Annotated in this window: 50 protein-coding genes, 1 tRNA gene, 1 pseudogene and 1 other annotated feature (1 of these 53 only partly in view); of the genes and pseudogenes, 8 read left to right on the top strand and 44 right to left on the bottom strand. The window is 46.7% G+C overall.

Going from position 1 to position 57,671, the window contains the following annotated elements:
- Positions 1-21: 21 nt before the first annotated feature.
- The 37 genes from rpmA to NLX78_RS09600 all read right to left on the bottom strand — a co-directional run bounded on the left by rpmA (position 22) and on the right by NLX78_RS09600 (position 40,302).
- Positions 22-339 (bottom strand): 50S ribosomal protein L27, encoded by a 318-nt coding sequence (gene rpmA / locus NLX78_RS09780; RefSeq protein ID WP_039272574.1) that lies wholly within the window; start codon positions 337-339, stop codon positions 22-24.
- A 5-nt stretch (positions 340-344) separates the two neighbouring features.
- Positions 345-683, bottom strand: a complete 339-nt coding sequence (locus NLX78_RS09775) for a ribosomal-processing cysteine protease Prp (RefSeq protein WP_013311591.1) — start codon at positions 681-683, stop codon at positions 345-347.
- A 13-nt stretch (positions 684-696) separates the two neighbouring features.
- Complete coding sequence (gene rplU / locus NLX78_RS09770) at positions 697-1,008, bottom strand: 50S ribosomal protein L21 (protein WP_013311592.1); 312 nt, start codon at positions 1,006-1,008, stop codon at positions 697-699.
- Between the two features lie 13 nt (positions 1,009-1,021).
- Positions 1,022-1,109 (bottom strand) — a sequence feature (ribosomal protein L21 leader region).
- 98 nt (positions 1,110-1,207) lie between these two features.
- The gene (locus tag NLX78_RS09765) at positions 1,208-2,392 is read right to left on the bottom strand and encodes an Rne/Rng family ribonuclease (protein WP_254350259.1); all 1,185 of its coding nucleotides are present in this window, start codon (positions 2,390-2,392) and stop codon (positions 1,208-1,210) included.
- 48 nt (positions 2,393-2,440) lie between these two features.
- Entirely contained in the window at positions 2,441-3,319 is an 879-nt protein-coding gene (locus NLX78_RS09760) for a M50 family metallopeptidase (RefSeq protein WP_254350258.1), read from the bottom strand.
- The gene (locus NLX78_RS09755) at positions 3,312-4,157 is read right to left on the bottom strand and encodes a peptidoglycan DD-metalloendopeptidase family protein (protein ID WP_254350257.1); all 846 of its coding nucleotides are present in this window, start codon (positions 4,155-4,157) and stop codon (positions 3,312-3,314) included. The genes NLX78_RS09760 and NLX78_RS09755 overlap by 8 nt, the downstream gene beginning before the upstream one ends.
- 302 nt (positions 4,158-4,459) lie before the next feature.
- Entirely contained in the window at positions 4,460-5,257 is a 798-nt protein-coding gene (minD, locus tag NLX78_RS09750; protein ID WP_061828810.1) for a septum site-determining protein MinD, read from the bottom strand.
- 3 nt (positions 5,258-5,260) lie between these two features.
- Positions 5,261-5,923: a septum site-determining protein MinC gene (gene minC, locus NLX78_RS09745; protein WP_013311597.1), complete on the bottom strand. Its 663-nt coding sequence runs from the start codon at positions 5,921-5,923 to the stop codon at positions 5,261-5,263.
- Between the two features lie 82 nt (positions 5,924-6,005).
- A complete protein-coding gene (gene mreD, locus NLX78_RS09740) occupies positions 6,006-6,536 on the bottom strand; it encodes a rod shape-determining protein MreD (protein WP_069290212.1) in 531 nt (176 codons plus the stop codon).
- Entirely contained in the window at positions 6,536-7,357 is an 822-nt protein-coding gene (mreC, locus tag NLX78_RS09735; RefSeq protein ID WP_043882320.1) for a rod shape-determining protein MreC, read from the bottom strand. The genes mreD and mreC overlap by 1 nt, the downstream gene beginning before the upstream one ends.
- A gap of 55 nt (positions 7,358-7,412) precedes the next feature.
- On the bottom strand, positions 7,413-8,447 hold the full coding sequence (locus tag NLX78_RS09730) for a rod shape-determining protein (RefSeq protein ID WP_013311600.1): 1,035 nt from the start codon (positions 8,445-8,447) through the stop codon (positions 7,413-7,415).
- Between the two features lie 105 nt (positions 8,448-8,552).
- Positions 8,553-9,245, bottom strand: a complete 693-nt coding sequence (radC, locus tag NLX78_RS09725) for a RadC family protein (RefSeq protein ID WP_025722728.1) — start codon at positions 9,243-9,245, stop codon at positions 8,553-8,555.
- 13 nt (positions 9,246-9,258) lie between these two features.
- A complete protein-coding gene (locus tag NLX78_RS09720) occupies positions 9,259-9,867 on the bottom strand; it encodes a Maf family protein (protein WP_254350256.1) in 609 nt (202 codons plus the stop codon).
- 22 nt (positions 9,868-9,889) lie between these two features.
- Positions 9,890-10,132 carry a DUF4321 domain-containing protein gene (locus NLX78_RS09715; RefSeq protein WP_023989955.1) on the bottom strand — a complete coding sequence of 81 codons (243 nt, stop codon included), beginning with the start codon at positions 10,130-10,132 and terminating at the stop codon, positions 9,890-9,892.
- 121 nt (positions 10,133-10,253) lie between these two features.
- Positions 10,254-11,447: an SPOR domain-containing protein gene (locus NLX78_RS09710; RefSeq protein WP_254350255.1), complete on the bottom strand. Its 1,194-nt coding sequence runs from the start codon at positions 11,445-11,447 to the stop codon at positions 10,254-10,256.
- A 167-nt stretch (positions 11,448-11,614) separates the two neighbouring features.
- Positions 11,615-12,994: a UDP-N-acetylmuramate--L-alanine ligase gene (gene murC, locus NLX78_RS09705; protein ID WP_013311605.1), complete on the bottom strand. Its 1,380-nt coding sequence runs from the start codon at positions 12,992-12,994 to the stop codon at positions 11,615-11,617.
- Positions 12,995-13,000: 6 nt separating this feature from the next.
- Complete coding sequence (locus NLX78_RS09700) at positions 13,001-14,377, bottom strand: bifunctional folylpolyglutamate synthase/dihydrofolate synthase (RefSeq protein WP_039272579.1); 1,377 nt, start codon at positions 14,375-14,377, stop codon at positions 13,001-13,003.
- Between the two features lie 36 nt (positions 14,378-14,413).
- The gene (locus tag NLX78_RS09695; protein ID WP_039272580.1) at positions 14,414-17,080 is read right to left on the bottom strand and encodes a valine--tRNA ligase; all 2,667 of its coding nucleotides are present in this window, start codon (positions 17,078-17,080) and stop codon (positions 14,414-14,416) included.
- Between the two features lie 409 nt (positions 17,081-17,489).
- The gene (locus NLX78_RS09690) at positions 17,490-18,821 is read right to left on the bottom strand and encodes a LysM peptidoglycan-binding domain-containing protein (RefSeq protein ID WP_069290217.1); all 1,332 of its coding nucleotides are present in this window, start codon (positions 18,819-18,821) and stop codon (positions 17,490-17,492) included.
- Between the two features lie 126 nt (positions 18,822-18,947).
- Complete coding sequence (locus NLX78_RS09685; RefSeq protein ID WP_254350254.1) at positions 18,948-19,862, bottom strand: RluA family pseudouridine synthase; 915 nt, start codon at positions 19,860-19,862, stop codon at positions 18,948-18,950.
- Positions 19,859-21,163, bottom strand: a complete 1,305-nt coding sequence (hemL, locus tag NLX78_RS09680) for a glutamate-1-semialdehyde 2,1-aminomutase (RefSeq protein ID WP_254350253.1) — start codon at positions 21,161-21,163, stop codon at positions 19,859-19,861. The genes NLX78_RS09685 and hemL overlap by 4 nt, the downstream gene beginning before the upstream one ends.
- 30 nt (positions 21,164-21,193) lie before the next feature.
- Positions 21,194-22,192 carry a porphobilinogen synthase gene (gene hemB / locus NLX78_RS09675; RefSeq protein WP_028541574.1) on the bottom strand — a complete coding sequence of 333 codons (999 nt, stop codon included), beginning with the start codon at positions 22,190-22,192 and terminating at the stop codon, positions 21,194-21,196.
- A 47-nt stretch (positions 22,193-22,239) separates the two neighbouring features.
- The gene (gene cobA / locus NLX78_RS09670; protein WP_250266511.1) at positions 22,240-23,796 is read right to left on the bottom strand and encodes a uroporphyrinogen-III C-methyltransferase; all 1,557 of its coding nucleotides are present in this window, start codon (positions 23,794-23,796) and stop codon (positions 22,240-22,242) included.
- Between the two features lie 4 nt (positions 23,797-23,800).
- Positions 23,801-24,727: a hydroxymethylbilane synthase gene (gene hemC, locus NLX78_RS09665; protein WP_250266512.1), complete on the bottom strand. Its 927-nt coding sequence runs from the start codon at positions 24,725-24,727 to the stop codon at positions 23,801-23,803.
- Between the two features lies 1 nt (position 24,728).
- Entirely contained in the window at positions 24,729-25,352 is a 624-nt protein-coding gene (locus NLX78_RS09660; protein ID WP_254350252.1) for a precorrin-2 dehydrogenase/sirohydrochlorin ferrochelatase family protein, read from the bottom strand.
- 32 nt (positions 25,353-25,384) lie between these two features.
- On the bottom strand, positions 25,385-26,212 hold the full coding sequence (gene ccsA / locus NLX78_RS09655) for a cytochrome c biogenesis protein CcsA (RefSeq protein ID WP_061828817.1): 828 nt from the start codon (positions 26,210-26,212) through the stop codon (positions 25,385-25,387).
- Positions 26,213-26,228: 16 nt separating this feature from the next.
- Complete coding sequence (gene hemA, locus NLX78_RS09650; RefSeq protein WP_069290219.1) at positions 26,229-27,623, bottom strand: glutamyl-tRNA reductase; 1,395 nt, start codon at positions 27,621-27,623, stop codon at positions 26,229-26,231.
- A 249-nt stretch (positions 27,624-27,872) separates the two neighbouring features.
- Positions 27,873-28,271 carry an adenosylmethionine decarboxylase gene (gene speD / locus NLX78_RS09645; protein ID WP_250268951.1) on the bottom strand — a complete coding sequence of 133 codons (399 nt, stop codon included), beginning with the start codon at positions 28,269-28,271 and terminating at the stop codon, positions 27,873-27,875.
- Between the two features lie 267 nt (positions 28,272-28,538).
- Entirely contained in the window at positions 28,539-29,126 is a 588-nt protein-coding gene (locus tag NLX78_RS09640) for a non-ribosomal peptide synthetase module (RefSeq protein WP_250266514.1), read from the bottom strand.
- 290 nt (positions 29,127-29,416) lie between these two features.
- Positions 29,417-30,028, bottom strand: coding sequence for a ribosome biogenesis GTP-binding protein YihA/YsxC (gene yihA / locus NLX78_RS09635; protein ID WP_061828820.1), 612 nt, complete (start codon positions 30,026-30,028; stop codon positions 29,417-29,419).
- 18 nt (positions 30,029-30,046) lie between these two features.
- Positions 30,047-32,383, bottom strand: coding sequence for an endopeptidase La (lon, locus tag NLX78_RS09630; protein WP_061828821.1), 2,337 nt, complete (start codon positions 32,381-32,383; stop codon positions 30,047-30,049).
- 110 nt (positions 32,384-32,493) lie between these two features.
- The gene (lonB, locus tag NLX78_RS09625; protein ID WP_254350251.1) at positions 32,494-34,221 is read right to left on the bottom strand and encodes an ATP-dependent protease LonB; all 1,728 of its coding nucleotides are present in this window, start codon (positions 34,219-34,221) and stop codon (positions 32,494-32,496) included.
- 215 nt (positions 34,222-34,436) lie between these two features.
- Positions 34,437-35,555 carry a flavodoxin-dependent (E)-4-hydroxy-3-methylbut-2-enyl-diphosphate synthase gene (gene ispG / locus NLX78_RS09620; RefSeq protein ID WP_025718670.1) on the bottom strand — a complete coding sequence of 373 codons (1,119 nt, stop codon included), beginning with the start codon at positions 35,553-35,555 and terminating at the stop codon, positions 34,437-34,439.
- A 110-nt stretch (positions 35,556-35,665) separates the two neighbouring features.
- The gene (gene clpX, locus NLX78_RS09615) at positions 35,666-36,922 is read right to left on the bottom strand and encodes an ATP-dependent protease ATP-binding subunit ClpX (RefSeq protein ID WP_013311623.1); all 1,257 of its coding nucleotides are present in this window, start codon (positions 36,920-36,922) and stop codon (positions 35,666-35,668) included.
- Positions 36,923-36,934: 12 nt separating this feature from the next.
- A complete protein-coding gene (gene clpP / locus NLX78_RS09610) occupies positions 36,935-37,525 on the bottom strand; it encodes an ATP-dependent Clp endopeptidase proteolytic subunit ClpP (RefSeq protein ID WP_016324659.1) in 591 nt (196 codons plus the stop codon).
- A gap of 411 nt (positions 37,526-37,936) precedes the next feature.
- On the bottom strand, positions 37,937-39,250 hold the full coding sequence (tig, locus tag NLX78_RS09605) for a trigger factor (protein ID WP_250266515.1): 1,314 nt from the start codon (positions 39,248-39,250) through the stop codon (positions 37,937-37,939).
- A gap of 143 nt (positions 39,251-39,393) precedes the next feature.
- On the bottom strand, positions 39,394-40,302 hold the full coding sequence (locus NLX78_RS09600; RefSeq protein ID WP_254350250.1) for a hypothetical protein: 909 nt from the start codon (positions 40,300-40,302) through the stop codon (positions 39,394-39,396).
- A 257-nt stretch (positions 40,303-40,559) separates the two neighbouring features.
- On the opposite strand from NLX78_RS09600, the gene NLX78_RS09595 reads away from it, so the two are divergent.
- Together NLX78_RS09595 and NLX78_RS09590 are read left to right on the top strand one after the other, a co-directional pair.
- A tRNA-Arg gene (locus NLX78_RS09595) sits at positions 40,560-40,633 on the top strand.
- 403 nt (positions 40,634-41,036) lie between these two features.
- Positions 41,037-41,801 (top strand): exodeoxyribonuclease III, encoded by a 765-nt coding sequence (locus NLX78_RS09590; protein WP_165179222.1) that lies wholly within the window; start codon positions 41,037-41,039, stop codon positions 41,799-41,801.
- Between the two features lie 87 nt (positions 41,802-41,888).
- On the opposite strand, the gene NLX78_RS09585 is transcribed toward NLX78_RS09590, so the two are convergent.
- The 4 genes and pseudogenes from NLX78_RS09585 to NLX78_RS09570 form a co-directional block, all read right to left on the bottom strand.
- Positions 41,889-44,102 carry a hypothetical protein gene (locus NLX78_RS09585; RefSeq protein WP_254350249.1) on the bottom strand — a complete coding sequence of 738 codons (2,214 nt, stop codon included), beginning with the start codon at positions 44,100-44,102 and terminating at the stop codon, positions 41,889-41,891.
- Positions 44,071-44,316: a hypothetical protein gene (locus tag NLX78_RS09580; protein WP_254350248.1), complete on the bottom strand. Its 246-nt coding sequence runs from the start codon at positions 44,314-44,316 to the stop codon at positions 44,071-44,073. Before NLX78_RS09580 ends, NLX78_RS09585 begins: the two co-directional genes overlap by 32 nt.
- Positions 44,317-44,336: 20 nt before the next feature.
- On the bottom strand, positions 44,337-45,683 hold the full coding sequence (locus NLX78_RS09575; protein WP_254350247.1) for a GH1 family beta-glucosidase: 1,347 nt from the start codon (positions 45,681-45,683) through the stop codon (positions 44,337-44,339).
- A gap of 23 nt (positions 45,684-45,706) precedes the next feature.
- Positions 45,707-46,165 (bottom strand): annotated as a pseudogene (locus NLX78_RS09570) (carbohydrate ABC transporter permease); the annotation flags it as partial.
- Between the two features lie 295 nt (positions 46,166-46,460).
- Here NLX78_RS09570 and NLX78_RS09565 point away from each other — a divergent pair.
- The gene (locus NLX78_RS09565) at positions 46,461-47,501 is read left to right on the top strand and encodes a LacI family DNA-binding transcriptional regulator (RefSeq protein WP_254350246.1); all 1,041 of its coding nucleotides are present in this window, start codon (positions 46,461-46,463) and stop codon (positions 47,499-47,501) included.
- An 84-nt stretch (positions 47,502-47,585) separates the two neighbouring features.
- Here the strand turns inward: NLX78_RS09565 and glpK are convergent, their stop codons facing one another.
- Together glpK and NLX78_RS09555 are read right to left on the bottom strand one after the other, a co-directional pair.
- The gene (gene glpK / locus NLX78_RS09560) at positions 47,586-49,079 is read right to left on the bottom strand and encodes a glycerol kinase GlpK (RefSeq protein WP_061828827.1); all 1,494 of its coding nucleotides are present in this window, start codon (positions 49,077-49,079) and stop codon (positions 47,586-47,588) included.
- 32 nt (positions 49,080-49,111) lie between these two features.
- A complete protein-coding gene (locus NLX78_RS09555; RefSeq protein WP_254350245.1) occupies positions 49,112-49,936 on the bottom strand; it encodes an MIP/aquaporin family protein in 825 nt (274 codons plus the stop codon).
- A gap of 317 nt (positions 49,937-50,253) precedes the next feature.
- On the opposite strand from NLX78_RS09555, the gene NLX78_RS09550 reads away from it, so the two are divergent.
- The 5 genes from NLX78_RS09550 (at position 50,254) to NLX78_RS09530 (ending at position 56,296) form a co-directional block, all read left to right on the top strand.
- Entirely contained in the window at positions 50,254-51,735 is a 1,482-nt protein-coding gene (locus NLX78_RS09550; RefSeq protein WP_254350244.1) for a PTS transporter subunit EIIC, read from the top strand.
- Positions 51,736-51,932: 197 nt separating this feature from the next.
- On the top strand, positions 51,933-53,216 hold the full coding sequence (locus tag NLX78_RS09545; protein WP_254350243.1) for an ABC transporter substrate-binding protein: 1,284 nt from the start codon (positions 51,933-51,935) through the stop codon (positions 53,214-53,216).
- A gap of 33 nt (positions 53,217-53,249) precedes the next feature.
- The gene (locus tag NLX78_RS09540; RefSeq protein ID WP_165179212.1) at positions 53,250-54,125 is read left to right on the top strand and encodes a carbohydrate ABC transporter permease; all 876 of its coding nucleotides are present in this window, start codon (positions 53,250-53,252) and stop codon (positions 54,123-54,125) included.
- Positions 54,126-54,147: 22 nt separating this feature from the next.
- Entirely contained in the window at positions 54,148-54,975 is an 828-nt protein-coding gene (locus tag NLX78_RS09535) for a carbohydrate ABC transporter permease (protein ID WP_061828831.1), read from the top strand.
- A gap of 148 nt (positions 54,976-55,123) precedes the next feature.
- Positions 55,124-56,296 (top strand): iron-containing alcohol dehydrogenase, encoded by a 1,173-nt coding sequence (locus NLX78_RS09530; RefSeq protein WP_254350242.1) that lies wholly within the window; start codon positions 55,124-55,126, stop codon positions 56,294-56,296.
- Between the two features lie 57 nt (positions 56,297-56,353).
- Here NLX78_RS09530 and NLX78_RS09525 read toward each other — a convergent pair whose 3' ends face one another.
- Positions 56,354-57,671, bottom strand: the 3' portion of a protein-coding gene (locus NLX78_RS09525; RefSeq protein ID WP_235308583.1) for an alanine/glycine:cation symporter family protein. The gene runs 101 nt beyond the window's last position; only the last 1,318 of its 1,419 coding nucleotides appear in the window; its start codon lies beyond the right edge, outside the window; the stop codon is at positions 56,354-56,356.

Here is a 57,671-nt window from a genome sequence, read left to right as displayed (position 1 = left end):
TTCAGCGTGTCTAAGCCGCTATTAAGCTTCTACAGTAGCTGCTACTGGAGCAACGTCGATCGGGTAGATGCTCACCTTTTTGCGATCACGGCCCCAACGTTCGAACTTCACAACGCCGTCCACTTTCGCGAACAGAGTGTCGTCCTTACCGATGCCCACGTTCGTGCCCGGGTGAATTTTCGTTCCGCGTTGACGAACCAGGATGCTACCGCCGGTAACTGCTTGACCGTCAGCACGTTTCACTCCAAGACGTTTCGATTTACTGTCACGTCCGTTTTTTGTGGAACCTACACCTTTTTTCGATGCGAATAATTGAAGATCCAATGTCAATTTCAACATGATGTCTACCTCCTTCTTTGATTATTTTCTATTTGAATATACTTACCGTATGATTCAGCAATACTTGTCAGCATAATCACCATGGACTCCAGCAACAGTTGAACCTGTGCGTTCGCATCATGATAACTTTCAGGAGAAAGATACGCGCTTAAAAAGCCGTTTTCCATTTCCGTTTCCATCTCAACGTCCGTAAGAGCTCCAATCGAATTGACAGTTCCTACTGTTACCGCCGAAACGCCAGCACATACGATATCCTCGCCAGATTTAGCGAAATTCGCATGTCCTTTAACGGAAAACCCCTGTATGCTGCCATCCTCCAGTCGTGTAATACGCACGATAATCACTTATCGCACCCTCTTACGCTTGGATTTTTTCAATCGTCACTTTCGTGTACGGTTGACGATGACCTTGCTTCACATGGTAGTTCTTTTTAGGTTTGTATTTGTATACGATGACCTTTTGACCTTGACCATGCTTCTCAACTTTAGCTGTTACAGAAGCTCCAGAAAGAAGCGGTGTACCTGCTGTCAAGCCATTGTCGCCGGACACTGCCAGAACACGATCGAACGTTACAGTTTCACCATCATTAGCTTCCAACTTCTCGATGAACAATACGTCGCCCTCTTGAACTTTGTATTGCTTACCACCTGTTTCGATAATTGCGTACATTTGCTTGCACCTCCTTATGTCTCAGACTCGCCTAATAGCAGGTGGCAGATTCCCTTAGGATACTGCACTTCAGTACCTGATTGGAGCGGTTACAGCATGTGCAGCCAATCTTACGCATCACACATACTAAATGATTGTAGCACAAGCTTTGTACACATTCAACCTTTAGTTTTAAAATGATTTTTGGTTACGCATCGCTCTACACGAGCGTCTTTTCCTCACGCACTTTTTTGCGGGTCATTTCCAGCAAACCTAACCGCGTCCAACCGACAACATAAGATTTGGTCCGATCCTTCTTCAATCTTGCTTCCAGCACAGAGGATACTTCCCGACGGTTCTCCTCTTGTTCCATGTCAATAAAATCAATGATGATGATACCACCGATATCACGCACACGTACCAGGCGGGCAATCTCTTCAGCTGCTTCAATGTTAGTCCGGGTCACGGTTTCTTCCAGATTACTGCCTCCCGTAAACTTCCCGGTATTCACATCAATGACGGTTAATGCCTCCGTATGATCAATGACAATGTATCCACCACCCTGCAGCCATACCTTTCGCGCAAAATCGCGTTCCAGCTGCTCATGAATGCCATAAGCTTTGAAAATTGTTTCTTCTGGACCACGAAATATACTTACATGAGCTTTCGCAGGACCAATCTGTTGCAGCATTATTTCTGCATCCTTTGCTTGCTCTTCACTGTCAATGACCAGTTCATCCTGTTCAGGTGTAAACACATCCCGAATCAACCGCTGAACAATACTTAAATCCCGGTGTAATTCGCACGGAGCCGAGTGTTCACCAGCTTTACGCTGAATAGCCACCCACTGCTTACGCAGTTGATTTAAATCATTTTCAATCGCCTCTATGCTCATGTCCTCCGAAACGGTACGGATTATGAGTCCTTCCTCACTTGTGCGTAGCTGCTCTCCCATTGCTTTCAAACGGGTACGTTCGCCCTCACGTTCGATCTTCTTAGATACGGCCACATAATCAGCACGGGGCATATATACGATCCAGCGACCCGGAAGTGAAAAATGAGTGGTGACCCTGGCTCCTTTACTACCAACAGCCTCTTTTAATACCTGCACTACAATTTCCTGCCCTACCTTTAACACTTCAGAAATGGATGGCTTTACCTCCGGCTGCTTGTCCACATGAGCATGAAGTACGTCATCTACATACAAAAAGGCATTCTTTCGCTGTCCAATGTCAACAAAGGCGGCTTGCATACCTGGTAGCACATTGACCACCCTCGCTTTGAAAAAAGAACCTAGAATTCCCCGTTTTCGCGGTAGTTCAGCCGCATATTCAACCAATCGTCCCTCTTCCAACAGCGCCATTTGGGTCATCTGCTGCTGGCATTGTACAATCATTTGCTTCATGGTTTTTCAACCTCTCTGGATACAGCCTCTTCCTTAACTCATAAAACATTATTTGGGCTTGGGTTCTCCACCATCTGGCGGGCGTGTCGCAAAATAAGAGCGAATAAGACGCTGCTCCGGCAGTACGGCTACAATCCGTCCCTGTTCATTCATAACATAAACCATATGATACCGATCTCTTCTGAAAAGACGCAAAATAGGCTCCAAATGTTTCACTGGCAGGGATACAATAGGTAAGGCAATACTTCCCTTAGCTACTTCGCGGTAAAAAAGCTCGTCCCTCCCCAGCAAAAACCGTATAAAACGGTAAGGGATATTCCGATAATCCACAATATTAGAATAAAGCAAAAAAATCCCTACCGCCAGCAGATTTAAATGGATAGGTCCATTTTGCCTTAACAACGGCGAAATACCATATATACAAAATAGCAAACTCGTTACGATACTGGCTCTAAAAGTCCACACTAATGTGCGGTGATAAGAACAAGATAAGCTAATCAGTGCCTGCAATATTTTTCCACCGTCAAGTGGTAAAATGGGCAGCAAATTAAACAGTGCAATAACTGCATTCCCCTGAATGATATAATTTACATAATCATACTCCAGTCCACTCACATTTCTGAACCACAAAAGGATGATGATCATGATTCCGTTTTGCAGGGGCCCCGCTAGCGCAATGACAATCTCCTTCCACGCATTGAGCTTCCCCTGATCCTCAATGACCGCCACTCCTCCAAAGGGTAACATCTGTATGGAAAGCACCCGCGCACCCAACAACGAAGCAGCTGTCGCATGGCCTAGCTCATGAATAAATACCAATGTAAATAAAGTTATGATCTCGATAAAATGTCCCGTTAATATAGAGGTCAGCATAACCAATACAAACAGTGGATGTAGTGATAAGGTCACCCCTCGGACATTAATCAAGGGCTACCACTTCCGACGGGTCAATGTATTGATCCCCTCTTTGAACTGCCAAAAACAAAGTCGCCGCCTCGCTGCCGCTGTGACTTGCTGGCAGTACACCGATCTCATCTCCCTCCTGAACCCAGTCGTTCACTTTTAAGGTAGAGCGGGAAAGCCTTCCGTAAGTTGCTGTGATACCGCCAGTGTGTCGAATTGTAATCGAAATCCCGCTTTTGGGATGATTTAATATGTCTAATACTCGACCTGCATCTATACTTTTAACAGCGATTGCCCCGTTATCGGTAACATTCGGCGTAATTTCTACCCCTTTAAGGCTCAGTACAAAAGGCTGTGTTATATTGCCTTCAATCGGTGGAGAGCCCTTTCGACTTGCGTCTACCTTGTGCGTTTCATGCTCCTCGCCAAAAATCGGCAAAAAGGAAGGTGCTCCGTCAAAATAAGTTTCATACCATTGTCCGACGGCTGCAAAATCCATATCCTTATTCAAGGCATCCGCAATAAACATTCTCAAATTCACTGCATAGGGAATATCCCAACGAAACATTCCCCATACCATTCCAAATAACACCGTTGCTATGACTGATCTTCGCCAAAAGGAAGTCCAAAAAGACGGACCACGATTCGTCCCAAAAGATTGCTGCCAGCGTTGCCGCTCATTTTTCCACTCAGTTTCTGGGTCTCTGGGCGAGTTGGCACTGACTATAGGCATCGACTTCATATCTTTATCCCCGTGCCTGTTCTGATATATGCCAGAGGGATACGTCTCCGCTTTGCTTCCCGCGATTAGCTGCTGTATACGTTCTTCTCTGCGCTGCTTGATTCCGGAATTTTTATTCATCCTGTTCAGCCCCCTCAGCGAGGTATGTTTGATACATCTTATGAGGACGGGCTTCAACTTATGTTGTCCGGTTCGGGATTACGCACCTAAAAATCAAAAAACCGGCGCTAGCGCACCGGATATGTTTTGTATTTATGATATTTATGTAGTGACCCTAAAACCAAAAACACTTAAATAAGATTATCACTTATTTAAGTGTCTAGTATTACAAATGAATACGACTACAGTTCCTACCTTAGAACCAATGGAAGCTTACGTAGGAAGTGTGGAAGCAATTTACCAGCCATAACTTCCTGTTTTCCTCATCCACCCATACCAAAAAACTTCTTAAAGCGTGTCATCACGCTTTTCTTTTGGTCCAGCTGCATGAGGGGCACTGTATCGCCTAAGATTCGTCTCGCAATGTTACGATAAGCAATCGCGGCCTGTGAATCTGGATTCATAACGGTAGGCTCCCCTGTATTAGCGGCTTTAATTACCATTTCATCATCCGGCACAATCCCAATAAGGTCTATGCTAAGCACTTGTAAAATCCCATCAATATCCAACATATCTCCGGATTTAACCATGCTATTGCGAATGCGGTTAACCACCAACTTGGGTGATACCACATGTGAGCTTTCCAGTAAACCAATTACCCGGTCTGCATCGCGTACGGCTGCATTTTCCGGGGTGGTCACAACAATGGCCTGATCGGCCCCGGCAATGGCATTTTTAAAGCCCTGTTCAATACCCGCAGGGCAGTCGATCAATATATATTCAAAATCCTTTTTAAGCTCCAAAATAATATCCTTAACTTGCTCCGGCGTAACAGCACTCTTGTCCTTGGTTTGAGCGGCTGGCAGCATATACAGCTCCTCAAAACGCTTGTCCTTAACCAGTGCCTGATTTAAACGGCAACGACCTTCCGCTACATCAACAAGGTCATAAATAATCCGGTTTTCCAGACCCATCACAACGTCTAGATTACGCAACCCGATATCCGTATCCACCAAACATACCTTTTTGCCGAGCAGTGCAAGCGCTGTTCCTATATTGGCCGACGTCGTCGTTTTGCCGACGCCGCCTTTTCCTGAAGTGACGACGATAGCCTCTCCCATGTGCTACACCCCTTTGAACACGTTAAAATCGCGGCCCAGACGCACAATATTGCTCATTTTATCTATTTGCATAGCGCCATCCTTGAGATACGCAAATTCCATACCGGATTCACGTGTCTCCCATTCGTCTGGTGGACGGCTGATCATTTCGGAAATTCGTAGCTGTGTCGGTGCAAAATAGGAAGCCGCAATGATCGCTTCACTATTTCCCTCCATCCCTGCATGCGCCATGCCTCGCAAAGCGCCGAGGACATAAATATCACCAGTACATGTTATAATTCCACCCGGGTTTACATCTCCCAAAAAGAGTAGGTTCCCATTGTGATGAAGCACTTGACCAGAACGGATAATCCCTGTCACCGTGTGAATAGGGGGCTTTCCCTGCACTTCCACAGGCAGTCCAGGTGATTCTACAGACCTGATGAGCAAATTCCCCTTTTGCTTCAAGATCTCCAGAATACTTTCCTTCTGTTCCTCTGTCACTTCTCGGCTTCCCAGCTTAATATCCACATGAATGATCGGGCCTGTTAAAATATTTTGATGACTGTGCTCCAGCTTAAAACGCAGCTCACCTAGCAAATCCTCAAACTCGCATTGATCGTCCAGCAGGAATACCAGGCCATCTTTGATGCCTTTAATCGTGACATGATTCGATTTCACCGCCATTAGCCTGTCCCTCCTATCTCAATCATTTCGTCCCCGGGACGTCAAATCCCTGCTAACCCGGACAAAATGTGTGTAAAAAGACCTAGACGGCCTCTTCCTTTTTCACACGGGTACCCAAACGCTGCAATTGCTTGCGAACCGGGACATAAATGATGAGGGCGAACAGAAAATGGATAAATAAATCAGGAATCATATACTGAGCAAGTGCCCAATTGAAAGTCTGATGATTCAGCTGGAACAGCTGATCAATAGCAAAAAGCATAGAATCCAGCAGGAAACTACCAATCAACACGGCTGCCATCATAATAGGCATCGGCGCACGTCGAGCTGTAAAAACAAGCCCCAATAAGTATGCAGACAACCCCATTGCAAAAGAGTAAGGCCCAATGATAAACCCGTAGAACACTACATCATGAATAAGTCCAAAAACAATACCTAGCACCAATGCTGTATGACGGCTGTAATACACAGACACAAACAAGATCACGACATATACAAAATTCGGAACCATTCTTGAATGCCAACTATCCGGAAGAAGCCACGGAAGAATCGTCCCTTCAGCTATAAACAGTACAAACAGCAGCAGTATTAGAACCTGACCGCGCATCTTCATTATTCCGGTACCTCAGGAGTATAAAGGATGAGCAGTTCTTTCCAATCCACAAAGCTGGCTGCCGGTTTAATAATCGCTGTCCGTGTTTTGCCAAATTCCCCAACCTGAATCTTCTCTACCGTTCCAATCATTAGGTTTTTGCGGAATTTCCCACCTGCACCAGATGTAATAATCTGATCGCCCTTTGCGATTGGGTCTTTTTCTTCAATGCGAGTCATTTGAAATCTGTTCGTACCCGGATCATAGCTTTCAATCATACCAAACGATTGATTTTCCTTGCCCAAGACTGTCGCTGCAATGGCATAAGAATTCGGATTTTTAGGATCCAATGTAGTCAACAACGTAACGGTGGACGTAAAATTCCCCGTACGACTAATGACTCCTACAAATCCTTCAAGCGAACTGACTTCCTGACCAACCTTCGCTCCGTCCTTCTCACCAATATCAATCACAAGCGTTTTGGAATCATTGCTGACGCTGTTCACTTGAGCAACGCGATAATCATAATTATTTTTCGCCTTTTGCGTTTGGGTGAACTTCAGTTCATTCTGCAGTCTGGCATTTGTTTCAACATAATTATGGGTCTGAATCTGGTCACGAGTCAGCTTTGCCACAGCAATTTTTAATCGTTCATTTTCTTCGTAGATGCTGCGCATATTTCCGATATCTTCAAAGAAGCCCGCTATTGCTGAAGCGGGCCTGTAAAAGATACCTTGCACAAAGCCAATTGAATCTCTGGCGAACTTCTCGGGCCAGGTTAAGGAATTTCTCTGTCCAAGTGTAATCCCCATAAGGGCAATAAACAGAACGATTCCGATCAATAAAACAAATAGTCTTTTATTGCCAAACAGCTTAAACAGTTCCTACACCCCCGATTCAACGTTTGGAACGGACGGCAGAACTGCTGCGCGATTTGAACAAATGAATATTTTCCAGCGCTCTGCCTGTACCGATTGCCACACAATCCAGAGGATTTTCTGCTACGATCACCGGCATTCCGGTTTCACCTGCCAACAGCTTGTCCAGATTACGCAGAAGTGCTCCACCACCAGTCAGTACGATTCCTCTATCCATGATGTCCGCTGCCAACTCGGGAGGGCATTTTTCCAGTGTTACTTTGACCGCATCCACGATTGCATTGACTGTATCCGATAATGCTTCGCTAATTTCATCAGAAGTAATCGTAATCGTCTTCGGCAAACCTGTTACCAGATCACGTCCACGGATTTCCGAGGTTTCCACTTGCTCTAATGGCATAGCTGAGCCAACTTCCATTTTCAGTTGCTCTGAAGTCCGTTCACCAATCATCAGATTGTATTGACGCTTTACGTATTGGATGATGGACTCGTCCATTTCATCACCTGCCACACGCACGGAGCGGCTTGTTACAATCCCGCCCAGGGAGATGACTGCCACCTCGGTTGTACCTCCACCGATATCGACAACCATACTTCCTGTTGGCTCCCATACAGGAAGATCAGCGCCAATTGCTGCTGCAAACGGCTCCTCTATCGTATATGCCTCTCTTGCACCTGCTTGCTTCGTCGCATCTTCAACAGCACGCTGCTCCACCGCAGTAATGCCTGAAGGCACACAAACCATCACGTTCGGATGACGTGGAAACAAAGAGCGTTGGGCTTGCGCCTGACGGATAAAATATTTGATCATCGTTGCTGTTGTATCAAAATCAGCAATGACACCGTCCTTCATCGGACGAATCGCACGGATATTTCCCGGTGTGCGACCGATCATTTTTTTCGCAGATTCACCAACAGCCTCAATGGTTTTTGTATCTGTACGCAAAGCAACTACAGATGGTTCACGAACCACAATTCCTTTACCTCTTACGTATACAAGCGTGTTTGCCGTCCCCAAGTCTATTCCCAAATCTTTTGTAAAGCCACCCAGCATGATGTAATCTCCTTTTCTCTTCCCTGAAATCTGTTATCCATGTATAAACGGTTTATTCAGGCCGGATTATCCGGTCGTGTTTAAATGTTTGATTTAAATATTATATTATATCAGACCTTGTTCCTTCAAACTTACAAAGGTCCCGTCCCCGATCACAATATGATCAAGCACGTCGATACCCACGATGTTGCCCGCTTCCATCAGGCGGCGAGTCAACTGAACATCCTCCGGGCTTGGCTTCGGATCACCGCTCGGATGGTTATGAGCGCAAATTATTGAAGCACTGCTGCATTTGATTGCTGCCCGAAATACTTCACGAGGATGCACGATGGCAGAATTCAGGCTACCCATAGATAGTGTTTCCTGAGCAATGACATGATTTTTAGTATTAAGGAACAAGCATACAAAATGCTCTTTCTGCAAATAACGAAGCTGCTCAAACAGCAGATCTGCCACATCCCGCGGGCAACTAATCACCGGGGTCTCCAAATGGCGAGACAATGCTAATCGACGCCCCAGTTCGATACCCGCTTTTAGCTGTATCGCTTTAGCATCCCCAATGCCCTTAATCTGGGTCAACTCGCTCAAGCTCATATCCACCAGTTGACGCAAATTTCCTGCCTGCTGCAAAATACGCTGCGCTAAATGCACCGAAGACTCATTTTGCGTTCCTGTACGCAGCAGTATTGCCAGCAACTCCGCGTTGCTTAAGGCATCCGCCCCATATGTCATCATGCGCTCTCTTGGTCGTTCTTCATGGGGGAGGTCGCGAAGCATCAGTATTGGCGACTCCAGCATATGTTTATCCCCTTTATGGACGCAACACATTCACTCCAAAATCGGACAGCATGTCCGACAGCAAGGAAAGCGGCAATCCTACGACGTTAAAATAACAACCCTGAATAGATTCCACCAGCGTAGCACCCATGCCTTGAATGCCATACGCTCCTGCTTTATCAGACGGTTCACCAGTATTCACGTATGCCACAATTTGCTCTTGACTCAGAGGCTTCATTGTAACCTCCGTTTGGCGATGTCTGACAAGCATTTCGCCGGTTCCGGTATGTATGCAGGCTACCCCGGTGTACACACGGTGTGTTCTTCCCTGCAATGCAGTCAGCATGCGAACCGCGTCCGCATGGTCGGCAGGCTTGCCCAGTACCGAACCATCCAGCACGACAATGGTATCACTGCCAATCACCAGTCCGGCTTCCTTCGACTGAGTGGCGGTGTTCACGACCGCTTCGGCTTTGCGTGCCGCAAGGGTCTCCACGATTTGCTGAGGCGTCCAGCTCTCAGGCGTGCTCTCATCCGCATGACTCGGCACCACCTCAAAGGGGATTCTCAAAAATGCGAGCAATTCCTTCCTTCTTGGTGAAGTCGATGCCAGAATAATGCGGGGCGTAATTTTCCCGTCCATAAGGGAAGCTCCTTTTCATCAGTTAGAGCCTGCGGTACAGCCAGAACGCGGCAATGATGCCGATCAGACTAAGCAGGCTCAATTCAAAATTTATCGTTATGTTGTAGCTGATAATATCCAGGTCCGCTCTCGGCGACCAAGATATCCTAGTGGGGTGGGTCAGAAAGGAAAGGAATTTGATCGATTGAAGGGCTTTGGCAATCCATGCACCCAAGAGCCAACCGAGCAACAAAAACAGTATAAGCATTCCTACATTTTTTTTCATCCTGATCTTCCCTCGCCATTTTTTGACACCTTCATTATTATACGGTGATTTGTACTGCAATACAAACAGAAATCCGGCATGGGGAACTATTTCCAGTTCCTTGCCGGAAAATATGGTTAGTCTATTGTTTTATGAATTGGATAAATTCCTTCTCACGCAAAACATATTCCATCATGGAGGACTGAATCTCCCAAATGTGTTCCTTGGCTGTATTCTTATTATATTCCCCAAGTGCAGAGATCGCACTGTTCATCGCCTTTTCAAGTGAGGTTGCGGAAGCAACCGCTTCCTTTGGAAGACCGGTAGGAAGTGCAGTGATATTTTGTGTCCACTGCTGATGCAGGTCGTTCAGCTCCTTCATGTCGGAGGCTGGCACCGTATTCGGACCTCCTTCTCCCAGCAAGGTTGAGGAAAGTCCGCTCAACTTACCTACCAATGAACTACTTAACTGAAAAAAGCCAGTGAGTTTATCACCTTCGCCTCCGTAAGCCGCTTTTTCGAATCCAGGCAATTCAAGCTCACGAACATACAATTCGACTCCTTGTGTTTTCAACTGATTGCTGAGTAACTTGGCTTGCTCCCTATCCGGCGATATTCCTGCATATACCCGGTTTTGGTCCTCGGTATCCCCTCCTGCTGCAATGCCTGCCTTCAACAGTTCTTCTTTTGCTTGTAAGGCCCGTTCTGGAGTGCTGAAAACCCCATATTGCAGCAAATAGTAGGTTTGTGGAGGTACCTGAGCCTCTATGACAGTGACAGGGACAGAATTCTCTTTTGCAGATATTGCATCCACACCAACGGATTCTTTAAAGACCGGTACAGCCTCCTCTACTGAGGGATCTGCTCCCGGGACCATGCCTCCTCCGTTAAACAGTAACAACATAATATATCCAAACATCCCCCCGGTCACCAGTGCGCTGGCTACAGAACCAACCAGTTTCCATCTAGAAGGGTGGGGCGGACGTTTTCTGTACTCTTGGCCAGAATGATAAGCTTCCTCATTCTCTTCTAGGCTATCTGGTAGAACGTCCGCATCTGACCAAGAAGCCGCCGAACGGCCAAAGGGGTCATCCCATCCCTCTTGTACTCTTAATGTCGGAGCAAAGCGCCGACTTGAAATGCGTTTATTCAGATCCTCAGGCTCATTGAGCTCTGCTTCTTGCGTAGTTACAGCATTTTTATTCATTCCTCTAATCGTTTCACGCTGTTCGTTCGTAATCGACTCGTTATTGTACGGAAGCACCTGTAGCTTATCCTCCCGGCTTGTCTCCGGCAACTGTTGGTCGAACCGGAATGTCATCTTGGTCTTGTTCATGGATGCACTCCCTCCTTGTCCCATACTTCCTCATAGTCTGTTGTATGAGTCAAGCTAAGAATATATGCCCCAGCATTACAAAAAAAAGGTATCCCGAAACACAGTCGTGTTCGGAATACCCTTGAATAAATGTAATTCATTGGCGTAACAGCTCATTTTTATACGTATTACACTTGCTGTCCGCGAAGATGGCGCGCTAACGCGTCACCTGCTTTCCAGATGTCTCCCGCTCCCATCGTCAGCACAAGATCACCCGGCTGTAATCGATCTTTCAACTCCTCGATCACGGCTTCTTTGGTCGGCAAATAGATTGCATTAGCATTGCTGTTTTGGACGATTAAATCCACGAGCTTAGAAGAATGCACGCCTTCAATCTGTTTTTCTCCCGCTGGTGAATAAATATCGGTAATGATGACTTCACTAGCCTCGCTAAACGCACGGCTAAACGCATCGAGCAGGAAAAAGGTGCGGCTATAGCGTTGCGGTTGGAATACAGCAATAATACGCTTGCCAGTCGCTCTCGCTGCGCTAATCGTAGCCTCAATCTCTGTTGGGTGATGTGCATAGTCATCAATAATCAGTATGTCATTGCTTTCACCTAGTACTTGAAAACGACGCTTCGCTCCGTGAAATTCTACAATAGTAGCAGCGATTTGATCGAATGGAATCCCTGCTTCCAAACAGGAAATCACAGTAGCCATCGCATTATACATGTTATGTTTACCCGGCACTGATAGTTCGATCGTTCCGAGTGCTGTTCCTTTACGGCTCATAGTAAAGCTTAATCGACGGTCACCTAATTGGATATCTGTCGCCATATAATCCGCTTCATGCTCCACTCCATAAGTAATGACCCGAGTCTGGAGCTGAGGCAACATTTCCCGGATGTTCTGATCATCTGCGCATACAATAGCCGCCCCATCCGGTCGAATTTGACTCAAAAACTGTACATAGGCACTTTTCAGACGATTAAAGTCGCCATCGTAATTTTCCAAATGATCCGCTTCAATATTGGTTACAATGCCTTGCCAAGGATGATATTGCAGGAAAGAACCATCACTCTCATCCGCCTCAGCAACGACAAACTCGCTTTTACCTGCTTTGGCATTCGTCCCCAAATTCGTGATTTCGCCGCCAATAATATACGTTGGATCAACGTTACATCTTTCCATAACCAGAGCGATCATGGAAGAGGTTGTCGTTTTACCGTGCGCACCCGCAACAGCTATTCCCTTACGTTCGTTAAGCAAGCGAGCCAGCATCTGCGAACGATGCAGAGTTGGAATATTCAATTCCTCCGCTGCCACCCGCTCCACATTGTCACGTGACAATGCTGTTGAATAGACGACGATATCCGCGCCTGCAATATGCTCAGGTGTGTGTCCAATATATATTTTTGCGCCTTTTGCCGCCAGTTTTTCTGTCAGCTCCTGTGATGCCACATCTGAGCCAGTCACGGTATAACCCATCTCCAGCATGACCCGAGCAATCGCGCTCATCCCGTAGCCGCCGATACCGATAAAATGAACATGTTCCGAAGTAATCAACAAATTTCACCAACCTTTTTCCGAATCGGTTTGATACATAAGGGTAGCCCGTACATCCGCAATAAGGTACAGCGTGCCGGACACCACCCCCAGATCTTCCGCTTCCGTATGTGACTGAAGCAGGCCTAGAGCCTTTTTCCAGTCACCTTCTACAATTATTTTTAAATCCGTTTTGGCATAAGACGGCCGCAGCTTCTCCACGAGATGAGCCAATTCAGCGGCATTCATTTTGCGGCGAAAATCGGGCTCGGTCAGGATAAGCGTATCCACTAGTGGCAGTATATGCTGCAAGTATGCTTCATGATGCTTGTTTGACAGCATTCCCATCATTAAAACCAATTTTTTGTACGAATACACTTGAGGAAGACTCTTGGCCAGCGTCTGTGCTCCTTCTGGATTATGAGCTCCATCAAGGACAATCCTCGGCGAGGTACTGACTTGTTCGAGACGCCCTGCCCAGGCAGTTTGCCTAAAGCCCTCCAGCAATTCTGCATCATCCAACACAAAAGCCATATACTGACGTAGGACCTCAAGTGCCATCATAGCTCCTGCCGCATTAGAACATTGGTGCTCGCCTAACAACGTGATGTCAATTTCCATATGTCGGAAGGGCCCCGCGAATGAAAAGGTCTGAGCTGTTTCATCCCCATTTAGCCGTTCATACGTAAACTGTTCTCCTGCCAGGTACAAGGTAGCTCCTTGCTTTGTCGCCGTTTCACGTATGACCTGAATAGCCTCGGGTTGGGAAACACAACTGACGACAGGTACACCCGGTTTGATGATACCGGCCTTTTCCCTTGCAATCTGTTCGAGCGTATCTCCCAAAATATCCGTATGGTCATAGCCGACATTCGTAATAACTGAGACGATTGGATTCACGATATTAGTTACATCCATCCTTCCCCCGAGACCTGTCTCCCATACCACAACATCTGGGAAAGATACCGTAGCATAGTATAAAATAGCTAATGCTGTCGATACCTCAAACATTGTAGGTGATCCCAATTCACTATCTGCGATTTCTTTCACCAACGGATACAAGCGATTGGCAAGCAAAACCAGCGTTTCATCGGGAATATCGGTCCCATTGAATTGAAAACGGTTCGTAAATCGGGTGATGTACGGAGACGTAAAAGTTCCGACATCGTACCCACATTTCAGTAGCACAGAGGTCAGAAAAGCACAAGTTGAGCCTTTACCGTTGGTTCCCGCAATATGCACAAATTTCAGATGTCGTTGCGGATCACCCAATTTACTCATTAGCTGTTCAATTCGTTCCAATCCGGGTCTGATACCAAACGGAATCAAGCCGTTAATCCATTCCACTGCTTCATCATAGCTTTGTAAAGGAGCCGTGTCTCCGCCCCTGATCGTATCTGACATCATCTTCACCTTCAGGTCATTTTATTGTGAGTGAAATTATCCCTTGAGTTCTTCAATACGTGCGATAACTTTAGCGCGCTTATCTGAGTAATCGGCTTGCTTGGCCTTCTCTTCCTCGATGACTTTAGCTGGTGCCTTCGCCACAAAGCCTTGGTTAGATAACTTTTTCTCCACGCGCTCCACTTCACTGTTCAAATGCTGAAGTTCTTTTTCCAGTCTGCTAATTTCCTGGGCAATATCAAGCAGTCCGGCCAGTGGCAGGTATAGCTCTGCGCCGCTAACTATAGATGTCATCGCTTTATCTGGAACGGTGAATTCTAATCCCGCGTCGAATTCAGACGTATTACAGAATCTACGTACATATTCCCCATTGCGGTTAATGATATCGAGAACGGCTTGATCACCGGGTTTTATGAGTAATTCAATTTTTTTACTCATCGGCACGTTGACTTCAGCACGGATATTGCGCACAGCGCGAATTACGTCGATCAGCAAATTCATTTCTGCAACTGCATCCTTATCCTCAAAAGAAGGATCATAAACAGGCCAAGCGGCCAGTGTAATCGTCTCTCCCTCATGCGGAAGATGCTGCCATATTTCCTCAGAGATAAACGGCATGAACGGATGAATCATGCGCAGTGTCCGATCCAATACATATGCAAGTACGGACTGCGTTTTCTTTTTCGCCTCTGCATTTTCGCCATATAGGGAAAGCTTCGCAAACTCGATGTACCAGTCGCACAAATCATCCCAAATAAAGTTATACAGAAGGCGGCCTGTCTCGCCAAATTCATAAGCATCTATTAGACGCGTGATGTCGCGTGAAGTTTCGTTTAGACGATGCAAAATCCAACGATCAGCAGTGCTTAAGTCACCAGTAATGTCTATATCTGCCGAAGTGACGCCTTCCAGATTCATCAGCGCAAAGCGTGACGCGTTCCAGATTTTATTGGCAAAGTTACGGGCCTGCTCCACACGCTCCCAGCGGAAACGAAGGTCTTGCCCAGGCGTGCTACTGGTGGAAATCATATAACGCATGGCATCGGTACCATATTGGTCAATCACGTCGAGCGGATCAACACCGTTGCCGAGGGATTTGGACATTTTTCTACCGTCCGCATCACGAACCAACCCGTGCATAAGTACGTCCTTGAACGGAATCTCTTCCGTAAACTCCAACGCGGTAAAAATCATACGCGATACCCAGAAATAAATAATGTCATAGCCTGTAACCAAGACATTAGTCGGATAGTAGCGTTTGAGGTCCTCTGTCTGCTCAGGCCAGCCCAGTGTCGAAAACGGCCATAAAGCCGAGCTGAACCAAGTATCCAGCACATCCTCATCCTGTTTTAACTTTCTGCCAGCATACTCAGGCAAAGTTGTAGGGTCCTCCGCCGATACAATAACTTCTCCGGTCTCTTCATCGTACCAAGCCGGAATACGGTGTCCCCACCATAATTGACGGGAAATACACCAGTCACGCACATTTTCAATCCAATGCAGATAAGTACGTTCAAAGCGATCCGGTACAAAGTTTACTCCGTTGCCAGCCTTCTGCACTTCAATCGCTTTAGCTGCCAGAGGCTTCATTTCCACAAACCATTGTGTGGACAGATAAGGTTCTACAACTACACCTGTACGCTCACTGTGGCCTACTTGGTGTACGTGCTCTTCAATACGAATCAGTACGCCCTGCTCTTTCAGATCAGCGACGATTTGCTTACGGCAATCGCTACGATCAAGGCCCTGATATTTGCCTGCTTCGGCATTCATCGTTCCCGTTTCGTCCATCACCGTAATTTGTGGCAGCTGGTGACGTTGTCCCATTTCAAAGTCATTCGGGTCATGAGCCGGTGTAATCTTAACCGCGCCGCTACCGAAATCTTTATCAACATAGTCATCCGCAATGACCGGAATTTCCCGTCCGATGATTGGGAGCACAAGCGTTTTGCCGATCATTTGCTTGTAGCGTTCATCTTCCGGGTGTACAGCTACAGCTGTATCGCCCAGCATCGTTTCAGGACGTGTAGTGGCTACCGTAATAAATCCGCTACCGTCTTTCAGTGGATATTGCAGGTGATACAGATTTCCGTTCACCTCTTTGTATTCCACCTCAATGTCCGATAATGCAGTACGTGCAGCAGGGTCCCAGTTAATGATACGTTTACCGCGATAAATCAGACCCTTCTTGTACAGTTTAACGAATACCTCACGTACCGCTTGGGACAGTCCCTCATCCAGCGTAAAACGCTCACGAGAATAATCGAGAGAAAAGCCCATCTTTTCCCATTGGTTATGGATATTATCTAGATAAAGATCCTTCCACTCCCACACTTTCTCCAAAAACTTCTCACGGCCCAAATCATAACGTGTCAGGCCTTCTTCACGCAGCTTTTGCTCTACCTTTGTTTGGGTAGCAATACCCGCATGGTCTGCCCCTGGCAGCCACAAGGCATCATACCCCTGCATCCGCTTGGCGCGAATAATAATATCCTGCAAAGTAAAGTCAAGAGCATGTCCAATATGCAACATACCTGTAACATTCGGTGGTGGAATAACGATTGTAAAAGGCTCTGCCTCTGGATGTTGCCCAGCGCGGAAATAGCCCTTCTCCATCCACGTTTTGTACCATTTTTGTTCTGCTGATTTTGGATCGTACGTTGTTGGCATTTCCAAGGTTGTCTTGTTGTCTTGTTCTGACATATCAGGATACCTCCATGATTTTTCAATTGGCAAATAAAAAAAGCCTTTCATCCTCAAAGGACGAAAGGCTGTTCTCTCGCGGTACCACCTTTGTTTCACCCCTTGTGTATGTATCCACTGATCCATTACACATGGTGTGACACTTTATGCAGATAACGGTTGCGGACCGGCCTTATTCTACCGTGAGCCTCTTATCTTCCGTAGGAATTAAATGAGGAACCGTTCAAACAGGCGACTCCCGGGTGACTTCGGCCAGTAGCTTCCTGCGGAACCTCACAGCGCTGCAATTCCACTCTCTGAAGGGCTTGCTGCCTACTCTTCCCGATCTCAGTCTTTCAATAACTATACCACATCATACATTTCCCATTGACTATAGTCAACACCCGCCGTGCATTTTTCAGCAACCGGATCAAGGGATATACAATACCTGTCCTTCTTCCACATGATGCTCCGCCAATCTGTTATACAGTTGAAGCTCACGTGTGCTGAGCTGATAACGGTCAGCTATGGTTTCCAGTGTATCCTCGCGCTGTACAATGCATAACCGCACCTTGCGAAAAGGTGTTTCATCTTGTGTATGAAAAAAAAGGTTCTTCCACTTGGCATTCTCTCGCTCTTCTTCGGCTTTCTGATCCTGATTCTGCGGCTCCTGCTCCAACTGCTGCTGGTATTCGGCTTCCTTCACCGAACGGCTGGATTGGAGCAATGATGAGTAGACAACCGGGTCTGGCTCGTCTGCCCCTTCATCCTTTTTACTGTTGAGCGCTACACGCATCTCTGGCTTATCCTCAGTAAAGGTGTCATGGGCCTCGTGGTTAACCTGTTCTGACGCTTCAGGCCTGAAGTCGAAGTTATCTACTTGACTCGCTTCCAACTGTGTCTCCAGATAGACCTCGGACTCCGTGCCAGGATGCGGTTCAGACAGCAAAGGTTCATATACTATATTAGGAGATGCGGAAGATACTTTGGGCTCATTTCCCCCTGCCCATGCTTCCTCTTGCTGAAATCCCCACACTTCCGGAGACCCATGCTCATGCTTGACCTCGGGAGAGCTGTCTTCAACTGCTTTGCCCGTCCAAGGCTCATAGAATCGGTTAGGATCTACTGCCGACTCATAAGCTTGCTGTTCCGACAATGACTTCTGTTCCTCATGGTCCTCAGACGGCTGTTCCCAAGAAACGGACTCCTGTTGTGATGGCACTCTGTAGGAAGTTTCAGGATCTGTAACGTGATCGGAGGACGAGTCATTGGTAGAATAGGCCTCTGCATGATGATGCTCTCCATCGGCGGAAAGGGATTGAACCGGATGCTCAGGTGCATGCACTACGGTAAATTCCTCATCCAGCCAAACCGCCGTCTCCTCCGCGTGCGAGCTTTCAACGCCATGCAAAGAAAGAACGCCTGTAATGTTTAGACTACGTAAAGAAAGCAGGTCCACATCAAAATTTTCAATCTCGACAGAGATATCTTCCAATCTCCCTACGCGGTTTAGCGGAATGGTAATTTCCACAGGGATCAAATGATGAAGCTCGCTCGTGATCTGTTCAGGTGTGCGGTACACGCCCTCCAGCAGCAAATGCCCTCGCAAAGCGGCATGGTCGCCGTGTGTTACAACCTGAATGCGTGGCAGAAGCTCAATTTCCTCCAACTCAGCAATCCCGGCAGCTTCCTCCGTCAAATGAATGCGTTCATAAATATCAAAACGCAAGCCTTGCGGCTGATCATTCTGTTGTTTGTTCAAGGATGGCATCCTCCTTTGGGCAGTCTCCGCACATCCTCTGACTTCTGGTCAGGCGCACGGAAACTCCATATTGCAAACCGTTTCTAGGTTCAAGTATATGCGCCAAAATAGAAGGCATGCCATCTTTTATAGCTGTTTGTGTAGCTTTTGAAAATCATCCGGCCAAGCATCCTCCACAGTAATCGTTTCGCCACTCAGCGGTTGGCGGAAGGTAAGACGCTCTCCGTGCAGCGCCTGCCTGCCAAAATCAGTAGCCCGCCCCCCGTATAATACATCCCCAAGCAACGGGTAGCCAGCATGACTAAGATGTACGCGAATCTGGTGCGTCCGGCCTGTCTCCAGCGTCAGATATACGAGACTCACTGCACTTGGACCGCTTCCCCATACTTCCCCGAGTTCAATATGGGTAACCGCCTTTTGCCCAGTTGGAGATACACGACGGCGCTGCTTATGATGCCTGTCCTTGCCAATCGGCCAATCCAACGTTCGCAGCGATGGGGGTACTTTCCCTCGTACCAAAGCTACATACCTGCGGCCTATATCCTTAGCTCGCATTTGCTCGTCCAGCTTGAGCAACGCAAATTCATTTTTGGCATATAGCACTGGGCCCGTCGTATCCACATCCAGACGATGTACATGCCGTACCGCCGCATGAATGCCATTCATCTCATAGTAGGATGCGACAGCATGATCCAACGTCAGCGGACCATCCTGCACAGCGCCGTCCGGATGTACTGCCATACCTGCCGGTTTATGCACTACCAGGCAAAAATCATCTTCATACAGTACCTTCAAATCATACCAACGAGGGGTGATTCCAAGGTTCATTACAGGAAAAAGGGCCAGCCGCAGCCGGTCCCCTGTAAGTTCAATCTCTTTTGCATGACGCAGTCTGCGCCACAGCTTTTCCGGTAATTCCAAACGATTCAGCAACCACTGATCTACAGCATCAGCATTGTTTTTTTCCCCGTCTGTGATTTCCCGTCCTGGCGTGACTTCCAGCCACGGTCCTCTTCTTTTCCAGCCACCTTGCCAGCTCATAGACGTTTGAGCGCGCGATAGTTCGCCTCAATGGTGGCATCAATATCCTCTACCGTATGCACGCCCGACACAAACATACCCTCAAATTGAGATGGTGCCACACTGACTCCCTCATTCACCATTTCAGTAAAGTAACGGCGGAAGTGGTCCTGATTACTCGTTTTAGCTGTGTCAAAATTGACAACCTTTTCTTCTGTAAAAAATGGACAAACCATGGAACCCACGCGATTGATCGTGACAGGGATACCCAGCTCGCTCGCATTACGTTCGAATCCGGCTTGAAGTCTTGCTGCCCGCTCTTCCAGGCGATCGTATACTTCTGGCGTCAGCAATTTAAGTGTCGAATAACCTGCTGCCATAGCCAGCGGATTTCCGCTAAGCGTACCCGCTTGATAAATTGGCCCCGATGGAGCAATCTGCTCCATAATATCGCGACGTCCGCCGTAAGCACCTACAGGGAGTCCACCACCAATCACTTTACCCAGACAGGTAAGATCCGGCGTCACACCAAAGCGACCTTGAGCCGAATGAAGTCCAACCCGGAATCCAGTCATCACTTCATCAAAAATCAGCAGACTTCCGTACTGCTGGGTTACCTCACGCAAACCTTCCAAAAATCCAGGCTGTGGCGGTACAACTCCCATATTGCCTGCTACTGGCTCGACAATAATTGCGGCAATCTCTTCGCCAAATTTCTTAAAAGCTAGCTTCACCGAAGCCAAATCATTATAAGGGACGGTGATGGTATGGGTAGCTACGACTTCAGGTACGCCCGGACTATCGGGCAAACCTAATGTCGCAACCCCAGAGCCTGCTTTAATCAGCAAGCTGTCCGCATGACCGTGATATGATCCCTCAAATTTAAGAATTTTACTACGGCTCGTAAATCCGCGTGCGAGTCGAATCGTACTCATAGTCGCCTCAGTTCCGGAGTTAACCATACGTACAATGTCCATAGAAGGAACACGCTCACATACGAGCTTGGCCATTTCGGTTTCTGCCAACGTTGGTGCGCCGAAGCTGGTTCCTTTTACAACAGCAGCCTGTAGAGCTTTAACCACTTCGGGATGTGCATGGCCCATAATAAGCGGTCCCCATGAACATACATAGTCTAAATAGGATTGACCATCAATATCATATACACGCGATCCTTCGCCATGGTCGATATACACAGGTGTAATCCCAACAGATTTAAAAGCCCGTACCGGGCTGTTAACGCCACCCGGAATGTATTGTTTTGCCTCATCAAAGGCTACTTTGGAGTTCGTATCCTTACGCACTTTTCGTTGTTCGTCGATCAATCTGACCACTCCTATCTTCTGAAAATAGACTTATTGCTTCAACCATCTTGCCGCATCCTTGGCCGAATAGGTAATAATCATATCTGCACCCGCACGCTTCATGCTTGTCAGAATCTCCAGCACCATTGCTTTTTCATCAATCCAGCCTTGAAGAGCGGCTGCCTTGACCATGGCATATTCACCACTAACGTTGTAAGCCACCATAGGCAGATCAAATTGATCCTTAATCGTGCGCATCACGTCCAGGTAAGAAAGAGAAGGCTTCACCATCAGCATATCCGCACCCTCCAGCACATCAGACTCCGCTTCTCGCAATGCTTCACGTGCATTGGCAGGGTCCATCTGATAGGATTTGCGGTCACCAAACTGCGGCGCAGAATCTGCGGCTTCCCGGAAAGGACCGTAAAAAGCAGACGCATATTTGACGGAATACGACATAATCGGAATATGTGAAAAGCCTTCCAGATCCAGCCCCTGCCGAATCGCTTGTACAAAACCGTCCATCATATTAGATGGCGCGATAATATCCGCACCAGCTCTGGCCTGAGAAACGGCTGTACGTACCAGCACCTCCAGAGATTCATCATTCAATACTTCACCGCATACCTCACCATCATGCTCATGCATGTGTACCATACCGCAGTGTCCATGGTCCGTAAACTCACACAAACAAGTGTCAGCCACAACCAGCAGTTCGGGATAACGAGACTTGATCAAACGAGTAGCTTCCTGAACAATACCATCGTCCACAAAAGCCGAAGTCCCTACACTGTCTTTTGTTTCCGGTATGCCAAACAGGAGCACGGCGGGAATGCCAAGCTCACTAATCTCTTTTAGTTCTTCCTCCAGCCGATCCAGAGAAAAACGGTATACACCTGGCATAGAGCTAATTTCCTGTTTCACCCCAGTGCCAAATGTTACGTAGATCGGTTGGATAAAATCAGCGGGATTCAATACCGTCTCACGCACCATGCTGCGGATTGCAGCCGACTGGCGCAAACGACGATGTCTAGTAAAAGGAACACTCATGAATACAAACCTCCATTTTTTATACATTCATTAGCAAAAACAAAAAATTATAATGTCATAAGAGTACTTGATCGTTTCCAGTCACATAACGATTGGATCAGACTTTCAATGGTTGCCTTCTCTGACATAAAACTCACAGTCAAACCGGCTTGGGTAGCTGTCTCACCGGTCAAAGGACCTATTACAGCAATCGTAACTCCCTCCAGCAGCGACAACGGATCATGGATCCCCATTTGCCTAAGCGCTTCCAGAAAAAAGGTGACGGTTGAGGAACTCGTAAACGTAATCGCATGAATGGCACGTTCCTCAAGCAGCTTGAGGAGCTCGTCATCCTGTGTGTTGGCTGCCAGCACAGTTTGATACAAATCAGCCTCGGTCACATGAAGCCCCATCTCCCTCAGCTTTTCTGGCAGCCACGGCCGTGCTAGATCACCTCTAGGTAGAAATACGTTCTGCCCTGCCTGCAAATCCTGCTCAAACCCTTCGAGCAAGCCTTCTGCCTGAAAAGGGCCTTCGATCTGTTCTGCCACAATTCCGTGTGTCCGAAGCGCAGCTGCTGTAGCTGGTCCGACTGCGGCAATACGCGCTTTGAACAGCATGCGTACGTCCTTGCCCTGTTCCTTTAAGTGCGTGAAAAAGTATTCAACTCCATTAACGCTGGTGAAAAACACCCAATCATATTCAGGTAGTCGCGCAAATGCCTCTTTAATTTCCTGTTTGGTTGGCTCGTCCGAAGGGGCGACCGTCTGAATAACTGGAAATTCATATGGCTCGCCACCAAGCTCCTCAATCCGGTGAACCAGACTGCTGGCCTGCGCACGCGCGCGAGTAACCAAAATCCGCTTGCCAAACAAAGGCATGTCCTCAGCCCATTTTAACTGTTCACGTTGATTGACCACTTCTCCGACAACGATGACGGCGGGAGGTTGGAAATTCGCGGCCTTCACCTTAGCTTCAATATCCGCCAGCGTACCCACCAGCGTATCCTGCTCAGCGCGGGTCCCCCAACGGATCAAGGCAACAGGAGTATTTGACGGCTTGCCGTGTTTTATCAGCTGTTCACTGATATAGCCGATCTTTGCTACACCCATCATAAAGATCAGTGTGCCCGTTGCGTTCGTCACTTTATCCCAATGAATACTTTTGTCGAGTTTATCGGGACTTTCATGACCTGTAATGATAGACAGCGATGAGGCCATATCCCGGTGTGTGACTGGAATGCCCGCATAGGCGGGCACACTGATTGCTGATGTGATGCCGGGTATAATTTCATAAGAAATACCATGTTTACGCAGTAGCCCGGCTTCCTCGCCGACTCGTCCAAATATAGTGGGGTCTCCCCCTTTAAGACGAACAACTGTTTTTCCTTCCAAGGCCAAATCCACCAGCAGCTGATTAATTTCCTCTTGCTTCATGGTGTGACGATCTGGCAACTTGCCGACATAGATTTTTTGGGCACCTGGCTTCATCAATCCCAAGAGGCGCGGGCTTGCCAGTCTGTCATATACAATGACATCGCCCAATTGAATGCATTCCCAACCCTTGACCGTAATTAATCTTGCGTCTCCGGGTCCTGCACCTACCAAATATACTTTTCCTGCCATGCTATCATCCCCTCACCTGCGCAAGAATCTGTTCCGCTCCTTTGGCTATCAAACTGGCCGCCACCGCTTCTCCCAGCTTTTGCGAATCATTTCCCTGGAGCGTTTCCTTCAAAATAACCTCGCCATCTGGCGAGCCTACCATGCCCGTGAGGCTGATTTCTTGACCAGCCCAGACCGCATGAGCCCCGATCGGCACTTGACACCCCCCATTTAACACGCCCAGAAAGGTTCGTTCTGCCGCAACGGTAGCCGAGGTATCCCGGTCGTTGTAAAGGCGCAGCAAGGCCAATAGTTCTTCATCGCTCGCACGACATTCAATACCTAGCGCTCCCTGCCCAACCGCCGGCAAACAGTCTTCTTCCGATATATAGGATGTAATTCGCTCTTTCCAGCCCATCCGATGCAAGCCTGCTGCCGCCAAAATGATAGCATCAAAACCTTCCGTCTCCAGCTTTTTCAGACGGGAATCAATATTACCCCGCACAGGCTCCAATTGTAGATCAGGTCGCATGGACTTGATTTGACTGGCTCTGCGCAGGCTGCTCGTGCCCACCTTTGCCCCTTGAGGCAAATCCTCCAGGCTCTTGGCGCCCAATGTGATCAGGCAATCACGTGGGTCCTCACGGCGCGGCACAGCGCCGTTGACAAGCCCTTCCGGCAATTCGGAAGGCATATCCTTCATACTATGTACTGCCATATCAATCTCACCAGCCAGCATGGCCTGTTCAATTTCTTTGACAAAAAGCCCTTTGCCACCCACTTTGGACAAGGTTACATCCAATATTCGATCACCCTTGGTCAGGATTTTCTTCACGACAAATTGCAAATCCATTCCATGCTTCGCGCACAGCGCGTTCAAATCTTCAATGACATGCCCGGTCTGAGTTAACGCCAGCGCACTCTGTCTGCTGCCTACCACAATTGTTCGCATGTTATTCCTCCTGATTTTGCGCAATCCATAGGTCTATTTCTTTTTCGGTCCAAGCCATAAATTCATGACGCCGTATTTGATCCAAAATTCCGCTACTCGCCAAGCGCCTCAGTAGTTTGGTCCTTTGCTGTGGGGAACTTATCTTACGTTTGATGATCTGTCGCATATCGTGCATGAAATCCAGATATGGCTCGTATTCGCTACCAAACAACGTATTCAAAGCTGATGTAATATCAGTGGTCACAGCAGGGCCAGCCCCTTCTGTGGAAATACTAATCGTCAGTCTTCCTCGTCGAATGGTACCCGGCGTTATAAAGTTTCCCTCTTCCGATCGATCCGCCACATTTACCAGTATACCCCTTTGTCTGGCCTCGTGCGCAACCTCATCATTCACTTCTCTCTGGTTCGTCGCCGCATATACAAGAAAGGCTCCCTGGAGGTCACCCTCGCGATATACGCGATTTACCCAGTGGAGCTGCTTGTGATCCGCCAGAACCTGTAAATCCGGCGTTATATTCGGGCTAATGACGGTAATGAATGCCCCACTTTCCATCATCCCCTTTACCTTTCGTTCCGCAATCCTACCGCCACCTACAACACAACAGATCTTATTCTTACAATTCAACGAAATCGGGACAAAATGCTGCAAAAGGCTTTTCACTCTCCCGTCCACTGATGAAATACAGACCAGGAATTTAGCAAAAAATTAAGAATCAATAGCGTGTAGCCCACCAATGCCCACTTTGCCATTACTAGCCCTGAACGCTGATTCAATCTTTTGCTCACTAAAAATATAATATACACGCACAAGGCAATCGCTGTCATCAGCACCTTGGTATCTAGCAAGAGACGCCAGCGTTCCTCGGCAATAATAGAAATAACGGCAACTACAATAGAGACTCCCAACAAAGGAGTACCAATCAACAGCGCCATATGCGTATACCGGTCCATCATTTCTAGACTCGGCAAGCGTCGGATCGTGTCATTCCATTTCTTTACTTTCAATTTACGATGCAAAAACAGATATAACCCCGAAAATACAGCTGCTACCGTCATTGCTACAAAACCAAGATTAGCCAGCGCAATATGAATCAGGAGCAGACCATGCACGGTATGCCAATTTCCAAGTGGGTTGTCCAGAGGCTCCATCCATATATTGTTGAGCACTAGCACTGCAAAACTAATAATATTAAGCAACAATACCGCAAATTCGGATCGCTGATAACGTGTCAGAATCAAAGAAATCAGTACCAAAATAACTGAGAACAGAAATAGAAAATCATAGGTCACGAAAATAGGAAGATGCCCTTCATTCCAGGTTCTTATCCCCATATAAGCAAGCTGGAGCACCAGAACGACAACAAGAAGCCCTGTACCTGTCCGTTTAGCATTCGCATTACGACGAATCCCATCCGAGAATACAAACAGAAGGCTCAGGGCAAAAACATAAATCATTGAATCATATATAAGCATGCCTGAAGCCACTTCTGTTCACCCACCTTTACAGGCTGGCCGGCGCAAACGACGCTGGCAAAGCCTGAGCCTGAACGGTTTTTTCATGAACACCGGCTTCCGGTTTCATTAACGCAGATGCATCGCTTTTATCTACTTTCTGAGCGGCGTCATCCAAACGATCCTCCAGAGCAAAAATATGGCTAAACATGTCTAGGGCCTCATTTCCCTGCTTTTGGACAGCCAGTTCCTTTACCCGATTGATCGGATCATGCATCATCTGATTCAGCATACTTTTCGTCAAGCGGCTAATCACTTTGCGTTGCCGTTCATCCAGCTCAGGAAGCTTATTGAACAAGCTTTCCAACGTATCCTGATGTACAGACTCCGCTTTTTCCTGTAATGCACGAATCACCGGACGCACTCCCATCGTTTTCAACCATTGATAAAACTCGCTAAGCTCATCTTCGATCATATGCTCGATTTTTGTAGCTTCGGTACGGCGCATTTCCAAATTGCTCTCCACGATCCCTTCCAGATCATCAATATCGTACAGGAAAACATTCTGTAATTCACCAATAGCCGGGTCGAGATCACGCGGAACCGCAATATCAATCATAAACAAAGGACGGGACTGTCGACGTTTCATACTTGCTTCAACCCGAGTCCGATCCAGAATATAACCCTGGGCACCTGTCGAACTAATGACAATATCCACATCCGCCAACCGATTCATGCCTTCCTCCATCGTAACCGGCGTTCCATGGAACTTGGAGGCAAGGTCTTCCGCACGGGACAGGGTCCGGTTTGCTACAATAACCTCAGCTGCTCCACCGCTGTACAAATGCTTAACAGTAAGCTCGCTCATTTTACCAGCACCGAGAATCAGTACCTTTTTATCGGTAAACATCCCGAAAATCCGTTTGCCCAGCTCAACTGCTGCATAGCTGACAGATACGGCACTTTCTCCAATAGACGTCTCCGAATGGGCACGCTTGCCCAATGTGACGGCTTGCTTAAACAACATATTAAACCACGTTGCCGTAATTTTCTGGGATTGAGCCTGAAGAAAAGCGTTCTTTACCTGTCCCAAAATTTGTGTTTCTCCGATTACCATAGAATCAAGGCCACAAGTCACACGGAACAAATGCCGAATCGCCTGCTCGTCCTCATATATATATAAATGTTGTGTAAATTGATCACGTGGAATGCCAAACCATTGCTCCATAAAACTGCGTATAAAATAACCGCACATATGAAGGCGGTCCACCACAACATATATTTCAGTCCGATTGCAGGTTGCGACAACTACGCCCTCCAACACACTTTTGGTAAGTTTGAGTTGTTCCAGCGCTTTTGGCAAATCTTCTTCTGCAAATGTAAAACGCTCTCTGACTTCCACAGGCGCCGTACGATAATTCAACCCAACAACGACGATGTGCATTGCAAATTCACCTGCCTAAACTGTAATAAGAATAACCACTGTTATCATAAACTATGTTAATTATATCACAGAAGTCCGAATGTCCTCCGGCTGTTTTATGAATTGTTTATGAAAATTGGATGACGTTCATGAATATCTAGCACGTTCTGTATGATTTGATTTAGTGTAAACCACTTTTAAAACAAATAACCATGGAAATGTTCCATGGTTATAATATAGGACGCACAAATGGCTCCATAAAAGAACGATTTACACCAACTCGGCCAGCTTGCACTCCGGTGATTCCACCTGAAGTTCTCCCAAGCCGCGAATCAGCTTCTTCGCATATGTTTTTTTCGGTTTTAGAACGGATACCAGGTAATCAATAGCCAGCTGCGGATCGACAGTCTCACCGCAAGTATAACAATCAATAGCGGCAAATCCTCTCTCAGGATACGTATGAATAGAGAGATGACTCTCCGACAACAGTACAAGCACGGTAGCTCCCTGTGGTTCGAATTGCTTGGATTGAACGGACATCACCGTTGCTCCGCAAGCTTCAGCTGCTTCAACTAATTGAGCCTCCAAAAACTGCGCATCATTCAGTAATTCAAACTCAACACCCCAAGAATCTACGGCAACGTGTCTTCCGAAAGTTGAGTACTCCAATTCCATCTTTCGGTTCCCCCTTCCTAGGAATAAAATGTTTGAAAAAATTTCATCCGCTAGGACCTACGTCATTCACTTCCCGAGGGAATAACCTCTCGCAACATTCAATGTCCTGAGTGAATCCTGGTTCCTATATTCATTTTCAACGAGATTAAAAATAACATCTATGTGAAGCAAATGCAATCATTTTTTTGGAATAAAAAAGCCCCTTTCGGTAAAGAAAGGGACTACACTGCATAACGATTCATTCCATGTATTCATGCCTTATTAAGCTTCCAGTGCAAATAATTTCGAGCAACTCATTCGAAGCTTGTGGTCAATCTGTTCCAACTCCGAGAAAGTACGCGCCAAATTCCGCTGGTCAAGCAACGAATTAATGAGATGATATACGTCTGATATTTCATTTTCGACGTTCTGATGCTGAAAAAGCTGTTGCAGTTCCTGAACCGTATTTTTATATTCAAATACCAGCCTGGAGCCTACGGCATTCTTCTCCATAATTTTACGAACCGTACCTTCATTATAAAAATACACCATAGTGAATCCTTGATATATTCGGTAAACGATGCCTTCGCCCTTAAAACGAACAAAAAGTTTGCGTATAAACAGGGTTAGTTGCGGATGAATTAAGCGGCAAGTCAATTCACACACAAACGCTCCCTCTTGGGCTTCAAAAAACAAATGAACTTCCTCACCCGCACTATGCTCCAGAACGATTTCCTGTCTTCCGTTATCTAGAACTTTAATATAGTAATGCACCTGGGGATCATCCACTGCCCGCAAAAATTCGTCCATTTGAGTTTCCGACAAGGTCAAAGTGGTTTTAACATACTCTGTGGCTAACCGCTGAGCCATACCAATCTCCTCAATTCTTTCCTGAACCTATAAGTTTAAGCTTTATGCTTTATTATACATCAGACCTACAACGCTTTTCTTGCACATCAAATCATAAATTTCCGCCATACATCGGAAATAAACGGAAAATGATAGGGTTGAGACTGCATTATACCCCATATCCTCACTTTTCTGCTTAAATTCCATCAGTGCCTTTAGTTATTATATATTATTCCCACCGATTTAGTGAGTTTAATTTTTTTCAAAGCCCGAATCATGAAAAAAGGACGCCCTTAAGGACGTCCCTAACCTTACAATTCCGTCTGCTCTTCGTCGTCATTCTCTATATAGCTGGAGATGACAGACCACAGCTCTTCCTTGCCCATACCTTCTTCGGATGAAAAGGGGATAAACAATCCCCCGGGAAGTATTCCGAGTTCCTGCTTGATTACCTTATAATGCTTTTCTCGCCGCGTTTTAGGGATTTTATCTGCCTTAGTGCCTACAACGCAGACTGGAAGCCCGTGATGGCGCAGCCAATCGTGCATCATGATATCGTCCTTGGACGGCGGATGACGCAAATCCACCATTTGAAGCACCAGCTTAAGTGGCTCACGCTCCAGCAAATAAGACTCAATCATCTGCCCCCAAGCCTTGCGGGACGTTTTGGATACCTTGGCATAACCGTAACCGGGAAAATCGACAAAATAAAGATCATCATTAATCCGGTAATAATTGAGTTGTTGGGTTTTACCTGGCGTAGAACTGGTACGTGCCAAATTTTTACGGTTAATCAACCGATTAATCAGTGAAGACTTTCCTACATTGGAGCGCCCCGCCAGAGCAATCTCTGGCAAAGCGTCCACAGGAAACTGATCGGGGCCAACCGCACTTATTATAAATTCTGCTTTTGTTACTTTCATTGTGTTCTTAATTCCTCTCTAATGTACCCTTGCCTGCTCAACCAAAGCATGCTTTAGCACCTGATCCATATGGGCAACGGGGACAAATTCAACATCCTGCCGGATACTGTCGGGAATATCCTTCAAATCCCGTTCATTATCTTTGGGAAGCAGAATTTTTTTGTAGCCTGCCCGATGGGCAGCCAGCGACTTCTCTTTCAAACCACCAATCGGCAATACTCGGCCGCGCAAAGTAATTTCGCCCGTCATAGCTACATCCTTGGATACATGACGGTTGGTCAAAGCTGAAATTAATGCGGTAGCAATAGTAATTCCCGCAGATGGACCATCCTTCGGAATCGCACCCTCAGGAATATGAATGTGGATATCATTTTTCTCATAAAAGTCCAGTTCAATGCCCAGATCAACTGCTTTGGAACGAGTGTAGCTGAATGCCGCCTGGGCAGATTCCTTCATAACGTCTCCCAATTTACCCGTAAGAATCAGTTTACCACTACCAGGTACGACCGTCACTTCAATCATCAGTGTTTCACCACCGACCTCTGTCCATGCCAAGCCTGTAACCGTACCGATCTGATCCTCCAGTTCTGCAACACCGTAACGGAATTTAGCGATACCCAGATAATCCTTCAGATTATCCGGTGTGATTTGAATCGGCCCTTCGCCACCAGATACAACGGACTTCGCTGCCTTGCGGCACAGAGAAGCCATTTGCTGTTCTAGATTCCGCACACCGGATTCACGGGTATATTCACGAATGACACGCAGGAGCGTATCCTCCCCGATGACCAACTGTTCCTCGTTCAAGCCATGCTCTCTCTTCTGCTTGGGCAATAGGTACCGGTTGGCGATTTCCAGCTTCTCCAATTCGGTGTAGCCTGGAATATAGAGTGTCTCCATACGGTCCATTAGCGGACGCGGGATGTTGTGTGCAGCATTGGCTGTCGTTACAAACATCACATTGGACAGATCAAACGGCAGCTCGACAAAATGGTCACTGAACGTATTGTTTTGTTCAGGATCAAGCACTTCGAGCAATGCTGCCGATGGATCCCCCCGAAAATCGGAAGCCATTTTATCAATCTCATCCAGCAAAAATACCGGATTAGACGTTCCTGCGGTCTTCATCCCTTGAATGATCCGCCCCGGCATCGCGCCAACATAAGTCCGGCGGTGACCACGGATTTCCGCTTCATCCCGCACACCTCCGAGAGAAATGCGAACAAATTCCCGACCCATGGATTTGGCAATCGAACGGGCCAACGAGGTCTTGCCGACCCCTGGCGGGCCTACGAGACACAGAATCGGTCCCTTAATGGTCTTCACCAGCTTGCGCACAGCCAAATACTCCAATACACGTTCCTTGGGTTTATCGAGTCCGTAGTGGTCGTTATTGAGTACCTCTTCCGCTTTGACGATATCCAGATCATCATCGGTAAACTTGTTCCACGGCAAGCTTAACAACCAATCAACATAATTACGGATGACGCCACCCTCGGCAGAGCTTGCTGGCATTTTTTCCAGACGATCGATTTCCTTTTCGACCTTCTCCTTCACCGGAACAGGTAGCTCCAGTTCACTTAGCTGGTTGCGCAGTTCTTCAACTTCTCCTGCGCGGCCTTCCTTCTCGCCAAGTTCCTTTTGAATCGCCTTCATTTGTTCACGCAGATAATACTCCTTCTGCGTCTTCTCCATTTGCTTCTTCACACGCTGGTTGATTTTACGTTCCAGCTCCAGTACTTCACGCTCATTGTTCAAAATATCCAGAAGCTTCTCCAGACGCTGAGTAACGTCGACGGTCTCCAGTATATCCTGCTTTTCCTTAATTTTGAGCGTTAGATGACTTGTGATCACGTCTGCAAGCCGTCCCGGCTCCTCAATATCGGATACCGCAGCGAGAGTCTCCGGTGTTACCTTTTTGGACAAGTTGATATAATGCTCGAACTGAGTTAATACAGTGCGCATAAGCGCATCCGTCTCAGGCTGTACGTTTTCTGCCTCGTGCAGCTCCTTCGCCATTACCTCGTAATATTCTTCATTGTCCGTATATTGAATAATCTCGGCGCGTTCCAGCCCTTCCACCAATACTCGAATAGTTCCATTAGGAAGCTTGAGCATCTGGCGCACCTTGGCTACCGTGCCGACTCGAAAGATGTCCTCTTGTGTAGGTTCTTCAATATTTACTTCTGATTGAGAACACAGGAGAATCAAATTGTCTTCAACCATCGCTTTTTCCAAAGCCTTGACCGATTTTTCCCGGCCCACATCGAGATGCAGAACCATGCTCGGGTAGACCAGAAGTCCTCTTAAAGGCAGCAAAGGAAAACGACGACCTTTTGTCTTGGTGGGTCCCATCGCTTTCGCACCTCCAGTGATTCTCAGGTTCCGGATTTTACAATCCTCACGTTGTTATCTTTCATATTTTATCAAATGTTTTATGAAAAAACCAATGAAAGGGTGGTTCATCAGCAAGATCCTGTATCTGATATCGTCCCGTTATGCGTTCCATCAGCCTGTAACAAGGAAGATTGGGATGGGCGAAAAGTCTCAATTGGCGCATGCACAGGCAAATCTGACGTCATCTCTTCCCCAAACACATGTCGGAACACTTCGGTAACTGACTGTACAGGAATGACTTTTAAACCCTCAATACCGTCAAAAAGAGCTTGCCAGTTGTCCTGCGGAATGATCACCTTTTTGGCTCCAGCCTGAAAAGCGGCTTCAACCTTGGCTAATACACCACCAATCGGTTTGACACGACCATGGATGCTAACTTCGCCAGTCATAGCAATTTCATGATCCACCGGAATTCCCCGCATCGCGGAAGCAATGGCTGTTGCCATCGCAATTCCTGCGGATGGGCCATCTACTGGCGTACCCCCAGGGAAATTGATATGCAAATCGTAATTCGATGGAGATAATCCGAGCGTACGCAAAACGGTTAAAACATTTTCCACAGAACCTTTAGCCATGCTCTTACGGCGCAGCGTGCGGGACCCACCTTCAATTTCTTCCTCATCCACGACCCCCGTAATATTATAAATTCCCTTTCCCTCAGGAACCGGAACTGCTGTAACTTCAATTTCCAGCAGCATCCCCATGTTCGGGCCATATACAGCTAATCCGTTAACGAATCCGATTTGCGGCAAGCCCGGTATTTTTCGGTCAGGACGTGGTTGAATCTGACTGCTGCCCGCTACCCATTCCACGTCGGAAGCATTGAGACGCTCCCTTTTCTCGGTAAGTGCCAAACCAGCAGCCAGCTGGATCATATTGACCGCTTCCCGACCGTTCGTTGCGTAACGTTGTACAACTTCTACCGCCTCAGGGCAAGGGCCAAAGCCTAGCTTGTGGACAGCATCCTCTGCAATACGAGCAATCTCCTGTGGCTGTAAGGCACGGAAATAAATCTCCATGCACCGGGAGCGAATCGCAGGTGGCAGTTCATGCGGCGAACGGGTCGTCGCACCTACCAAACGAAAATCGGCTGGCAAACCGTTTTGGAAAATATCGTGGATATAAGCAGGAGTGTTCGAATCTTCCGAGTTGTAATACGCACTCTCCAAAAATACCTTGCGATCCTCCAGTACTTTCAACAGTTTATTCATCTGCGTTGGATGCAGCTCACCAATCTCATCAATGAACAGCATTCCCCCATGCGCCTTCGTCACAGCTCCGGGCTTAGGCTGCGGGATTCCAGCCACCCCCATCGCTCCTGCCCCTTGATAGATTGGATCATGCACTGAACCTATCAGCGGATCCGCAATACCGCGCTCGTCAAAGCGGGCCGTCGTAGCATCAATCTCCGTGAATTTGGCATCTCCCTTGAACGGGGAGGACAGATTCTTCTTAGCCTCTTCCAGCACCACGCGTGCAGCAGCCGTCTTCCCTACACCCGGCGGGCCATAAATAATGACATGCTGCGGATTCGCACTACATAACGCTGCCTTGAGTGCGCGCAGTCCGTCCTTCTGACCCACGATATCCTGTAATGTGGCAGGACGTGTGCGTTCAGCCAACGGCTTAGTAAGTGAAATAGAGCGCAATTTGCGCAGCTTATCCAATTCCTTGCGGGATTCCCGATCCACCGCACTACGGTTCGTTTTCTGGCTCCGCAGGAGGTTCCAGAAATACAGACCAATTACAATCCCGAAAAACATTTGCACCAATAACAAAATCATAGTCAAGTCCATCGTATTTCCTCCGTTTCTCATCTCAGCAATTTGAAAAATGCCGCTCTATGAAAAACAGTATTTCCTTTTCCGCGATAGCTAAACGGCGGTCTTTCAAAAGATCAGAGAGAAATACAAAAACGCCGTGAAGAACAGTTCTGTAGCAGAGCTGCTCTCCACGGCGTTTAAATGATGACAATAGATTATGACTATGCCTCTTTATATAACTGCTTTGCCTACACCTTCTCGGCGGTATGACGTTCTTCACGTCCAGGGATTTTCCCTGTTTCCTCATATGCCTTGACGATGATATCAATTTCTTTTTTCAATTCGTCGACCATATCAGCCTCTGGTACTTTGCGAATCATTTTTCCATAACGGAACAAAAGGCCTTCACCGCGTGCCCCAGCAATTCCGATATCAGCTTCCTTCGCTTCACCCGGGCCATTTACTGCACAACCCAGTACTGATACTTTAATCGGTACCTTGAGTTTCGCAATGTAGTCCTCCACCTCGTTGGCAATAGAGAACAGATCTATATCCAGACGTCCACAAGTCGGACAAGAAATCAGTGTAGCTGCGTTTGTAATCAATCCAAATGTCTTGAGCAACTCACGTGCTACCTTCACTTCTTCCACCGGATCAGCACTGAGCGAAATACGCATTGTAGAGCCGATGCCTGAGGCCAGCAAAGCGCCCATACCTGCCGCACTTTTAACCGTACCAGTAAAGAGTGTACCCGCTTCGGTAATACCCAGATGGAGCGGGTACTTAATAATTTCAGCGGCCTTCGTATAAGCTGCAATCGCCATAGGAACGTCAGACGCTTTCAGTGACACAATAATGTCATGGAAATCAAGTTCTTCCAGTATCCCGATATGATACAGTGCGCTTTCTACCATCGCTTCTGGCGTAGGGTATCCATACTTATCCAGTAAATGCTGTTCCAATGATCCGGCGTTCACACCAATCCGAATCGGAATCCCTTTTTCCTTACATGCCTTCACGACAGCTTCCACTTTTTCACGTCGTCCAATGTTACCTGGATTAATGCGAACCTTATCAATTCCATTTTCAATTGCCAGTAGAGCCAGCTTGTGATTAAAGTGAATATCTGCAACCAACGGAATATGAATCCGTTTTTTTATTTCCTTAATGGCTGCGGCAGCTTCCTCATTGTTGACGGTAACCCGCACCAGTTGACATCCAGCTTCTTCCAAGCGAAGAATCTCGGCTACAGTTGCTTCTACATCTGCTGTTTTGGTTGTACACATACTTTGGATGATGACTTCATTGCTGCCGCCAATCGTCAGATTCCCGACTTTAACGGGACGTGTGTCTTGTCTTAAGAACATGTACTTTTCTCTCCCATTAACGCCAAACCTCCACCCCTTAAAACCTCATACAGGTTTAGTGAAGTGGAGATCCGGCTTCTCATGTTTTAGAGATCGCGAAGTATCAATCCTTAGGCGCTCTCTTCTTGTTTTTTATCCTTATCTGTACCACCGAGTTCCGGTGCAATTTTGTCTTTTACAACCTGCTCATTGATGACGCAAGTAGTCACATCCTCACGGGAAGGAACCTCATACATTACGTCCAGCATAATACCTTCGATGATCGCACGAAGGCCACGGGCACCCGTGTTACGCTTGATCGCTTCGCGAGCAATAGCTTCCAGAGCATCTTGCTTAAACTCTAGTTGCACATTATCCAGTTCAAGCAGCTTCTGGTATTGCTTGGTTAACGCATTTTTCGGTTCGGACAGAATACGAACCAATGTGTTCTCATCAAGCGGCTCCAGCGTAGAAATTACTGGCAAGCGTCCTACAAATTCCGGAATCAGACCGAATTTCAAAAGATCCTCAGGCAATACCATTGAAGTATATTCGCCTGGTTTCAGATCTTTTTGTTCGCTAGTAGCGTTGAAGCCGATAACCTTTTTACCGATACGGCGTTTGATCATTTGCTCCAGACCATCAAAGGCACCACCGCAAATGAACAGGATATTCGTGGTGTCAATTTGAATGAACTCTTGATGTGGATGCTTGCGACCGCCTTGCGGAGGTACAGAAGCAACTGTGCCTTCCAAAATCTTAAGCAACGCCTGCTGTACACCTTCACCCGATACGTCACGCGTAATGGACGGGTTTTCGGATTTGCGGGCTACTTTATCAATTTCGTCAATGTAGATAATGCCGCGTTCGGCTTTTTCCACATCATAATCGGCAGCTTGAATCAGTTTCAACAAAATATTTTCAACGTCTTCACCCACATAACCTGCTTCCGTAAGGGAAGTGGCATCTGCGATAGCAAAAGGAACGTTCAAAATTTTAGCCATGGTTTGCGCAAGCAACGTTTTACCCGAACCAGTAGGTCCAAGCATCAAAATGTTACTTTTTTGCAGTTCCACATCATCAATTTTGTTTTGAGTATTAATACGTTTGTAGTGATTATATACCGCTACAGACAACGATTTTTTCGCTTGATCCTGACCAATGACATATTGGTCCAGAATGTCACGGATTTGCATTGGTTTCGGAATGTCTTTCAGATCTACTTCTTCTTCATGACCCAATTCCTCTTCTACAATCTCCGTGCACAACTCAATGCATTCGTCACATATATATACGCCCGGTCCAGCAACAAGCTTGCGAACCTGATCCTGAGATTTACCGCAGAAAGAACATTTCAATTGTCCTTTTTCATCATTAAATTTAAACATAGAGCCACCCCTTTACAGATTAATCGGTTTAGACAGCACCTGGTCAATGATACCGTATGCTTTTGCCTCTTCCGCTTCCATGAAGAAATCCCGGTCAGTATCACGTTCGATTTTTTCGAGGGGCTGACCCGTACGCTCTACATAGATTTGATTCAGCTTAGCACGTGTTTTGATAATCCAGTCCGCATGAATCAGCATATCGGAGGCTTGCCCTTGAATGCCACCGAGCGGCTGATGGATCATGACTTCACTGTTGGTAAGCGCGTATCTCTTGCCTGGCGCACCCGCTGTGAGCAGCAACGAACCCATACTTGCAGCCATGCCTACACAGATCGTCGATACGTCCGGCTTAATGAATTGCATTGTATCATATATACCCATGCCCGCAGTTACAGAACCGCCTGGCGAGTTAATGTACAAATTAATATCCTTCTCTGGATCTTCCGCAGAAAGGAACAATAACTGTGCAATGACGAGATTGGCGACATCGTCATCAATCGGGCCACTTAGGAAAATAATACGATCCTTAAGCAACCGCGAGTAAATATCGTAAGATCGTTCTCCTCGATTCGTTTGTTCCACAACCATAGGGACGAGACTCATCACGACCAACCTCTTTTCTTTATTAAAATGAACACCTGTATTCATCCGCTTCCTTATGTCCCATTAAAACGGAAGCAGCAAGCATGAAACGTGAACACCTTACAAAATATTTTAACATGTTCAGAGTCTCGTGTCATATTTGCATGCGCTCATATATGCAGTGCGGGCTGTTTAAAGTACACTCTGCCGAGACCTTCTCATATTTAACCATGTTTCGTATGTATGTGCAAATATACGGTAGTGACTTATGTAAAACAAAAAAACACGACTCACAGCACTTTCCATAAACGACTAAAATTTGGGTTACCAAAGGTAAAAATAAGGCACGTAACTTTCACTACGTGCCTTATCCCTATCTAATTGCTACGTTGCAGCTTGTTACAGCATACTCCGTATATTTTATCGTCTGAATTATTCAGTAGCTTCAACTGGCGCTTCTACTTCTTTGCTGTTTTCCACCAACAAAGCAATCGTTTTGCGCAGTGAAATTTCTTCTTTCAGGTTAGCGAACGAGCCGTTACCTTCCAGAATGCTGCGGATTTCCTCAACTGAACGTTTGTAAGCTTCAGCCATGTTTTTCAGTTCTTCATCAATTTCCGCTTCGGAAACTTCGATGTTTTCTGCTTTAGCCACTTGCTCCAGCACGAGGTTGTTACGTACGCGCTTCTCAGCATCAGCTTTCATTTGCTCTTCCAGGTCTTCCTTGCTTTGACCAGAGAATCCGAGGAACATTTCAAGGTTCATACCTTGGCTACGCAAACGGTTGTCGAAATCGCGAACCATGTTTTGCACTTCGCTCTTCACCATTGCTTCAGGAATGTCGATTGTTGCATTCTCAGCAACTTTCTCCACTACAGCACCCTCGCGGGCTGCTTTAGCTTCGTTTTCCTTACGATCCAACAATTGCTTTTTCAAGTCTTCCTTGAATTCAGCCAGTGTGTCAAATTCGCTTACATCTTTAGCAAATTCATCGTCCAGTTCAGGAAGAACTTTGCGTTTCAGTTCGTGAACTTTCACTTTGAATACCGCTTGTTTGCCAGCGAGGTCAGCAGAATGGTAGTTCTCAGGGAACGTTACTTCAACGTCCTTGGAATCACCAGTGTGCAAACCAACCACTTGCTCTTCAAAACCAGGGATAAATGTGTTAGAGCCCAGTTCCAAAGAATACTTCTCAGCTTGTCCGCCTTCGAATGGTACACCATCCACGGAACCGTCGAAGTCAATAATAGCTGTATCACCGGATTGAGCAGCATCTTCATCAACGACAACCAATTCAGCATGACGTTGTTGCAGGCGCTCCAGTTCTTGAGCCAGTTCTTCGTCGCTTACTTCGAGTTTGCTTACAGGCACTTCTACGCCTTTGTAATCGCCCAAAGTCACTTCAGGTTTAACAGTAACCTTTGCTTTGAATTTGAAAGATTCGCCTTTAGCAAATTGATCAATTTCAACGTCAGGGCTGTCAACCGGGAAGATGTCTGTTTGCTCTACAGCTTGGCTGTAAGCTTCTGGCAACAGGATGTCAATTGCATCCTGGTACAGACTTTCAATACCATAGCGTTTTTCAAAGATAGGACGTGGTACTTTACCTTTACGGAATCCTGGTACACTTACTTGTTTTGCCACTTTATTAAAAGCTTTGTCGAGTGCAGCGGCTACACGATCCGCGTCAACCTCAACTTCAAGAACCCCAAGGTTCTTCTCTATTTTCTCCCAAGTTGCTTTCATTTTATGCTTTCCCCTCCAACAAAATCTTCACTTAGTTTTCATTACAATCAACGCACACAAAATAACCACTATAGTATATCTAACATTACTGTCTTTTTCAAGAGCAGCCCTTTGAATGCTTCACAGGTAAACGTTTCCGGTCATTAAGGAGTGTTCATTCCCGCCGCTACGAATAGTCGCATCGACCGATACGCCTGCTCAAAACGGAAGCGCAGCGCATCTGTAATACCATATATAGCACGGGTTTCTTCCTCATTTTTATTTCCGTTCAAACTTTCCGAAACCGTCTGATGGAGTGCTGCAGCCCAAATATCCGGCATTCCGTCCTCTTCCACCAACATTGATCTATAATCTTTTGTACCGTATACTGCCATCACAAACTGTGACCACAACTCCTGTGCAAAATAGAATAGTGTAGGCTCGTGCACCTCAGTCTGATCGGCCACCCGTTCCAAAATACGCATAATCGATTCTGGAAAATCACCTGGCTGTAACGGAACCGTTTCAATGTCGATTTCCGCTTGTTCATCACCCCGTCTGATTTCTATCGTCCCTTCCATTCCGCGTCGTCGCATTGTCTGTAGAACACGGAATTGAAGTAAAGGATGGATTTCCCGTTCCGTAATCCAGCGAAGCAAGGCATCGTCGATTTCTGGCAGTTCCAGATAGGACAACTGCTCCAACGCTAAAATCGTCTGTTCGGATAAGGGTTCATCCATAGCCATCCGCAACAGCTTGTTGCCGTAGCCTGCATCCTGCTCCTGCTTAAAGCGTGCATGACGGCGAGCTAACTCTACTTCACTGACTTCTTCTTCCACAGCGTCCGTTACCGCCCCGTTGTCAGCGTACTGTGGAAATGCAGCCTCCAGCCATTGTAATAAAGCGTTCCATTCATCGTATTGCTTCTGCTCCTGTCCCTGACACTGCATTAAAAAACGCAGCATCGCCATCGCCTCTCCGTAACGTTCGTTTTCAAGCATCACAGTAAGTTGAATTTGATAATAGTCCAGTGTCTTCGGAAACAATACAATATTATTTTCTTTTGTCGTCACCTTGGAGTCCTTTATTCAAGGCACCCCCTCTCCTTCGCAAGCTCAAGTATTTGTAGATTATATGAGAAACAGTAGCCGAAGTCCAACCACTCGTCTTACACATATTCACCTGTATTCTAACATACCCTTTTATAAGGCAAAAAAAACTACGTCTACTCAGAATTTATGCTGTATAAAGCCTAAATAAGCGATATATGCAAAATAAGACTTGAATTTCTTTTATCCATATGATATATTAATATTCGCTTGAATTTTATGTCCCAGTAGCTCAGCTGGATAGAGCAACGGCCTTCTAAGCCGTCGGTCGGGGGTTCGAATCCCTCCTGGGACGTCATAACAAGAAGCCTCCATAATGGAGGCTTTTTTTGTTCTCATGAGATAAACCACGGGGGAACGTCGGGTCATCGGTATCGTTAGCCTATACTTCGCAGCCGACCATAGGGAGAGTATCTCTCTTGATAAATTACACCAAAAATAGCTTCCGCAAGGGAGCCTTTTTCATTATAAATAATGTAGAAAGATTAGTCTGCCCATCACTACTTTAGGCGCTGGTTTCAAGTCTCTACTCTTTCAAAAAAGGGCAGAAATTGCTATCATCTATCATGTTGCACCATTTCAGGACCATTTTAATGAAAAACCTATGAAGTCCAGATAGAAGACATTTATAAGCTTATGTCAACAAAGGATATACAAATCACATCGCTTACCGCGTGATTAGCAAGGAGATTAATCAAATGAAATTAATATCTTGGAATGTAAACGGCTTAAGAGCCTGTGTGACCAAAGGGTTTTATACTTATCTAAAAGAAACAAATGCCGATATTTTTTGCGTACAGGAAACGAAGCTTCAAGAAGGTCAAATCCTCATGGAGAACATGGAGGAATACACACAATACTGGAATTACGCTGAGAAAAAAGGATATTCCGGCACGGCTATTTTCACCAAAATCAAGCCGCTCTCTGTGCATTATGGACTTGAGGAAAACGAAGAACCAGAGGGCCGAACCATTACTCTGGAATTCGAAAAATTTTATCTCGTCAATGTGTACACTCCGAATACCAAACGGGACTTATCCCGACTACCCTACAGACTGGAATGGGAAGACCGTTTTCGCAGCTACCTGCAACAACTGGATGCTTTGAAGCCTGTCATCGTTTGTGGAGACTTGAACGTAGCTCATCAGGAGATCGACCTCAAAAATGCCAAAGCTAACTACGGAAATGCCGGATTCACGCCTGAGGAACGGGAACGCATGTCACAGCTGCTAGACGCCGGATTTATAGATACCTTCAGATCCTTTTATCCTGACCGGACGGATGTTTATTCCTGGTGGTCCTACATGCCAAAGGTGAGAGAAAGGAATATCGGCTGGCGGATTGATTACTTCCTCGTCTCGGAGAGACTTCGTCCGCTTTTGATGGATGCGAGCATTGATTGTCATATTACAGGCAGTGACCACTGCCCTGTGATATTGGATTTACAAGATATTTCAGCATAGGTCCCCCTGCCCTGACACAAGGATTTATGAAATCTTAAAAAGCCGTTATGCTCTGTTATGGCAGCATGACGGCTTTAATTAATGGAGCTATGTCCCCAAATATACCTCGATACGGGAAATCAACCGATCTCTCACATCTTGCGCTTCTTTTTGATCTAATACAGCCTGGCATATCGTCTTCTTTTCGCCACTGACGTAATGCAGTACATATTGGGTCACTCTGCATTCCGGTGCATAAGTATCCTTACGATCCGTATTAAAATAAGTCACCTGGCAGCTTCCGAGAAAACAGAAAGATAGCTCACCTGTAGCTGTGAACAGCCAGCCTGGCAGCTTGGGCTCCAGCCTCAAGGATAGTCCCCTATGATCATAGCCAAACGGCTGTCCGCCCGTCATCATCCATAACCACATATGAATAAATTCTGCCGTAGATCCGCTCAGCCTCGCAATATATCCCGTTCCATGCAAACTTGCATCAGGATTAGCAATACTAGCAATGAAGGAGCTATTCTCCAGCGTGCTTCTTCCGTAGACCTCTGGGTCCATAAAAGGCGGAAACGCTTTTTTAATGTCTGAAAAAAATTCAGTGTATAGACCCGCTCTTAAGCATTCAAGTAAATATTTAAATTCCATATGCATAAATATAGATTCATTTTCCAGCCAATCCGGCGTAAAAGCTCTGGAACGACCGAGTTCAAACGGCTGCCCCGCCAGACTTTCGTTCACCTTATACATGCCCAGCTTCCTGTCGTAAAGCCCACTCTGCCTGATTTGCCGATATAGCTCCTGCCCATTTACAATGTCGCCAACCACTTTCATAGCCCGGGTCGGTCCCTCTAGAAAATATGGGGTATCCTTACGTTCGAAGGAATGTATGTTTACGAGCTTGCCCCCGCAGTCATCCTCCTGTACCTCGAATTCTCTGGCTTCATAATAAAAGAAGGTTGGGTATATCCCCTCACCGATAAGCAGAGCCTTATCCATCCCCTGTTGGAGTTTACGTTCAGCTTGACGCAAAAACACCAGTACATCTTCAAACGCTAGTGGTGTTTCTGTTCCTTCAAATCCAAAACGAATCGATTCGCGGTACGCTTCTCTAGCATCCGAAATTCGTGACCAGAAGCTGTAATCCTTGCTTTCATCCCTGTAATCAGCCTCATCAGAATCGTGGTAGTATTCCTCCATTGTGAGCTTCAGCTGTTGGATCAACTTAGCAACTTCTCGCGGCAGCCGTAGCACAGAATTGCCCGAAAGCTTCACCTGTGCATGTATTAAAAATCTTACAAGTCGCTGTAATTCACACAGTTCACTGAATCCAGAAGCAAACAGCCCCGGAAGTCCGTTCATGGAATCATTCCATCCCGGCTTGCCCGCCTCCATCTCAATTCCCAAGCCCTCCGGGTCCAGCGTGGACAGCTTGATGGCTGCCAATGACAGCAGCTTTTCATATAAATTTGACTTATAAATCTCTCCGCTTCCATGTTCAGTTCGAACCCAATGAACATCGCCATCCCGGGCGTGCAACTGAGCTTCTTTCTCCTTGCTCTTTACGACCGCCCCGTACTGACGGATACGTCCGTCCTTCATCTGCACGTATTTGTTTCGACGTGGCTGTACCCATGCCGGACTGTCGTAATACATGTACTCTCGGGTCGCGAGCAAAAGTTTCTCTTGTTTGTCTGGATAGATACTTAGATAACTTTCGATTAGATCCATGTTATATGTCCAATGGTCGATCCAGAAACCTTCACCAAAATCAGCCTCATAGCATTGTTCGGAATGCTTGAGAGCTTCGGTTACAAACGTCTCAACCGTTTGCTTTAGCGCGATGTTGTCATGAATGATATGTTGAATTAGCTCACCCGGGGTGAACGACGATTGAAAAAAAGCACGCAAAGACGAATGATCTGCCACCTCCACCTGTCCCAGCAACGGTTCCAGCTCTTGTATTTGAAAGCTACACCCCTTTACAACAAGCGGATTATAGCCGTCCGGCTGAATCAGGCTCATAAACAAACGGATATTGAAATCTCCTATGCCGGGGTTAAACCACACATCATTTCTCCGGTTCTGGTTTGCATCGCGAAAATTACCATTTCCTTGAGAATAATATCCCGCCTGGAGCTTAAAGAAATTATAGTCCCGTTCCAGATCCCCATGCTTGCGCGAAAATACATGATATACAAACGGTTGCTCAGTGCCGTTGTCCAGCAGCAATGGATAACCACCACGTAACAGGTTATCCAGATAGTTCTGACGGCAGTATTCGTCAAATAACGGAATGGATGTCCGCGTTGCCATTCAATTCTTCGATCAACGCTTTGGCTTCCTCCGCCTTCCGCTCGATATAAGGCATGGTTGCGATTTCCGTAATCCGTTCATTGATAGAGTGAATATCATTCACATGCCCGATGATCGTACAGTGATTGACGGCAGTACCTGCTGCTAGTCGTGCTGTGTAGCCGCTAAACCCACAAGGCACTTTATTCGTCGTCACAGGCTGCTGTGAAACCAAGTCTTCGACGCCTTTTCTATTTAAAACCCGTTATTCGCCATCACTTGCTTGAACCACAGCGCACTTTGTTTGGGTGTCCGTTCCTGCGTGTCGTAATTGATGTGTATAATACCAAAACGTTTGCTGTATCCCCAGGCCCATTCAAAGTTATCGAGGAATGACCAGACAAAATAGCCCTTAAGCTGACCTCCCTCCCCAATAAAGCGATGGCATGCCTTTAAATGTTCCTCAATGTAATACTGACGTCCAATGTCCTCAATCTTTCCATTCACCAGTTCGTCCTTCATCGCTGCTCCGTTTTCCGTAATCAGGATGGGTAATCCCTTGGAAAAATCCTTCTCAATCCGCGTTAGCAGCTTATAAAAGGATTCAGGGTGAATCTCCCATCCCATATCCGTTACCGGTTCCTCTATGGAAACCTGCTCGACCTGAAGCAACGAAGCGTCTGTAGTCGCTCGAATGATACTGCGGGCGTAGTAGTTGATGCCCAAAAAATCCCCTGGCTGCTGAATCAGCTCCATATCACCAGGCTGTACAAAATCCAATCCATTCAAGTGCGCCCCGTACCATTCCACCATATCCTCAGGGTATTTCCCGTTAAACAATGGTTCGGCAAACCATCGATTAATAAAACCATCCCGCCGGACAGCAGCGGCTACATCTTCGGGGTGTTCAGAGGCTGCATCGACATGCTCCATGTTCAGCGTAATACCGATGTTGCCCGTCAGGCCCTTTTCCTTGTGTAAGTTCATGGCTATCCCGTGACACATCAGAATATGATGAGCGGCAGTAAAGGCTTCCCTCCAGTTCTCATGGCCGGGGGCATGCTCTCCTGTGCCATAGCCCAAAATAGAGGCGCAGTAGGGCTCATTTATCGTATTCCACCAGCTTATACGCTGTCCAAATCGATCCATGATTACAGAAGCATACGTTTTAAAATGTTGGATAATCTCTCGCTGCGTCCAACCGCCTTCGTCCTCAATCCACTGCGGTAGATCCCAATGATACAGCGTCAGCATTGGAATTAGCCCGGCCGACTCAATCTCATCCAGCAGACGCTCATAGAAGAGCAACCCCTGTTCGTTAACCACGCCGGGTGCGGGAATAATGCGCGGCCAGGCCACGGAAAAACGGTAATGTAAAAAACCAAGTTGCTTCATTAATTGCACGTCTTCCTTAAAGCGGTGAAAATGGTCACAAGCCACATCTCCGCAGTCCCCTCCTATCACCTTCCCAGGTGCTCGACAGAAAGTATCCCAAATAGAAGGCGTTCTTCCTTCCTCATCCACGCCACCTTCAATTTGATAAGAAGAGGTCGAAGTTCCCCACATAAACGTGGTGGGGAATGTATAGGTATTCTCACTCATACTCGGTATCATCCTTTCAGGAATCAAGACTTCACAGCTCCGGCCATTGCACCGCCGACAATAAAGCGCTGGAGGAAAATATACAAAATAACGAGCGGTAGTGTAACAATCAGAATGCCGCAAGCGAGCAGCGGCCAGTTGTTCATGTATTGTCCGTAGAAGGAGAACAATCCCTTGGTCACTGGCTGATAAGCAGGATCAGACAAATAAATAGTAGGACCTATAATGTCGTTCCACGCTCCAATCGCTGTCAAAATGATGCCTGTTGCCAACACCGGCTTCATCAGCGGGACAAGAATCGTAAACAAATATCGTGAATATCCGTACCCGTCCATGGCAACCGCTTCATCCAGCTCTCGGGAGACAGACTTGATATACCCCACAAACATCAGAAAAGCGATGCCGGTACCTGTTGTTTTCAGCAAAACAAAACCAAGCTGGGTATTGTAAAATCCCAGGCTAATGGATATCAGGAAAAACACTTTTTCAGCATTGTAAAATTCCCCCTGTACTCTTAGAATAAATGCATTCACTTTTACGAAAGCGGTTTAGTTGATTACAGCTACTATTATGTATCGGATAGCCTGTATTTGTAAATAGAGAATTGTAAATTATCAAATAAAACATAAATCACCGTTTTTACTCCTTAAAATACTAGGCAACATCCTTTATTCACACTGTTGACTCACTTCTATGAGGTAGCATAGAATACGAGTAATCATTAAGTTTGAAAAGCAAAGTTAATTTAACTAAATCAGTTTAGTTACGGAGGATTCCATGAATATAAAAACAATAGCTAGCATGGCAGGCGTTTCAGTGGCAACGGTTTCGAAAATCATTAACAATTACACAGACATCAGTGAGGAAACCCGACAGCGGGTACTTAAAATCATGGAGGAAACAGGCTATAGACCCTCCTCCTCGGCTAAAACGCTTGCTACCAAAAAATCTAATCTGGTAGGCGTTATATTTGCCGGCAAGCTGAATGTTGATTTTAGTCATCCTTTTTTTGTAGATATCATTAATGTCTTCAAAAAACAGATTGGCTTGCTCGGTTACGATCTGCTATTTTTCTCAAATGAGAAATTTCTGGATAATGGAGAGGACTATTTGGCTCGCTCGAAATATTTTTCAGTGGACGGGTGCATTATTATTGCTGGAGATGAGGTGGAGAAGAGTGTTTTTGATCTCGATGCCAGCCCTATCCCCTGCATCGGTGTCGATATTGAGCTAACCGGAGCTAGTTCCTGCTATATCATGTCCGACAATCAGAAGATTTCAATGAAGGTTGTTGAGCATTTTTACATGAATGGATACCGCGAAATGGGTTTTATAGGCATTGAACGCCCCTCTTTGGTTATTAAAGAGAGAGAGGAAGCCTTTACCGCCTCACTAAAACGGTTTAGTCTTGACGTTAGACCTGAATGGGTCGTGTATGGTAAGGACTACGCGGCAGAAGATGGATACCAGGTCGCGAAGGCGTGGATACAGCAAGGAAATTTACCAAAAGCTATTTTTGCGGCGACCGACCTGCTTGCTTTTGGTGCCATACGTGCTTTCAAGGAAAGCGGCTTGAGGGTACCCGAGGATATTGCTGTAGTGGGATGTGATGATATAGAAGCCTGTCGTTATACCGAACCTCCACTGACGACTGTAAAACAAGACAAGCAAAAAATAGGCCGTCTAGCCGCTATGGTGCTGTTTGACCTGATGAATAAACAAATGGATACGAAATGTATTAAAGTAGAGCCGGAACTAGTCATTCGTAGCTCCTGCGGAGCCCGGCAACATTGGAACCATACGAAGGTCAAGAGTTAGCATATGCCTTAAAAAAGATGACTCCTGATAAATTCAGAAGTCATCTTTTTGCAGTTTAATATTCAGAGACCCATCGCTTATCTATTACTTGTAGGCCATCGTCGCATTCACGGCCTTTTTCCAGCCTTCATACAAGCTTTCACGTGTTGCTTCATCCATATTCGGGGCAAAAGAGGTTTCCACCCTCACCCGCTTGCGAAGTTCATCCGTACTCTTCCAATATCCAATAGCCAAACCTGCCAGACATGCAGCTCCCAGTGCCGTCGTCTCATGGATAACTGGCCGCTCCACTGTTGCATCCAGAATATCGCTCTGGAATTGCATCAGAAAATTGTTCAATACAGCTCCTCCATCCACCCGCAGCAATTTCACTGCAATACCTGAATCAATCTCCATGGCTGTAAGCACATCCTTGGTTTGATAAGCGAGTGACTCCAATGTGGCGCGGATAAAATGCTCCTTCGTGGTCCCGCGTGTCAGGCCGAACATCGCTCCGCGCACCTCGCTATCCCAGTAGGGGCTGCCCAGTCCGACAAAAGCGGGTACAAGATACACTCCTTCCGTAGACGAAACACGGGCGGCATAAGGTTCACTGTCCTTCGCTTCACGGAACATACGTAGCCCGTCTCGCAGCCACTGGATCGCCGACCCCGCTACAAACACACTCCCCTCGAGTGCATATTGCACTTTGCCTTCCTCCAGTCCCCAAGCGATGGTCGTAATCAGGCCGTGCTTGGATTCCACTGGTTGATCCCCCGTATTCATCAGCATGAAGCAGCCTGTGCCGTAAGTGTTTTTGATCATCCCTTTTTCGTAACATGCCTGACCAAACAAGGCTGCCTGCTGGTCACCTGCTGCACCGGCGATCGGTACATTCTGACCAAAGAAATGGTAATCCACAGTGTGCGCATATACCTCGGAAGAAGGTCTTACCTCAGGTAGCATGATTTTCGGAACACCCAGAATGTCCAGCAGCTCTTCGTCCCACTTTAGTTCATAAATGTTGTACATCAGCGTCCTGGCTGCATTGGAGTAGTCCGTTACATGTGCCGTTCCGCCGGATAGTTTCCAGATCAGCCACGAGTCTATCGTACCGAATAACAGGTCACCTCGTTCCGCCTTTTCCCGCGCGCCCTCCACATGGTCCAGTATCCACTTTACTTTAGTGCCTGAAAAATACGGGTCGATCAACAGGCCTGTTTTGCTGTGAAAAAGCTCCTCGTGCCCTTGCCGCTTCAATTCTTCACAGATGTCCGAAGTTTGGCGTGATTGCCATACGAGTACGTTATACACGGGCACTCCTGTATTTTTGTCCCATACAGCCACCGATTCTCGCTGATTGGTAATGCCGATGGCAGCTACTTGATTTGCTTTTACACCGGATTCGGAAAGACAGGAGGCAATGACCCCGAGAATAGAGCTCCAGATTTCATTCGCATTCTGCTCTACCCAGCCGGGATGAGGAAAATACTGCGGAAATTCTCGCTGAGCCGAGTACACTACATCTCCTTCGCTATTGAACAAAATCGCTCTTGAGCTTGTCGTTCCCTGATCTAGTGACAAAATATATTTTCCCATTGTTCATCTCTCCCCGTGTAAATCCATCGTTTTTACGCTGTAAGTTTGTGATCCATTTTATGATTTTTATAAGTTCGACTCATACGGAAGGTAATCAAGAGGACAACCACGATGACCCCTAGCAAAATCCAGAAAGCCGGAGTCACACTCCCCTTAAAAACGGCCTGATAAAATGGCCCTGCGAAAGATCCCCCCAATAGCGGTCCTATAATGGGCACCCATGCATATTTCCAGTTGGACGCCCCCTTACCGGGAATCGGTAGTAAATAATGCATCAGACGCGGCCCAAAATCCCTCGCTGGATTGATGGCATAGCCCGTTGTTCCTCCAAGAGATAAACCGATACTGACAACTAAAAAACCAACAATCAGTGGTTTCAGGCCATCTGTAAATGAATTGGCGCCAAACGACAGTAAAGCAAGAACAAAGATGAAAGTACCTATCATTTCACTAAGCACGTTGCCAAACGGATGATCAATAGCTGGTCCTGTCGCGAATACACTGAGTTTGGCTGCTGTGTCCTCCGTCTCTTTCCAGTGGGGCCAATAATGCAAAATAACGATCACTGCACCCGCCATGGCCCCGAGAAGCTGAGCCACAATATAGCCGGGAACATCTTGCCATGGAAAACTACCCTGAAATGCCAACGCCAGTGTAACTGCCGGATTCAAATGCGCTCCGCTGATTTGACCCACTGCATACACCGCAATAGCTACCGCGAGCCCCCAACCCATTCCGACCACAATCCAGCCGGAAGCGTGGGCAAATGACTTTTTCAGGGACACCCCTGCGCACACTCCGCCACCTAGGGCAATAAGAATCATTGTCCCTATGAATTCGGCTGCGTATGGCGACATACAACCTACCTCCTCAATAGATCATCCGATTTTGATCGCTTTCATCGCACAAAAAAAGAAAAGCCATCACAAACCAACCCTGTGCTGTACCATGGGATGTCTGCGTGGCTCTCTTGTCTCCGTCACGATTATTAACTTAAATTTGATACTATATAAGCATGTAAGCGATGTCAACTGCGGATTTACGTTTTTTCATAGCTTAAAATAATCGTTGACCATGTTAGATTCTCCGATTTATGATGTGAAAAAATGGTTTAATGTGAGGATTTCAGGATGAATACGACACTCCCAAACTCGATGAAGAAGGGAAGAATGTTATGCTGAAATTTCTGCAAAAAATCGGCAAGTCGTTAATGCTTCCAGTAGCCACTCTACCCGCTGCAGGGATCTTGCAAGGATTAGCTCTGATTAATTATGAAACGGATATACCACTTGGTCCCGGAGTTGGCGGATTTCTGAATCATTATATCACTCCTTTTCTGAACGAGGGGGCGGGGGCCATCTTCGATAACCTTGCGCTCATTTTCTCCATTGGTGTTGCCATTGGTCTGGCAGGCGACGCAGTAGCTGCATTATCGGCAGTCATTGCCTATATGGTGCTGACCCGTATTTTGGCGGCAGTGCCGGGTATATTTGCATATATTCCAGACGATGTCAAGCTGGACATGGGCGTATTGGGGGGTATTTTTATCGGTGGATGGTCTGCTTTTCTGTTTAAAAAATATCATAATATTCAGCTCCCGGATTGGCTTGGCTTCTTCTCAGGCAAACGCTTTGTCCCCATGATCACCGCCTTTACGACCATGATTCTGGCCATTCTGCTCGGTATGATCTGGAGTCCGATACAAGATGGGATTGCAGTCTTCGGCAACTGGATTGTCGGCTTTGGCGGAATCGGATCAATGGTATTCATGATTGCCAATCGGCTGCTGATCCCGCTCGGTTTGCATCATGTGTTGAACTCGATCGCATGGTTTCAAATTGGTGACTACACCAATGCTGCCGGTGAGGTCGTTCATGGTGACCTGACGCGTTTTTTTGCAGGCGATACATCGGCGGGTATATTCATGTCCGGCTTCTTCCCCATTATGATGTTCGCGCTGCCAGCAGCAGCCCTCGCATTCATCCATACCGCCAAACCGGAAAAACGTAAAGCCGTCGCTTCCATCTTCATCGGTTCTGCGCTGGCATCGTTCCTGACCGGAATTACCGAGCCCCTCGAATTTTCGTTTATGTTCATTGCACCATTGCTTTACGGCGTGCATGCTCTGCTGACAGGCCTGAGTGGCCTGGTCGTATACCTACTGGATGTCAAACTTGGCTTTTCTTTTTCAGCAGGACTCATTGACTATCTGGTCAATATGAAACTCTCCACCCATCCGTTGCGAATGATCCCGGTCGGACTTGTCTTCGCCCTCATCTATTACTTTCTGTTCCGATTTATCATTCTCAAATTCAACCTAAAAACTCCTGGGCGTGAAGACAATGTAGAAGACAGTCTCCTGTCTGAGGCTAACGAATCTGTACCCAATGGAAAGGCAAGCACCACATCCAACACTCAGTCCAGTCAGGCAGGCAGAATACTAACCTATCTCGGCGGTTCAGACAATATCCAAAGCATTGATGCCTGCATCACGCGGCTGCGTCTTGTCGTCAAAGACGACAAAGCGGTTAACGATCAAGCTCTCAAGCAGCTCGGAGCGTCGGGAATCATCAGGCTTGGTAATGGTACCCTGCAGGTTATTTTCGGGACTCGGTCCGAAATTCTGAAAGATGAAATACAGCGGTTGATGTCATAGGCTGAATCCCTAACTTAAACACGTGCGTTCTTCATATAACAGACGCGCGTGCTTTTTTTTAGTAATAAACGTTTCAAATTTTTTGTTTTTGGTTAAGGCAATGCACATAAATGGGTAACAGCTTCATATGATGGAGCTAAACCATTTACAACTTGTTTAGCAGGCAGATTATCTCAGACAGCAAGGAGGGAAATGATGTGAAGACAGTACAATGGCTGGTACTATGTCTTGCTTTTCTCACGATGTTCAGTGCTTGTAGTGAACCCTCGTCCTCTGAAAGTCAATCATCTGAAACTAATTTGTCAAACAGAAAAAAGATAACGCTTACATTATGGTACTGGAACCGTTCCATTGACGATGAACTACTCGCCCAGGCGGAAAAACAATTTCCCAACATTGAATTAAAAACTCAAAAAATAGGCGGTGACTTCAAAGCCAAACTGAAGACAACGCTCGCAGCTCGTTCCGGTGAACCAGACATCGTAGCTCTGAACGATTGGATGGTGGAGCTGTTCCCCAGTGCGGATCGTTTTTATGACTTAAGGGAACTCGGAGCAGACCGCTTGAAGGATCAATATTTGGAATGGAAATGGAATCAGGGGATTACTCCTGATGGTAAAATGATTGCATTTCCCATGGATACTGGGCCTACCGCCCTCTTCTACCGAAGTGATCTGTTTGAACAAGCAGGCTTGCCTAGTGATCCTGAAAAGGTTAGTGCCTCCATCCGCACATGGGATGATTACATGGCAGCCGGAGAACAACTTCAGCAGAAATTCGGAAGCCGTTCATTATTGGCTGATAATATTGTAAACGTTTACAATCAGGTACTTGCTCAGCACACAAACCTTTACTTCAAGCCGGATGGCAGCTATATCGGCAATCAATCTCCTGATATCCGTCTGGGCTGGAAAACTGCTGTCGATTTCCACAAGAAGCATCTGCTCGCCAACGCAGATGGCTGGACTCCCGAATGGAACGCTTCGGTCAATAACGGCAAAATCGCCTCTTTTGTAGGGGCTATCTGGATGAAGCAAGTTCTCACAGAGGCCGCGCCGGATACAGCGGGCAAATGGAGAGTCGCCCGTGCTCCTGGAGGAGACGGCAATCTGGGAGGGTCATTCATTTCTATCCTCAAATCCAGCAAACATCCCAAAGAAGCTTTTGAAGTCCTGACCTGGCTGCAAAACCCGGAACACCAGCTGGTAGCCTACCACAAAATCGGACTGTTCCCGTCCACTCCCGGCGTCTATAACGATCCTATCATGGAGACACCCGAGCCTTTCTTTGGTGGTCAGGCCACCGGACTCATCTTTGCCACTTCCGCACGTCATGTGAAAAGCAGCTATTTCGGCGAGCGCTATCCTGTCATCCACGGCATTGTGACCCGTCGCCTTGCTAATGTCGCCAAGCAGGATGCCAATCCCGATGCATTATGGACGGAAACCATGGATCGAATCGAACGGGAATTACAGCGATAAAAAAACAAAATTCAAAAAAGGCGTGTGGACATTATGCTGAGAGAAATCTGGAAGCACCGTGCCGTTTATGCTGCGATCTCGCCGTTTTATCTGCTGTTTGGCATCTTTGGACTGTTTCCGATTGGCTTTTCATTATATCTAGCGTTTCACAAATGGGACGGGATCGGAGACATGACCTACAACGGCTGGGGCAACTTTCGCTACCTTGTGACAGACAATGAATTTTGGCAGGCTGTAGGCAACACCTTTGTGATCTGGGTGTATGCAACGATTCCGATGCTATTCTTCGCACTGATTATTGCCTTTCTGCTTTATGCCCCTTTTGTGAAAATGCGCACCTTATGGCGAGTTGGATTCTTCCTGCCCAATGTGACGTCTATTGTGGCTGTTGCCATCATATTTGGTGCCTTATTTGCCAACAATTTTGGATTTCTCAACTACCTTCTGCAACTCTTGGGACTACCCATGGTTCAATGGTTGAATGTGCCATGGGGTATCCAAATTGCCATTTCTTCTATGGTCGTATGGAGATGGATGGGCTATAACGCAATCATCTATTTGGCCGGACTCCAGAGTATTCCGCATGTGCTGTATGAGGCCGCCAAAATAGACGGGGCAACCGGAGCGCAAGCTTTTTTCCGCATCACTATCCCCATGCTGCGCCCAGTCATTCTGTTTACGGTCATTACGTCCACCATCGGCGGTATGCAGCTCTTCACCGAGCCACAGGTCCTGGTCGGTAATGACGGCGGTTCCGGGGCAAGTGGCATGACCATCGTTTTATACCTGTACCGCGAGTCGTTCATTAACAACTATTTTGGATATGGTGCAGCCGTCGGATGGGGCATGTTCCTCATCATTGCTCTATTCTCCATCATAAACTGGAAACTCGTTCAAGGTAAAAAATAACGATGGGAAGGAGCTTCACAACATGATGCAGACACGCGCAAAATCCTTTGTTTTATATGCCGGATTGTTGGTGGGAATCATCCTGTCGATGTTTCCATTTTACTGGCTGATCGTCATGGCAACTCGTACCACTTCAGACATCTACCGTTTTCCACCGCAATTGTGGTTTGGCAGCCACTTCTTGGATAACATAACGAGAGTATTACAGCAGATTAATTTTGCCGGAGCCTTTTTTAATACCCTTTTTGTAGCCAGTTCTGTTACCCTATTGGTTCTGTTTTTCGATTCACTGGCAGGTTTTGCATTCGCCAAGTTTGATTTTCCGGGCAAAAAAGTGCTATTTATCGTTCTGCTAGCTACGATGATGGTCCCTTCACAACTTTCGCTTGTCCCCTCCTTTGTCATGATGGCCTCCTTTGGATGGGTAGGTACGTTCAAAGCGCTTATCATCCCGGGAATGGTAAATGCCTTCGGCATTTTCTGGATTCGTCAATATGCGGAAGAATCCATCCCAAAGGAGCTGCTGGATGCGGGCCGGATGGACGGATGCAGCTTTTTTCGACTGTACTTGAATGTAGCACTGCCTATTCTACGTCCTGCGTTCGCTTTTCTCGGCGCGTTTACCTTTATAGGAGCTTGGAATGATTATTTATGGCCGCTAATCGTCTTAACGGATGAGCGTAAATTCACGCTCCAGATTGCACTGTCACAATTGAACGGAATTTACAATACGGATTATGCGATGGTCATTGCGGGCACCCTGCTGGCTGTACTGCCACTTATTATTTTGTTTCTTTTCATTAGCCGCCAGTTTATTTCCGATCTTGCCGCTGGAGCGGTCAAAGATTAGATTTACTTGAATTCCCTTATTCATTTCATGTATAATAGTTAATCGTCATTTCAAATAGCTTACATGATGAAGTTAGGTATCCAACAGGCAATCAGGTTAAGCGATTTACGATTTGAACATGAACTATGAACTGAGGGGAACTTTCCAGATGAACAAATTCACATATTATAACCCCACCAAATTAATATTTGGAGACAATCAAATTGAAGAACTGCAGCAGGAGCTGCTGAATTACGGCAAAAATATTTTACTGATATACGGAGGCGGAAGTGTCAAGCGAAATGGTCTGTATGACCAGGTATTAAACGCGTTAGAGCCGCTACATCTTAACATTCATGAATTGTCCGGCGTAGAGCCGAATCCGCGCTTGTCCACCGTTAAGAAGGGCATCGACATTTGCCGAAATGAAAACATCGACTTCTTACTTGCAGTAGGCGGCGGAAGCGTTATTGATTGCACCAAAGCCATCGCAGCAGGGGCTAAATATGACGGCGATGTGTGGGATATTATCAACAAAAAGCACATGCCGACCGAGGCTCTACCATTCGGCACCATCCTCACACTCGCCGCCACCGGTTCAGAAATGAATCCGGATTCTGTCATCACCAACTGGGAAACGAACGAAAAATACGTATGGGGCAGTGCGGTGACGCATCCGAAATTCTCCATTCTGGACCCTAAAAATACCTTTTCTGTGCCACGTGATCAGACGGTATATGGCATGGTGGATATGATGAGCCATGTGTTTGAACAGTATTTTCACAATGTTAAAAATACACCGTTGCAAGATCGTATGTGCTTTTCCGTGCTGCAAACCGTGATCGAAACTGCACCTAAACTGCTAGAGGATTTGCACAACTACGAGCATCGTGAAACGATTTTATATGCCGGAACGATTGCTCTTAACGGAACACTGCAAATGGGCTACTTCGGGGACTGGGCTTCGCATACGATTGAACATGCATTATCCGCTGTATATGATATTCCTCATGCTGGCGGTCTGGCAATTCTGTTTCCCAACTGGATGAGACATACAGTGGATCAGGATGCTGCACGCATGAAGCGGCTGATGCTCAGCATGTTTGACTTAGACACCGTAGGTAAAACAGATAGAGAAATCGCCTTGGAAGGTATTGACCGTCTTAGTGCATTCTGGACAAGTCTCGGTGCCCCTTCTACGCTGGCCGATTACAATATTAATGATGAGCAATTGGAAAAAATCGCGGACATTGCAGCCCGTGAAATGGAGTACGGAGGATTTGGTAATTATAAAAAGCTGAATCAAGAAGATATTTTAGCTATTTTGCGTGCATCGTTGTAACATTCAAAAGGGAGTGTCCTCAAGCCTGTGATGGCTGAGGGCACTCCCTTTTGGAATTTATGAATTAACCGTTTGTCCCTTTTCTTCTACTTGAATAGCAGCCCCTACATTGGCACCTGCAAGAATGCCCTTTTTCTTATTAGGATACAGAGAATCCATATAGGTTCGGGTTTCTGCAACTACGATTCCCGATAAGCCAAGCAGTGCAATCAGATTCGGGAAAGCCATCATTGCGTTAAAGATATCTGCCAGCAGCCAAATGGCTTCCAACTTGATGAACGCACCTCCTGCCACAAGTGCGATGAACAAATAACGGTATGGTTTAATCCATTTGACACCCAGTAAATATTCAACACAACGTTCCCCGTAGTAATTCCAGCCCAGTATCGTTGTGAATGCAAATAAAATAAGGCTAATCGTCACGAGTTCTGCACCAGCCGGAAAGGCACTGGAAAACGCATGCTGGGTCATCAGACCTCCATCGTCATTTCCACTCCATATTCCCGTAACCAGCAACGTAAATCCCGTCAGATTACAAATAATCATCGTATCGATAAATACGCCTGTCATGGATATCAGCCCTTGTTCTGCAGGCCATTTCGTCTTAGCAGCTGCTGCTGCAATTGGCGCACTTCCCAAACCGGCTTCATTAGCAAAAATACCTCTGGCAACTCCGCTTCGCATCGCCAACATAATCGTTGCTCCGGCAAATCCACCCGTTGCAGATGTGGTCGAGAAGGCCCCTTGTAATACTAAAGCAATCGCATGAGGAAGCTCTCCTGCAAACTTAATGAGTACAATTAAGCAAACTACGATATAGAGCCCCGACATGAATGGAACAATCTTTGTGGATACCTTGGCAATACTTTTGAGTCCTCCAATCGTAACAACAGCCGTTAACACGGAAATAATGATCGCTGTAACTACCGTTGGCACTCCAAAGCTACTTTCCGTCGAAGAAACGATAGCCTTTACTTGCGGAAAAGTACCGATTCCAAATAGGGCTACAAGAACACCAGAAAAGGCAAACAACATCGCCAGCGGCTTGAAACGGCGGCCAAGCCCGTTTTCAATATAATACATCGGGCCACCCGAAAATTGTCCGTTCCGGTCTTTAACACGGTATTTAACGGATAATAATCCTTCCGCATATTTGGTTGCCATCCCGAAAAAAGCTGCAACCAGCATCCAGAATAATGAACCGGGCCCACCCAGTTTGATCGCTGTTGCCACGCCGACAATACTTCCTGTACCTACAGTAGCTGCCAGTGCCGTACTCAATGCTCCGAAGCTGCTTACATCTCCGCTACCTTCGTCCGGCGCTTTACCAATTAGCTTGAGCGCCAAAGGCAATCGAATAACCTGGAGCAGCTTC

The sequence above is a fragment of the Paenibacillus sp. Lou8.1 genome, assembly GCF_024213565.1.
Taxonomy (GTDB): Bacteria; Bacillota; Bacilli; order Paenibacillales; family Paenibacillaceae; genus Paenibacillus; species Paenibacillus polymyxa_B.
Note: the sequence above shows the minus strand (reverse complement) of the source record. Positions and strands in the feature narration are given on the sequence as shown.

Excerpts from the sequence above, each read along its gene's own strand:
- clpX (WP_013311623.1), bottom strand. The coding sequence starts at position 36,922 with ATGTTTAAATTTAATGATGAAAAAGGACAATTGAAATGTTCTTTCTGC.
- NLX78_RS09540 (WP_165179212.1), top strand. The coding sequence starts at position 53,250 with ATGCTGAGAGAAATCTGGAAGCACCGTGCCGTTTATGCTGCGATCTCG.
- rpmA (WP_039272574.1), bottom strand. The coding sequence starts at position 339 with ATGTTGAAATTGACATTGGATCTTCAATTATTCGCATCGAAAAAAGGT.
- NLX78_RS09695 (WP_039272580.1), bottom strand. The coding sequence starts at position 17,080 with ATGTCAGAACAAGACAACAAGACAACCTTGGAAATGCCAACAACGTAC.
- rplU (WP_013311592.1), bottom strand. The coding sequence starts at position 1,008 with ATGTACGCAATTATCGAAACAGGTGGTAAGCAATACAAAGTTCAAGAG.
- NLX78_RS09585 (WP_254350249.1), bottom strand. The coding sequence starts at position 44,102 with ATGGCAACGCGGACATCCATTCCGTTATTTGACGAATACTGCCGTCAG.
- lonB (WP_254350251.1), bottom strand. The coding sequence starts at position 34,221 with ATGGACTTGACTATGATTTTGTTATTGGTGCAAATGTTTTTCGGGATT.
- NLX78_RS09535 (WP_061828831.1), top strand. The coding sequence starts at position 54,148 with ATGATGCAGACACGCGCAAAATCCTTTGTTTTATATGCCGGATTGTTG.
- NLX78_RS09715 (WP_023989955.1), bottom strand. The coding sequence starts at position 10,132 with ATGAAAAAAAATGTAGGAATGCTTATACTGTTTTTGTTGCTCGGTTGG.
- NLX78_RS09720 (WP_254350256.1), bottom strand. The coding sequence starts at position 9,867 with ATGGACGGGAAAATTACGCCCCGCATTATTCTGGCATCGACTTCACCA.
- lon (WP_061828821.1), bottom strand. The coding sequence starts at position 32,383 with ATGGGACCCACCAAGACAAAAGGTCGTCGTTTTCCTTTGCTGCCTTTA.
- mreD (WP_069290212.1), bottom strand. The coding sequence starts at position 6,536 with ATGAAGATGCGCGGTCAGGTTCTAATACTGCTGCTGTTTGTACTGTTT.
- yihA (WP_061828820.1), bottom strand. The coding sequence starts at position 30,028 with ATGAAAGTAACAAAAGCAGAATTTATAATAAGTGCGGTTGGCCCCGAT.
- radC (WP_025722728.1), bottom strand. The coding sequence starts at position 9,245 with ATGCTGGAGTCGCCAATACTGATGCTTCGCGACCTCCCCCATGAAGAA.
- minD (WP_061828810.1), bottom strand. The coding sequence starts at position 5,257 with ATGGGAGAGGCTATCGTCGTCACTTCAGGAAAAGGCGGCGTCGGCAAA.
- NLX78_RS09550 (WP_254350244.1), top strand. The coding sequence starts at position 50,254 with ATGCTGAAATTTCTGCAAAAAATCGGCAAGTCGTTAATGCTTCCAGTA.
- NLX78_RS09685 (WP_254350254.1), bottom strand. The coding sequence starts at position 19,862 with ATGAGCTGGCAAGGTGGCTGGAAAAGAAGAGGACCGTGGCTGGAAGTC.
- ispG (WP_025718670.1), bottom strand. The coding sequence starts at position 35,555 with ATGTTCTTAAGACAAGACACACGTCCCGTTAAAGTCGGGAATCTGACG.
- NLX78_RS09730 (WP_013311600.1), bottom strand. The coding sequence starts at position 8,447 with ATGCTGGGTGGCTTTACAAAAGATTTGGGAATAGACTTGGGGACGGCA.
- glpK (WP_061828827.1), bottom strand. The coding sequence starts at position 49,079 with ATGGGAAAATATATTTTGTCACTAGATCAGGGAACGACAAGCTCAAGA.
- hemB (WP_028541574.1), bottom strand. The coding sequence starts at position 22,192 with ATGAGTGTTCCTTTTACTAGACATCGTCGTTTGCGCCAGTCGGCTGCA.
- NLX78_RS09530 (WP_254350242.1), top strand. The coding sequence starts at position 55,124 with ATGAACAAATTCACATATTATAACCCCACCAAATTAATATTTGGAGAC.
- NLX78_RS09710 (WP_254350255.1), bottom strand. The coding sequence starts at position 11,447 with ATGAACAAGACCAAGATGACATTCCGGTTCGACCAACAGTTGCCGGAG.
- NLX78_RS09700 (WP_039272579.1), bottom strand. The coding sequence starts at position 14,377 with ATGTCAGATACGATCAGGGGCGGAGACACGGCTCCTTTACAAAGCTAT.
- tig (WP_250266515.1), bottom strand. The coding sequence starts at position 39,250 with ATGAAAGCAACTTGGGAGAAAATAGAGAAGAACCTTGGGGTTCTTGAA.
- hemA (WP_069290219.1), bottom strand. The coding sequence starts at position 27,623 with ATGCACATCGTCGTTGTTGGGTTGAATTATCGTACGGCGCCTGTGGAA.
- cobA (WP_250266511.1), bottom strand. The coding sequence starts at position 23,796 with ATGGCAGGAAAAGTATATTTGGTAGGTGCAGGACCCGGAGACGCAAGA.
- clpP (WP_016324659.1), bottom strand. The coding sequence starts at position 37,525 with ATGAGTCTCGTCCCTATGGTTGTGGAACAAACGAATCGAGGAGAACGA.
- NLX78_RS09575 (WP_254350247.1), bottom strand. The coding sequence starts at position 45,683 with ATGAGTGAGAATACCTATACATTCCCCACCACGTTTATGTGGGGAACT.
- NLX78_RS09590 (WP_165179222.1), top strand. The coding sequence starts at position 41,037 with ATGAAATTAATATCTTGGAATGTAAACGGCTTAAGAGCCTGTGTGACC.
- NLX78_RS09555 (WP_254350245.1), bottom strand. The coding sequence starts at position 49,936 with ATGTCGCCATACGCAGCCGAATTCATAGGGACAATGATTCTTATTGCC.
- NLX78_RS09565 (WP_254350246.1), top strand. The coding sequence starts at position 46,461 with ATGAATATAAAAACAATAGCTAGCATGGCAGGCGTTTCAGTGGCAACG.
- hemC (WP_250266512.1), bottom strand. The coding sequence starts at position 24,727 with ATGCGAACAATTGTGGTAGGCAGCAGACAGAGTGCGCTGGCGTTAACT.
- NLX78_RS09755 (WP_254350257.1), bottom strand. The coding sequence starts at position 4,157 with ATGAATAAAAATTCCGGAATCAAGCAGCGCAGAGAAGAACGTATACAG.
- minC (WP_013311597.1), bottom strand. The coding sequence starts at position 5,923 with ATGGCGGTGAAATCGAATCATGTCACGATTAAAGGCATCAAAGATGGC.
- NLX78_RS09765 (WP_254350259.1), bottom strand. The coding sequence starts at position 2,392 with ATGAAGCAAATGATTGTACAATGCCAGCAGCAGATGACCCAAATGGCG.
- NLX78_RS09640 (WP_250266514.1), bottom strand. The coding sequence starts at position 29,126 with ATGGCTCAGCGGTTAGCCACAGAGTATGTTAAAACCACTTTGACCTTG.